This window comes from Paenibacillus sp. 01T431, assembly GCF_056398625.1.
Map to the genome: position 1 here is coordinate 346,029 of NZ_JBFTPT010000001.1, position 57,671 is coordinate 403,699.

42 protein-coding genes and 1 pseudogene (1 of these 43 only partly in view) are annotated in these 57,671 nt (G+C 44.1%); 34 read left to right on the forward strand and 9 right to left on the reverse strand.

Annotated elements, in window-relative coordinates:
- A protein-coding gene (locus AC1DM9_RS01510) for a glycoside hydrolase family 43 protein (protein WP_441882666.1) crosses the window boundary here: on the forward strand, nucleotides 1–288 show its end. It extends 681 nt beyond the left edge of the window; 288 of the gene's 969 nt are visible here — the last part of the coding sequence; its start codon lies beyond the left edge, outside the window; it ends in the stop codon at nucleotides 286–288.
- A gap of 103 nt (nucleotides 289–391) precedes the next feature.
- Here AC1DM9_RS01510 and AC1DM9_RS01515 read toward each other — a convergent pair whose 3' ends face one another.
- Nucleotides 392–1,720 carry an FAD-dependent oxidoreductase gene (locus AC1DM9_RS01515; protein WP_477578388.1) on the reverse strand — a complete coding sequence of 443 codons (1,329 nt, stop codon included), beginning with the start codon at nucleotides 1,718–1,720 and terminating at the stop codon, nucleotides 392–394.
- A gap of 315 nt (nucleotides 1,721–2,035) precedes the next feature.
- Nucleotides 2,036–2,719, reverse strand: coding sequence for an HAD family hydrolase (locus tag AC1DM9_RS01520; RefSeq protein ID WP_477578156.1), 684 nt, complete (start codon nucleotides 2,717–2,719; stop codon nucleotides 2,036–2,038).
- A gap of 162 nt (nucleotides 2,720–2,881) precedes the next feature.
- On the opposite strand from AC1DM9_RS01520, the gene AC1DM9_RS01525 reads away from it, so the two are divergent.
- Nucleotides 2,882–3,634 carry an SDR family NAD(P)-dependent oxidoreductase gene (locus tag AC1DM9_RS01525; RefSeq protein ID WP_441882661.1) on the forward strand — a complete coding sequence of 251 codons (753 nt, stop codon included), beginning with the start codon at nucleotides 2,882–2,884 and terminating at the stop codon, nucleotides 3,632–3,634.
- A 643-nt stretch (nucleotides 3,635–4,277) separates the two neighbouring features.
- Here AC1DM9_RS01525 and AC1DM9_RS01530 read toward each other — a convergent pair.
- On the reverse strand, nucleotides 4,278–6,323 hold the full coding sequence (locus AC1DM9_RS01530; RefSeq protein WP_477578158.1) for an RICIN domain-containing protein: 2,046 nt from the start codon (nucleotides 6,321–6,323) through the stop codon (nucleotides 4,278–4,280).
- 309 nt (nucleotides 6,324–6,632) lie between these two features.
- On the opposite strand from AC1DM9_RS01530, the gene AC1DM9_RS01535 reads away from it, so the two are divergent.
- The 9 genes from AC1DM9_RS01535 to AC1DM9_RS01575 all read left to right on the forward strand — a co-directional run bounded on the left by AC1DM9_RS01535 (nucleotide 6,633) and on the right by AC1DM9_RS01575 (nucleotide 19,426).
- Complete coding sequence (locus AC1DM9_RS01535) at nucleotides 6,633–8,009, forward strand: ABC transporter substrate-binding protein (protein ID WP_477578160.1); 1,377 nt, start codon at nucleotides 6,633–6,635, stop codon at nucleotides 8,007–8,009.
- Nucleotides 8,010–8,561: 552 nt separating this feature from the next.
- Nucleotides 8,562–9,620, forward strand: a complete 1,059-nt coding sequence (locus tag AC1DM9_RS01540; RefSeq protein WP_477578162.1) for a GntR family transcriptional regulator — start codon at nucleotides 8,562–8,564, stop codon at nucleotides 9,618–9,620.
- 164 nt (nucleotides 9,621–9,784) lie between these two features.
- Nucleotides 9,785–11,161 (forward strand): ABC transporter substrate-binding protein, encoded by a 1,377-nt coding sequence (locus tag AC1DM9_RS01545; protein WP_477578164.1) that lies wholly within the window; start codon nucleotides 9,785–9,787, stop codon nucleotides 11,159–11,161.
- A gap of 58 nt (nucleotides 11,162–11,219) precedes the next feature.
- Nucleotides 11,220–12,113: a carbohydrate ABC transporter permease gene (locus AC1DM9_RS01550; protein ID WP_477578166.1), complete on the forward strand. Its 894-nt coding sequence runs from the start codon at nucleotides 11,220–11,222 to the stop codon at nucleotides 12,111–12,113.
- A 40-nt stretch (nucleotides 12,114–12,153) separates the two neighbouring features.
- Complete coding sequence (locus AC1DM9_RS01555) at nucleotides 12,154–12,990, forward strand: carbohydrate ABC transporter permease (RefSeq protein ID WP_441882653.1); 837 nt, start codon at nucleotides 12,154–12,156, stop codon at nucleotides 12,988–12,990.
- 3 nt (nucleotides 12,991–12,993) lie between these two features.
- On the forward strand, nucleotides 12,994–15,468 hold the full coding sequence (locus AC1DM9_RS01560; RefSeq protein WP_477578168.1) for a family 43 glycosylhydrolase: 2,475 nt from the start codon (nucleotides 12,994–12,996) through the stop codon (nucleotides 15,466–15,468).
- Nucleotides 15,469–15,506: 38 nt separating this feature from the next.
- On the forward strand, nucleotides 15,507–17,270 hold the full coding sequence (locus AC1DM9_RS01565) for a glycoside hydrolase family 2 protein (RefSeq protein WP_441882649.1): 1,764 nt from the start codon (nucleotides 15,507–15,509) through the stop codon (nucleotides 17,268–17,270).
- 100 nt (nucleotides 17,271–17,370) lie between these two features.
- Entirely contained in the window at nucleotides 17,371–18,108 is a 738-nt protein-coding gene (locus AC1DM9_RS01570) for a GTP cyclohydrolase II (protein WP_477510905.1), read from the forward strand.
- Between the two features lie 445 nt (nucleotides 18,109–18,553).
- Nucleotides 18,554–19,426: a DUF421 domain-containing protein gene (locus AC1DM9_RS01575; RefSeq protein WP_477510904.1), complete on the forward strand. Its 873-nt coding sequence runs from the start codon at nucleotides 18,554–18,556 to the stop codon at nucleotides 19,424–19,426.
- Nucleotide 19,427: 1 nt separating this feature from the next.
- Here AC1DM9_RS01575 and AC1DM9_RS01580 read toward each other — a convergent pair whose 3' ends face one another.
- Nucleotides 19,428–19,760 carry a winged helix-turn-helix transcriptional regulator gene (locus AC1DM9_RS01580; protein WP_076267153.1) on the reverse strand — a complete coding sequence of 111 codons (333 nt, stop codon included), beginning with the start codon at nucleotides 19,758–19,760 and terminating at the stop codon, nucleotides 19,428–19,430.
- Between the two features lie 226 nt (nucleotides 19,761–19,986).
- Between AC1DM9_RS01580 and AC1DM9_RS01585 the strand changes: the two are divergent.
- Nucleotides 19,987–20,709: pseudogene (locus tag AC1DM9_RS01585) on the forward strand (aldo/keto reductase); the annotation flags it as partial.
- Between the two features lie 81 nt (nucleotides 20,710–20,790).
- Here the strand turns inward: AC1DM9_RS01585 and AC1DM9_RS01590 are convergent.
- A complete protein-coding gene (locus tag AC1DM9_RS01590; protein WP_477510902.1) occupies nucleotides 20,791–21,519 on the reverse strand; it encodes a YhcN/YlaJ family sporulation lipoprotein in 729 nt (242 codons plus the stop codon).
- A gap of 368 nt (nucleotides 21,520–21,887) precedes the next feature.
- On the opposite strand from AC1DM9_RS01590, the gene coxB reads away from it, so the two are divergent.
- The 11 genes from coxB (at nucleotide 21,888) to AC1DM9_RS01645 (ending at nucleotide 31,833) form a co-directional block, all read left to right on the forward strand.
- Entirely contained in the window at nucleotides 21,888–22,940 is a 1,053-nt protein-coding gene (coxB, locus tag AC1DM9_RS01595) for a cytochrome c oxidase subunit II (protein WP_076267151.1), read from the forward strand.
- Between the two features lie 74 nt (nucleotides 22,941–23,014).
- Nucleotides 23,015–24,862 (forward strand): cytochrome c oxidase subunit I, encoded by a 1,848-nt coding sequence (gene ctaD / locus AC1DM9_RS01600; protein ID WP_076267396.1) that lies wholly within the window; start codon nucleotides 23,015–23,017, stop codon nucleotides 24,860–24,862.
- On the forward strand, nucleotides 24,859–25,476 hold the full coding sequence (locus tag AC1DM9_RS01605) for a cytochrome (ubi)quinol oxidase subunit III (protein WP_054023103.1): 618 nt from the start codon (nucleotides 24,859–24,861) through the stop codon (nucleotides 25,474–25,476). The genes ctaD and AC1DM9_RS01605 overlap by 4 nt, the downstream gene beginning before the upstream one ends.
- 3 nt (nucleotides 25,477–25,479) lie before the next feature.
- Nucleotides 25,480–25,797 carry a cytochrome C oxidase subunit IV family protein gene (locus tag AC1DM9_RS01610; protein WP_076267149.1) on the forward strand — a complete coding sequence of 106 codons (318 nt, stop codon included), beginning with the start codon at nucleotides 25,480–25,482 and terminating at the stop codon, nucleotides 25,795–25,797.
- 91 nt (nucleotides 25,798–25,888) lie between these two features.
- Entirely contained in the window at nucleotides 25,889–26,785 is an 897-nt protein-coding gene (ctaG, locus tag AC1DM9_RS01615) for a cytochrome c oxidase assembly factor CtaG (RefSeq protein ID WP_441882640.1), read from the forward strand.
- A 35-nt stretch (nucleotides 26,786–26,820) separates the two neighbouring features.
- Nucleotides 26,821–27,282: a DUF420 domain-containing protein gene (locus AC1DM9_RS01620; protein WP_339204859.1), complete on the forward strand. Its 462-nt coding sequence runs from the start codon at nucleotides 26,821–26,823 to the stop codon at nucleotides 27,280–27,282.
- A gap of 250 nt (nucleotides 27,283–27,532) precedes the next feature.
- The gene (locus tag AC1DM9_RS01625; protein ID WP_441882638.1) at nucleotides 27,533–28,258 is read left to right on the forward strand and encodes a hypothetical protein; all 726 of its coding nucleotides are present in this window, start codon (nucleotides 27,533–27,535) and stop codon (nucleotides 28,256–28,258) included.
- A 29-nt stretch (nucleotides 28,259–28,287) separates the two neighbouring features.
- Complete coding sequence (locus AC1DM9_RS01630; protein ID WP_441882636.1) at nucleotides 28,288–28,674, forward strand: GntR family transcriptional regulator; 387 nt, start codon at nucleotides 28,288–28,290, stop codon at nucleotides 28,672–28,674.
- Nucleotides 28,675–28,686: 12 nt separating this feature from the next.
- Nucleotides 28,687–29,604 (forward strand): ABC transporter ATP-binding protein, encoded by a 918-nt coding sequence (locus AC1DM9_RS01635; protein WP_477527750.1) that lies wholly within the window; start codon nucleotides 28,687–28,689, stop codon nucleotides 29,602–29,604.
- A gap of 17 nt (nucleotides 29,605–29,621) precedes the next feature.
- The gene (locus AC1DM9_RS01640; protein ID WP_076267143.1) at nucleotides 29,622–30,524 is read left to right on the forward strand and encodes an ABC transporter ATP-binding protein; all 903 of its coding nucleotides are present in this window, start codon (nucleotides 29,622–29,624) and stop codon (nucleotides 30,522–30,524) included.
- Complete coding sequence (locus AC1DM9_RS01645) at nucleotides 30,484–31,833, forward strand: ABC transporter permease (RefSeq protein WP_441882632.1); 1,350 nt, start codon at nucleotides 30,484–30,486, stop codon at nucleotides 31,831–31,833. The genes AC1DM9_RS01640 and AC1DM9_RS01645 overlap by 41 nt, the downstream gene beginning before the upstream one ends.
- Nucleotides 31,834–31,991: 158 nt before the next feature.
- On the opposite strand, the gene AC1DM9_RS01650 is transcribed toward AC1DM9_RS01645, so the two are convergent.
- The gene (locus AC1DM9_RS01650) at nucleotides 31,992–32,543 is read right to left on the reverse strand and encodes a helix-turn-helix domain-containing protein (protein ID WP_477510900.1); all 552 of its coding nucleotides are present in this window, start codon (nucleotides 32,541–32,543) and stop codon (nucleotides 31,992–31,994) included.
- A 142-nt stretch (nucleotides 32,544–32,685) separates the two neighbouring features.
- On the opposite strand from AC1DM9_RS01650, the gene AC1DM9_RS01655 reads away from it, so the two are divergent.
- The 8 genes from AC1DM9_RS01655 (at nucleotide 32,686) to AC1DM9_RS01690 (ending at nucleotide 48,601) form a co-directional block, all read left to right on the forward strand.
- A complete protein-coding gene (locus AC1DM9_RS01655; protein WP_477510899.1) occupies nucleotides 32,686–33,087 on the forward strand; it encodes a DoxX family protein in 402 nt (133 codons plus the stop codon).
- A 23-nt stretch (nucleotides 33,088–33,110) separates the two neighbouring features.
- Nucleotides 33,111–33,770, forward strand: coding sequence for an alpha/beta hydrolase (locus AC1DM9_RS01660; RefSeq protein WP_477578175.1), 660 nt, complete (start codon nucleotides 33,111–33,113; stop codon nucleotides 33,768–33,770).
- A 6-nt stretch (nucleotides 33,771–33,776) separates the two neighbouring features.
- A complete protein-coding gene (locus AC1DM9_RS01665; protein WP_477510897.1) occupies nucleotides 33,777–34,547 on the forward strand; it encodes a DODA-type extradiol aromatic ring-opening family dioxygenase in 771 nt (256 codons plus the stop codon).
- Between the two features lie 25 nt (nucleotides 34,548–34,572).
- The gene (locus AC1DM9_RS01670) at nucleotides 34,573–35,931 is read left to right on the forward strand and encodes a hypothetical protein (protein WP_477510896.1); all 1,359 of its coding nucleotides are present in this window, start codon (nucleotides 34,573–34,575) and stop codon (nucleotides 35,929–35,931) included.
- A 693-nt stretch (nucleotides 35,932–36,624) separates the two neighbouring features.
- The gene (locus AC1DM9_RS01675) at nucleotides 36,625–42,309 is read left to right on the forward strand and encodes a discoidin domain-containing protein (protein ID WP_477578178.1); all 5,685 of its coding nucleotides are present in this window, start codon (nucleotides 36,625–36,627) and stop codon (nucleotides 42,307–42,309) included.
- Nucleotides 42,310–42,519: 210 nt separating this feature from the next.
- Nucleotides 42,520–44,292, forward strand: a complete 1,773-nt coding sequence (locus tag AC1DM9_RS01680) for a glycoside hydrolase family 35 protein (RefSeq protein WP_441882619.1) — start codon at nucleotides 42,520–42,522, stop codon at nucleotides 44,290–44,292.
- Nucleotides 44,293–44,332: 40 nt separating this feature from the next.
- Nucleotides 44,333–46,780, forward strand: a complete 2,448-nt coding sequence (locus AC1DM9_RS01685; protein ID WP_477578180.1) for a glycoside hydrolase family 2 protein — start codon at nucleotides 44,333–44,335, stop codon at nucleotides 46,778–46,780.
- Nucleotides 46,781–47,110: 330 nt separating this feature from the next.
- Entirely contained in the window at nucleotides 47,111–48,601 is a 1,491-nt protein-coding gene (locus AC1DM9_RS01690) for an arylsulfatase (protein ID WP_477578182.1), read from the forward strand.
- A 115-nt stretch (nucleotides 48,602–48,716) separates the two neighbouring features.
- On the opposite strand, the gene AC1DM9_RS01695 is transcribed toward AC1DM9_RS01690, so the two are convergent.
- Genes AC1DM9_RS01695 through AC1DM9_RS01705 form a run of 3 tightly spaced genes read right to left on the reverse strand, consistent with a single transcriptional unit; the run spans nucleotide 48,717 to nucleotide 52,237 of the window.
- On the reverse strand, nucleotides 48,717–50,315 hold the full coding sequence (locus AC1DM9_RS01695; RefSeq protein ID WP_477578184.1) for an ABC transporter substrate-binding protein: 1,599 nt from the start codon (nucleotides 50,313–50,315) through the stop codon (nucleotides 48,717–48,719).
- A 49-nt stretch (nucleotides 50,316–50,364) separates the two neighbouring features.
- Nucleotides 50,365–51,231, reverse strand: a complete 867-nt coding sequence (locus AC1DM9_RS01700) for a carbohydrate ABC transporter permease (protein ID WP_256710832.1) — start codon at nucleotides 51,229–51,231, stop codon at nucleotides 50,365–50,367.
- Between the two features lie 52 nt (nucleotides 51,232–51,283).
- On the reverse strand, nucleotides 51,284–52,237 hold the full coding sequence (locus tag AC1DM9_RS01705; RefSeq protein ID WP_477551357.1) for an ABC transporter permease: 954 nt from the start codon (nucleotides 52,235–52,237) through the stop codon (nucleotides 51,284–51,286).
- Nucleotides 52,238–52,474: 237 nt separating this feature from the next.
- Between AC1DM9_RS01705 and AC1DM9_RS01710 the strand changes: the two genes are divergently transcribed.
- From AC1DM9_RS01710 to AC1DM9_RS01720, 3 genes are all read left to right on the forward strand, one after another.
- Nucleotides 52,475–54,865: an AraC family transcriptional regulator gene (locus AC1DM9_RS01710; RefSeq protein ID WP_477578186.1), complete on the forward strand. Its 2,391-nt coding sequence runs from the start codon at nucleotides 52,475–52,477 to the stop codon at nucleotides 54,863–54,865.
- Nucleotides 54,866–55,074: 209 nt separating this feature from the next.
- Nucleotides 55,075–56,349, forward strand: coding sequence for a Gfo/Idh/MocA family protein (locus AC1DM9_RS01715; protein WP_441882608.1), 1,275 nt, complete (start codon nucleotides 55,075–55,077; stop codon nucleotides 56,347–56,349).
- Between the two features lie 260 nt (nucleotides 56,350–56,609).
- Nucleotides 56,610–57,608, forward strand: a complete 999-nt coding sequence (locus tag AC1DM9_RS01720; protein WP_477578188.1) for an S-layer homology domain-containing protein — start codon at nucleotides 56,610–56,612, stop codon at nucleotides 57,606–57,608.
- The last annotated feature ends 63 nt before the right edge of the window (nucleotides 57,609–57,671 follow it).

The following is a 57,671-nucleotide window of genomic DNA, read 5'->3' on the forward strand; positions in this document are numbered from 1 at the left end:
TTGACTGCTGAGGAGAACAGTGATCTGCTTGATCCGCTCTCATGGGTAAAGACGCAGACGCCAGTGTTTACAAGCTGCCCGGAAAATAGTCAATATGGGCCAGGGCATAATAGCTTCACCGTATCTGAGGATGGGGAACAGGATATTTTGATCTATCATGCTCGCAGCTACAAGGATATTGAAGGCGATCCGTTATTTGATCCTAATCGTCACGCCCGCGCCAAGATATTTACGTGGAACGCTGATGGAACCCCTGATTTCGGGAAGCCGCCGGCTGATAATTTGTAGTGAATAGGCAAGAGCCGCCTGTAACAGGGCGGCTTTTGTTTATTAATTGATAATAAAAAAGCTGCAAGGATGGCAGGGTGCCATCCTTGCAGCTTTTATAAAATTATACAGCTTGCAAGCCAGCTTGGTTAAGCATGTTCCATGGCTTGTTGTAATGCGGCTGGAAGAAGAAATCGACGTAGCTTAATTCCTCCATCGTCATTCCGTTCTGGATGCAAACCGACAACGTATTAATCGACTGGGTGAGATCAACCTTCGATAACACCTGTGCGCCAACGATTCTGCCGCTATCCGCTTCATATACGACCTTTAAAGTCACTTGCTCAAAGGTAGGCATGAACTCAAGTCGGTAGCTATCAATGATTGTGACATTTTTCACATTCATTCCCGCAGCAAGTGCGCCTGTTTCCGTTAAACCAGTCGATGCAATGTTATAATCGTAAATTTTTATACCCGACGTGCCTTGTGTTCCGAGATATCTGACCGTTGGTTTCATCAGGTTTTTGGCAACGAGCGTTCCCATGCGGACAGCGTTTGTGGCTAAAGGAATATAGGCGTTTTGCCCTGTTGGATTATAGTGGATGGCACAGCTGTCGCCAGCAGCAAATACATCAGCTTTGCTCGTTCTCATATAATCATCCACAATAATTGCGCCGTTTGGAAGCATGTCAACTTGGCCTTTCAGCAGCTCAGTGTTAGGACGGAAACCGATGCAAAGCACGACGAGATCTGCTTCATATTCTCCAGCTGTCGTGATGACCGTCGTTACATGGCCCTCGCTGCCCTTGAACGAAGTAACCGTCTGGCCAGTTGCGATGGTTATCCCTTTATCAACCAACGCTTGCTCTGTAACATCTGTAAATTCGCGATCCAAGTATTTATATAAAATGCGTTCCATATTGTCGATTAAGGTTACCTGTTTGCCAAGCTGTTCAAATGCTTCTACGAGCTCAATACCGATGTAGCCAGCTCCGATAACTGCAATGCGGTTCGCTGTTTTTGCTTTCTCGATAATTTCTTTCGAATGGTTGTAGTTTTTGCAAAGAACGATATTTTCAAGCGCGATGCCTTCCATTTGCGGAATAATCGGCCACGAGCCTGTTGTAACAACGAGCTTATCGTAGCTTTCAGTAAATTCGTCGCCAGTTACAAGATTGCGGACCTCAATTTGTTTGGCATCCGTATCTACTGCAAGCACATCATGTCGCATATGCGTCTTCACGCCAAGCTCAGCGAGCTGCTCGGGCGAAGCATAAAATAACTGCTCAGCATTTTTTACTACACCGCCAACATGCAGTGCGATGCCGCACGATAGAAACGAGATATTGTCATTCCGTTCATAAACGGTAATGTTGGCCTCCGGGTAAAGTGCAGCCATTTGTTTAATTGCAGCCGTTCCTGCATGTGTACAGCCAATAACAGCAATGTTCATCGTCATAAAAAACGCCTCCTATGGGATGTGTAGAGGGTAGTCTGCTATGGCAGCCGCCCAAACAACGTGAATTAATTCACAATATGCTATACAGTGTGAAAAGATTCACAACCTTTGATTGCTTTTATCATATTCGCTTTTGAGAAAATTGACAAGGGGTGTTCAAGCTGTTTTTACAGTATTGATTAAATTTTCAGATTATTTGACACGTTTTGTCCACAACTTCCACAGTAACCATTTATCCATACGATTGGATGATAATAAACTAGAGCAGGGGCTGTGAATCATCAGAGTATAAAATCTGTTTTTATTCGTTTATGGCAATTGGGCTATCAAATGTTCAGGATGGAGCAGCTTTGTGTAGGGGCTTGTTATGTAGGTATTAAACCAAAAGGCATGGAAAACTTTTAAGCCAGCGTTGTATGCGCCATCCAGCTCGTTAGAACCGCCATCGCCTACAAATACTGCATTTTCGGGTAATACGCCTAACCTGTCACAGGCTAGTTGATATATACGTATGTCTGGTTTGGCTAAGCCAACTTCATACGAGAAAATGACATCATCAAAGTAGGGAGCAAGCTGGCTAGCTTTCCACTGGCGAATTTCTTCTTCTGTACAATTGCTAATAAGCCCTATTTTTATGTGCTTGCTTTGCAGCTCTTTCAGCATGGCAAGAACAGCTGGCTGAATCGTTAAAAATGGAGCCTGTTTTTCATCGATTCTTGTTCGATACAAGTGCTCCACTATTTGTTCGTTGTAAGGTAAATTCTGCTTCTCCAAAATGTCTCTCATCACTTCAATGAAGTTAATATATTGTCCGGTCATTCGTGCTTCTTGCCGTTTACGCCATTCATTCTTGAAATCGCCATGATTCATGCCGAGAAGTGCAGCATCGTCCGTGGATCTATTGATGGTGCGCTTGCCATCCGTAAATTCAGTTATCAACGTTTCAAATAAATCGAAAAAAATAGCTTTAGTGTTCAGAGGAATCAGCTCCATTTTTCAGATTTTCAAAAAAATCCTGCCGTTGTTCCGTTGACTATTATTTCGTGAAGCTGCTGTATTTGTCCTCTTGATGGAGGTAAGCGGTTTGGATTTTCATTTTGCTTCGATTTGCTTTAAACTCTTTAGGTAAAAGGACAGGCTAAGGAGGCATTCAAAATGAAAGCAGCATACGAGGATAAGGTTGTACTCATAACAGGCGCTGGGGCTGGTATTGGACGAGCGCTTGCACTAGCTTATGCGGAACAAGGAGCACTGCCTGTATTAGTGGATAAAAACGAAGAAGGACTGGAGCAGACTGGCTTGCTGCTGCAAGAGGCAGGTTATGATTCTTTATCTCTTTCTGCCGATATGAGCGAGCCTGATGCCATTATTAAAATGCTGCGTGATTTGGAAACGATTGTCGGGAGATTAGACATCGTCATAAACAACGCGGGGTTTGGCATATGGAAGTCGCCATACGACCTATCCATTGATGAATGGGATAGCGTTGTGAATACGAACCTGCGCGGGACGTTTGTCTGCTCGCGTGAGGCTGCCAAGTTGATGCGGACAACCGGCGGTGGAGCTATCGTAAACATTTCTTCTACGAGAGCAATGATGTCAGAACCGAATTCAGAAGCCTATGCGGCATCCAAAGGCGGGATCCTATCGCTAACCCACGCGATGGCGGTTTCGCTCGGCCCAGATCATATTACGGTTAACGCAATATGTCCAGGTTGGATCGAAACGGGTGATTACAGCAAGCTGCGCCCAGAGGATCATGAGCAGCATCCGTCTAAGCGGGTAGGGAAACCGGAGGATATTGCACGGGCATGCCTATATTTAACAGATCCTCAAAATGATTTTGTAACCGGAACCCACATCACAATTGATGGCGGTATGACTAGAAAAATGATTTATGAGGAGTAATTTGACGGGGGATGTAGAGCGAGTGTAATGGCATAAGGGCGGAGGTGTTGGGGCAGATCTCGTAGTGTGTCAGCGCCGTATGGAGTATATTGGTTTAACGAAAAGAGGCAGTCTCAAAAGCAGTTTATCTGCTTTTGAGACTGCCATTGCTTTTTATAAGCAGTTATTATCATAAAAACAGCCTGACTATGAGGGAGAGAAAATAAGACTATTTTCTAGATCATTTTTTACAAAGGTGCGAAGTCCATGCTTATGTGTGAAACCCCATCTTTAACTGTTACGCCTGCGCCCCTAGACTCCTCGATAAACAGCTGGATGCATCATTGGTGATCTAGACCAAGTGTAACCTGAAATGAAGCCATGAATAAATACTCCTCTCTAGAATGGTTTAGGCAGCTTCTGCGAGATGAGTATTTACTTCATGGCTTACTTTTTATGAAATCCTTCATATTACACAGGACTCAACTTCCAAACGCTTCGTGGATAGAAAGGTGACCTATTTTAGACTAGTGGTTGCCAGAAAGAGCACGGTAGGACAGATGCGTAATACGGTAATGAATTGTCCGAGAAGCTTTTTACCTTCTAGGATAACCCATGTATTGAATACTTTTTTATGCTAATGAATCAACCAGGGTTTGCGCCATCAGCTAACACGAACAAGCTTCCATCTTTGGGCGCCGTTTCCGAGATCATCCCAGATTTGAACGTTTGAACCGTTGGCTGTGCCAGAAGCAGCGACATCCAGCGCCCTATTGCTGAGTGAGTGGATAAGCTTGAAGTAAGCGCTCCCGGTATCGATGATCTTCCAATGCAGGTTATCTGAGTTCGCATAATCCCAGATTTGAACATTGGTGCCGTTAGCTGTTCCTGCCCCGCTGACATCAAGCGCTTTGCCGCTGTTCGTGTTAATGAGCTTGTATGCTCCGCCCCCGACATGCGTAATTTGCCAGAGCTGATTTGCCTGATTCGAACCCTCCGTCCAAATTTGCACATTGGAGCCATTCGTTGTTCCCCAAGCATCCACCTCAAGCGCTTTGCCGCTATTTGTATTGATAAGCTTGTATACACCGCCTGAAACGACACCATTGTAAACATCGTTGCGAGTAAACTCAACCCGGTCAATATCGACCCATTGGCTCGCTTGGCTGTTTGATGTGAAAAAGCCTATGGTTGCTTGCCCGTTTACAACTGCGATGTTCGAGAGTGTAACCGGCGTCCAAGCCGTGGTTACGGGGCAATTGGTTTGACGCGACGTTCCGCCAAAATCTTTTACTTCCATTACGCAAGAATTTTGACCGCCGCTGCTCCGCATATACGCACGCAGTGTATAGCTGCCATTATCAAGCCCGCTAATCGTTTGGCCAACATAAGCCGATGCAGGTCCGCTCGTTCCGGCTAGTCCGATAAAATAATTGCCCTGGGCGGCGGGTACACCGACACCATCGTTTGTGCCATGTACTTTAATTCGAGCGGGGAAATCATCGCCAAATGTCGTCCAGCCGCTTACATTTGCCGTTTCAAAGCTCCAATTTGTTACTAGGTTTGTGTTCGATGGTGTAACTGCATGACCAAATCGAATATACACTCCGCTGCTTGGATAGTCTGCACTCGTCGCTGCAAGGACGTGAGTAGAATCTATGGGCAGCAAGGCATTCCAATTGGAGCTGGTCGAGTCGCTTACTGGGAAAATATTAGTCCGATATTGCCAAGTTGCACCATTGTCTGCGCTAATCATCGTGTACATGGAGGAGAAAGCGTCGCCGGTATTCGTACTGTCATTGTCCGTTTGAAAAGAAGCAAGCAAGCGGCCATCTCCAAGCTTAACAACAAAAGGCGCACCAGCTTTTTTTCCGGCTTTGGAAGGAACATAAAGGGTTTGACGAGGAACGTTCCAGTTATAACCATCCGACGATATTTTATATTTTATAACAAAAGGATGACCTGCGACGTCGGTCGCTTCCAACACTAGGATGTATTGGCCATTAGCCATTTGGGTAATAACTGGCATTCCATCTCTAGAGCCTGCGGCAACACCGTCGCTGACAATTATTTCGCCGCTCCAGCCGTTACCGGTCCATGTTTTCATAATAAGCTTCTGAAGGCCTGTATTGCCTACAGTGGCAGGACTATCATCCGCATAATATACAGCTATTGTATTGCCAAGCATTTGAAGATGCGGTTCCCATAATCCTTTGAACGAGTTTGCTGTCGCAGAGCCGATTTGGCCGTTCGTTAAATCTGACCAAGTGCTGCCGCCATCGGTGCTTTTTTTGGTTTTTAGGTAAGTGTTATAAATCGAACCCGATTGCACAACAAGGCGATACGATAGCCAAATCTCGCCATTCGGCAACTGAAGCATTTGGCCATTACCTACATTACCGCTGGAATCAGCTGCAGCTTGTATGGCAGGAGACCAGGTATGACCGCCGTCCGTGCTGCGAGAAAGCATAATTCTTGTATTGCCCCCGCCTGCATTCGTATCGAAAGAGGCTAAAATATCGTTATTGTTCAGCTTTAGCAGCCGTGGATACCATACTCCGCCATTTTGAGGGGTGAATACGGTTGCGGTATTTGAGGGCCAAGCTAATCCAGGAGCTGCAAAAGCTTGAAAACCAGGGAGCAGAATACTGATTATAAGAAGCAAGCCAATCCATAAAGCGGTTATTCTAACCTTGCTTTGGACAAACATGTGAAACCATCTCCTCTTATTGTTTTGTAAGCGCTTCAAAACGGATTATAGAATATATTAGTATTTAAATATATACTAAAGTTAGTATATCCTGTGCTTTAAAAACGCTGGAATGATAGAAGTTGAATGAAAATGCAGAAGTTTTCGTTTGAAAATGGGGTTATAGACTGATTTTTAAGGTGAAGCATTAGTTGAAAGAACATAATTTCTTATTTTTTATACTAAATAGAGTATTTAAAAGTATAACAATATAATCTAGAATGAGTTCATCAAGGAAGCGCTTGCAAAAAAAGGGAGGCGTCAAACGAAATGAATAGAAAATTATCCGCGAAGCTTGGACTTGTAATGCTATTATGCTTTGGAATGCTGCTATCGGCTTGTTCATCAGGTGGAAATGGCAACAGCTCTGCTACAAATGGAAACACGGGGAATAAAGGTGATGCAGCAACAAACGCACCGCAAGAAAAAGTAAAGATTTCGTTTATGGGTCATGGCAGTCCGCAGGAGAAAGATATATTTACGAAGCTGATCAAATCGTACGAAACGAAATATCCGAACGTAAAGGTAGAGTACACAAGCGTGCCGCCTGCTGAATACAATCAGAAGCTGTCTACGCTGGTTGCATCGGGTAAAACACCGGACGTATTTTATGTATCGGGCCCGCAGTTTTACAAGTTTGCCGAAGCAGGCACGATTCAAAACCTGCAGCCGTTTCTAGAATCGACCGAGCTGTTCCAAGCGGATAACGTATGGAAGCAAGCGCTTGATCGTTACCGTTTTGACGGCAAGCAGCTGGGACAAGGGGATTTGTACGGATTGCCGAAGGACGTAGGTCCATGGGCAATGGCATACAACAAAACGATGTTTACCGAAGCTGGGCTTGAATTGCCGCCGGCAGAGGTTGGCAAATGGACATGGGACAACTGGCTTGATGCAGCGAAGAAGCTGACGAAGGATGAGAATGGCGATGGCAAAGTCGACATTTATGGCGGAGCCAACTTTACACTCGAAGGCGCGGTATGGGCAAGCGGAGGCGACTTCATCGATTATACAACAGGCAAAGTAACGATTGATACACCGGAATTTGCAAAAGCAATGCAATGGGTAGCAGATCTGCGCGTCAAGCACAATGTATCGCCGTCGCCGGAGGATGAGAAAGCGATGAATTCGTACTCGCGATTTGTAGCCGGCAAAGTAGGCATGTTCCCAATGGGACCATGGGATCAACCGGGATTTTGGGATTTGCCGTTTGAATGGGATATCGCGGCATGGCCGGTGAATCCGGAGACAGGCAAAGCAGGGACGTGGGTTGGCTCAATGGGTTACTCAGTATCCAGCAAATCGAAGCATGCACAAGAAGCGTTTAACTTAGCAGCATTCCTTGCACTGGATAAAGAAGGACAAAAGCAAAACTACGAGCTTGGGCAAGCGGTGCCAAACTTGATTGATATGGCAAAAGGCGAGTTTGTAGCGTATGACAAAGCACCAGCAAATCGTCAAGTTTTCCTTGATATTATTGAAGATTATGGTCATCCGCCAATTGATTTCGGTTCGAAGGATACGAAGTGGATCGATACGATGTGGCAAGAGGCAGGCAAAGTGTGGGACGGCAAGATGACAGCTGCGGACTGGGCGAAGGAATTGCAGCCGAAGCTTCAAGAGCTGTATGATAAGGGCAATAAATAATAGAATTATGCAATAGTGAGGTTAAAGGGTTGTTTCTAAAGTAGATCATTCTACTTTTGGAACAGCCCTGTTTTTTTTGATGAATCTTAGGGAGGACGATGTCCTTCCATGTATCATACCTATAGCTTACGAACCCAGTAGGTCTTATTTAAATCATTTATTATGGATTAAAAATGTAACGAACTCCATAATCGTTATTTCGAGAAAAGCAGCTCATGACACCTTACAAAACGTGATATAACGTTAATCAGGTTCGTTAAAATGAAATAAAAGTAGTTTTCAACATAATAAGCGTAATAGAGTTCGTTAGAGAAATGACTCGTGGATATTGTGCATAGCCGACGAGACCAATAATTGAATCTGAGAGGAACAGTCCTTTTAGATAACGTAGATCAATTTTCACTGAGATGATCGGGGGTTTAAGTTTATGCCTTCTTGTATTCTCTAAGAGATCTCGCTCATCATTATAAAAGATCACCAATTATTCCGTTGCAGACAAAATAAAATTAATTTAGTATAATTAATATATTAATATAATGAGAGGACGTCGTTATGAAAAATTTCCCTTTATATAAGCAAATTCAAGTCGATATTTTAGGGCAAATCAAAGCTGGGAAATTGCGTCCTGGAGATCGTGTCCCATCCGAGAAGGAGCTTGCGGACAAGTATAGAGTAAGCCAAATCACGAGTAAAAACGCGTTGATTGGTTTAGCGGATGAAGGCGTACTCGTTCGAGTACAAGGAAAGGGAACGTTCGTAAGACAGGATGGCGAGACGGCTGAGGATTTAGATGTTTCAAGCCATGTGCGGGACGTTATCGGACTTATTTTACCGTGCATGAAGACGAAGGTGGATCAGAAAATACTGGACTCAATCGAAAAGTACGTAACAGCCAGCGGCTACAACCTACAGGTACGGATTACGAGAGAGTCGCAGCTTGAAGAAAGCGTAGCTATTGAATCGATGGTCGCTGCAAGTGTACGCGGATTAATTGTATTTCCGACGGAGGAGGAGCGATACAACGATAGCATTTTACGCTTGTCGCTCGATAAATTTCCGCATGTGCTAATTGATCGTTTTTTGAAAGAGATTCGCACGTACAGCGTCAGCTCGGATAATGTGAATGGGACGGAACAGGCTATCACTCATTTGCTCGACAGCGGGCATGAGCATATTGCCCTTATCACGCCTGAAATTACGAATACAGCGACCGAAGAAAGAGTGATCGGATTCGAAAAAGCGTATTTAGCCAAAAAACTTCCGATTAACAAGGATTTGTGGTGTATTCTCAAAATTGAGGATATATCGAGCGGCAATGCGCAGCACATTATTGAATCCTTTATGAGTGAGCGCCCTGAGGTTTCAGCAGCATTCGTTGTCAATGTAGAGTTGACCAACTATACTTATTACGCAGCGAAGAGGCTGAAGAAGTTAGTGCCTGACGATCTCGAGCTCGTTTGTTTTGACCGGCCTGATTTTCAGGATGTATCGTATTTGCAGCAAAATGAAGACGAGATTTGCAAGGTTACCGTTGAATTGCTTCATGCGCAGCTACAAGGGGAGTACGAGCCGCAGCGTATTGTTGTACCTGTAAAATTTTGCAAAATGTAATTAATAGAACATAAAAATACCGTGTGCTGATTTTTAGCGCATGGTATTTTTTATATTATATTCAGTATATAAACATATAACAATATAATTTATAATGAATTCATTGGATTAAGCGCTTACAGAGCGCAATAAGTATTCACACAACATAGGGGGCGACAACCGCAATGAAGAGCAAATTATCCACGAAGCTTGGACTTGTAATGCTATTATGCTTTGGAATGCTGCTATCGGCTTGTTCATCAGGTGGAAATGGCAACAGCTCTGCTGCAAATGGAAATACGGGGAATAAAGGCGATGCAGCAACAAACGCACCGCAAGAAAAAGTAAAGATTTCGTTTATGGGTCATGGCAGTCCGCAGGAGAAAGATATATTCGCCAAGCTGATCAAATCATACGAAACGAAATATCCGAACGTAAAGGTAGAGTACACAAGCGTGCCGCCTGCTGAATACAATCAGAAGCTGTCTACGCTGGTTGCATCGGGCAAAACACCGGACGTATTCTATGTATCGGGCCCGCAGTTTTACAAGTTTGCCGAAGCAGGCACGATTCAAAACCTGCAGCCGTTTCTAGAAACGACAGAGCTGTTCCAAGCCGATAACGTATGGAAACAAGCGCTAGATCGATACCGTTTTGATGGCAAGCAGCTCGGGCAAGGGGATTTGTACGGATTGCCGAAGGACGTAGGTCCATGGGCAATGGCCTACAACAAAACGATGTTTACTGAAGCTGGGCTCGAATTGCCGCCGGCAGAGGTTGGCAAATGGACATGGGACAACTGGTTAGATGCAGCGAAGAAGCTGACGAAGGATGAGAATGGCGATGGCAAAGTCGATATTTATGGCGGAGCCAACTTTACGCTGGAAGGCGCGGTATGGGCAAGCGGAGGCGACTTCATCGACTATACAACAGGCAAAGTAACGATTGATACACCGGAATTCGCAAAAGCAATGCAATGGGTAGCAGATCTGCGCATCAAGCACAATGTATCGCCGTCGCCGGAGGATGAGAAAGCGATGAATTCTTACTCGCGATTTGTAGCCGGCAAAGTAGGCATGTTCCCAATGGGACCATGGGATCAACCGGGATTTTGGGATTTGCCGTTTGAATGGGATATTGCGGCATGGCCGGTGAATCCGGAGACAGGCAAAGCAGGGACGTGGGTTGGCTCAATGGGTTACTCGGTATCCAGCAAATCGAAGCATGCACAAGAAGCATTTAACTTAGCAGCATTCCTTGCACTGGATAAAGAAGGACAAAAGCAAAACTACGAGCTTGGGCAAGCGGTGCCAAACTTGATCGATATGGCAAAAGGCGAGTTTGTAGCTTATGACAAAGCACCAGCAAATCGTCAAGTATTCCTTGATATTATTGAAGATTACGGCCATCCGCCAATTGAGTTCGGTTCAAAGGATACAAAATGGATCGATACGATGTGGCAAGAGGCCGGCAAAGTATGGGATGGCAAGATGACTGCTGCAGACTGGGCGAAGGAATTGCAGCCGAAGCTTCAAGAGCTGTATGACAAGGGAAATAAGTAAACGAAAGTTTCGAATGATAAACATAAATAACGAATAGCTAGTGCGAGGATGTGTACGCATGAGGAAAAGTAAACCTAGTTATATCCGCAAAGAATATGCATGGGCCTACCTGTTTGTCGCGGCCCCAGTGCTTGGCTTTCTCATTTTTGGAGTCGCACCGCTTCTTTACTCCGCGTGGTTAAGCTTCACGTCTTGGGATTTGGTTACGCCGCCTGAGTTTGTAGGTTTTGATAACTATATCGAAGTTTTTCACGATGAGAAGGTGTACAAATCACTTTTTAACACAGTATTTATGATGCTGGGCATACCCATTGGCATGATTGTGGCACTCTTGCTTGCTATTATGATGAACCGTCCGCTCAAAGGAATCTCGTTTTTACGGACAATCTATTACTTGCCAGTCATTTCACCCATTATTGCGGTGTCGTTGTTATGGCAATGGATCTTGAATCAAGATTTTGGTTTGCTCAACCAAACGATGTGGAGTTGGTTCGGCATCGAAGGGCCTAACTGGTTAGGTGACGCAAATTGGATTAAGCCTTCCATGATTTTGATGGGAGTATGGGGCGGCGTTGGCGGTACGATGGTTCTTTATTTAGCCGGGCTGCAATCGATTTCGTCGTCCTATTACGAGGCAGCTGAAGTGGATGGCGCGAGTGCATTCCAGAAACTGCGGTTAATTACCATTCCACTGCTGACGAACATTCATTTTTTCGTTATTGTCATGGGCGTTATCGGCGCGTTCCAATCGTTTAGCCAAATTTACGTATTGGCAGGCGACGGAGGGCCGGAGTATAGTGCGGCAACCGTAGTATTTTATATTTTCGAAAATGCGTTCAAGTATTTTAATATGGGTTATGCCAGCTCAGTGGCTTGGTTTCTTGGCATTATTATTTTCATCGTTACACTCCTTCAGTTCCGTTTATCGAAAAAATGGGTGTACAACGATTAATCTTTTACCGTTACAGTTTGCGAGGGGAGTTTGATTTCAAATGCAACAGAAACGACTAACAAACCTTTGGGTGGCATTAATTCTATGTATCGGCTCTATTATTATGCTGGCGCCGTTCGTATGGACGATATCCACTTCATTAAAAGATCAACGCAACGTTTTTGAAATTCCGCCTAAATGGATTCCAGACCCGGCTACATTCAAAAACTATGTAACGGCTTGGAATGATTCTCCGTTGCTAAGCGGTTTTATGAATAGCATGATTATTGTCGTCTTTGTACTTGTCATTGGAATATTCGTTTCAACAATGGCGGCATATGCATTCGCTAAGATTGAATTTCCGTTTAAAGATGCTATTTTTCTATCCTTGCTTGGCACGATGATGATTCCTTTTTCCGTCGTTATGATTCCTCAGTTTATTGGCTTCTCGTCAATTAATTGGACGGATACGCTTTTACCGCTTATCGTACCCGGGTTATTTGGCAATATCGTCGTTATTTTCTTCCTGCGCCAATACTTGGCGGGAGGTTTGCCGAATGAGCTGGTGGAAGCAGCGAAGCTGGACGGCAGCGGTTTCTTCCGTACCTTCTGGACCATTGCACTGCCGGTTGCAAAACCTGCGATTGCAGCTCAAGCAGCGTTAAGCTTTATGGGCATTTGGAATGATTTTATGGGACCGCTTATTTATTTAAGCTCACCGCAGAAACAAACCATTCAAGTTCTTATTGCTTCTATGCAATCACAATATATGGGATCTTCTAACTATCCGGTAATCTTGGCAGCATCGATTATATCGATGGTTCCAGTCATTCTTGTATTCTTTTTCTGCCAACGCTACTTTATCGAGTCTATGGCGATTAGCGGCTTAAAAGGTTAGCGCATGAGATATTTTAACCTTACACAAATGAGGGCGACGAAGCTTGTCGCCTTCCTCGTTGTATGCATTGTAGTCATGTTAAGTGGCTGCAAGTCCACGCCAGAAGAAAAAGCAGTCGTACTGTTGAAGGAGGATGCTAAATTGTATACAAATTCGTTGAAGCTGGAGCAAGAGTGGGAGGATTACGGGATCGGTGATCCTTTCATCATGCGTTACAACGGTAGGTTTTATTTGTATTGCAGTACAAAGGACTTTCGTCCGGGCATTAAAGCTTGGAGCTCCGAAAATTTAGTGGATTGGAAATATGAAGGTCTAGTTACTGAAGATCTCATTACGACTGGGGCTTATGCACCTGAGGTTTTTTACTGGAATGGCAGCTTCTATTTATATACATCCCCGGCAGGCCAAGGGCATTATGTGCTGCAAAGCGACAGCCCAACGGGCCCTTTCGTCGTCAAAACCGAAAATCTCGGAAATTCTATCGATGGCTCTGTTTTTATTGACGATGACGGGAAATGGTATTTTACGAATGCAGGCACGCAAGGCATCGTTGCGCATGAAATGCCAGATCCATTAACGATTGATGTTGGCGTAACGACTAATGCATTTCTTGGACATTGGACAGAAGGTTCAATGATCTGGAAGAGAAATGGCCTTTACTATATGACGTATACGGGCAATCACGTATTTAGCAACGGTTATCGGGTGAACTATGCGGTATCCAAGGATGGGCCTTTCGGCGATTATACGATTCCTRCAAACAATCCGATCGTCATCAGCGTAAAGGATGAATTTAAAGGGCTTGGCCATAGTGCAACAGTGCTTGGGCCGGATATGGACTCTTATTATTTGACTTATCATAATCTGGTTGGACATTCTTCTGAAGGCCCGCCAGTACGTGAATTGAACATTGATCGACTTGCCTATAACGGTGATAAGCTGGTTGTTTTTGGTCCATCTCATGATCATATGCAGCCTGCGCCAGCAATGCCTTCATTATATAGCTGGCTCACTGACGGCATTTCTTCAGAACAATGGGATGAATCATCATCCACGGCTGAACAAAAGGTGCTGAGTAAGCTTTCGACGGAAGATGCCTTTATTGCGGAATATAACTTCCGATTGAATTTTTCGGACAGTGCAGTGGATAGCGGTACGATTGCAGCAGTATTCTCTTATGCAGATGAAGCTAATTATTCAGCAATCAAGCTGTGGCCAGGCAAACATGAGATTGGGTATGTAACGGTTCAAAATGGATCAGAGAAACAGCTTGCACAAGCACTGCTTCCTAGTGAATTTGATTACTCGAAGCTGCATACGATTCGTGTTGAGCAGCGTGATGACAGCGTTCTTGTCTTCTTCGATGGAATGAAAAAGATAGAGGAGCATACAGCTAAGCCGAGCGGCGGGAAAATTGGCTATATCGCCAATCAGTCGCAGCCAATTTATGAATATACAGCCTTTACGAATGAAGCAGGCGGCAGCAGTGATTTTGAGGCCTATAAGCCTGTGCCTGGGGCAATTGAGTCGGTTCATTATTTGAAGGAAGCTGATCGCGGCTTTCATTTGGAGCAGAAGTCATCCGAGACCAGTGATTTTAGGAAAGCAGACGGTGTACCGATTCGCAAGCTGGATGACGGCAGTTATTCCGTGAGCCTGCTGCAAGGCGGTGACTGGTTGAAATACAAGCTGAATGTGAAGGATCATGCGAAATACGGGATCGGCTTAACGCTTAAAAAGCCGGAGAAGGATGTTGTCTTGGAATGGTCAATTGACGGCGGCGAAGCCGTGAAGACGAAGATCAAAGCCGATGACCCAGCCTTTGTAGAAGGTACAGCGAAGGTTCGAATTGGAACAATCGAAATTGCGGCAGGTTTTCATGAGCTTAAGATAGAGCTGAAAGCTGGACCAGTGGAAATGCATTCCTTTGAGCTGTTTGCTATAGACCTGCTGGATAAGGAGCAGCCGTTCCATTCATTATCCTCTCAAACGGGAATGGGGCTGTTTGGACAATCGGAGGATGATTATAGCGGCAGCGGCATAGATGATGACATGTTGTTTGCGGGCAGTGACAATTGGGACAATTATGAGCTGGCGTTTGATGTGCAGTTGAATGCAGAAACGGATATCGGAGGCGTTTTTGTTCGAGCTTCCAATGAATCCTACCATCCGGCTCAGGTTAGGGATGCAGTCATGGGCTATTACATCGGCATTTCTTCTTCGCAGCTAACTTTGAATCGGATGAACTATGATTCCAATTTAGTAGCTAGTGAAACCGCAGAATTGGAAACTGGTAAAGCCTATTCGTTCAGAGTTGTTGCAAAAGACGGGAACATACAATTATTTCTGGGGGATGGCTCAACTCCAGTTATTAATTATACGGACCCTTATCCATTTTTGCATGGCAAGGTAGGCATTCGGTCAGAACGTTCAACAATGTTGTTCAACCATTTAATGATAAATCCGCTAAAAAAATAATATATAAGCATAAGCAATAGGACTGGAGTGGGAACATGATGGATGCAATACGAAATGAATATCCAAGACCGCAATTTGAGCGATCATCCTGGTTAAACCTGAACGGGGAATGGGAATTTGAGTATGACGACTCAAACGCAGGTTGTGATAATAAATGGTTCGAGAGAAAACAGTTTGATCGCAAGATTCAGGTGCCATTTTGTTACCAAAGCGAGTTAAGCGGCATTAATGAAAAATCGTTTCACGATATCGTATGGTATCGTAAAAGTATTGAGGTTCCAACGGAGTATGCAGGGAAACGAATCATTCTCCATTTCGGTGCTGTTGATTATGAAGCAAAGGTATGGGTAAATGGACATTTAGTAGCAAGTCATGAGGGAGGCCACACCCCATTTCATGCGGATATTACTGCTGTGTTGAATGCAATAGGCCCCAATAGCATAGTCGTGCGTGCTCAAGATTATAGTAAAGACGTCACGCTGCCTAGAGGGAAGCAGTATTGGAAGGAGCAGTCAGAGCAAGTTTTCTACACGCGAACGACTGGGATTTGGCAAACGGTTTGGATGGAGGCTGTTAATCAAGCATATGTGAGCCGAGTGAGATTGACGCCGGATATCGATCATAATAAAATTCATATTCGCAGCTTTATTAAGGGAACGGAATTATATAATGGCTTGCGACTTAGCATTAAAATATCGTTTGAAGGTGAATTAATCGCTGAGGATGTTATTCGTGTTATGGAGCAGGAAGAGGAGGTCTCTATCAAGCTTCATGATTTTAATGATCATGGGCTTGGCCGCTGGTGGTCACCGGAGAAGCCAAACTTGTATGATGTTGAATTTATGCTGCTTGATGGAGAACGAGAATTGGATCATGTCAAAAGCTATTTCGGTATGAGAAAGATATCCATTGAGGATGGCGTTATTTGCTTAAACAATCGCCCTTATTATATGAAGCTAATTTTGGATCAAGGTTATTTTCCAGGTGGTGTGCTAACAGCTCCAAGCGATGAAATGCTCCGTACGGACGTCGAGCTGACCAAGCAAATGGGGTTCAATGGGGCGAGAAAACATCAAAAAATAGAAGACCCGCGTTATTTGTATTGGTGCGATAAGCTAGGACTGCTCGTTTGGGGCGAGATGGCCAATGCGTATCAATACTCCGAACAATACGTGACGCGTATCATGAATGAATGGCAAGAGGCTGTTCACCGTGATTACAATCATCCTTGTATCGTCGTGTGGGTTCCGCTTAATGAAAGCTGGGGAACGCCAAATATATTAATAGACAAAAGGCAGCAGCACCATGCCTCTACTCTTTATTATTTGACCAAATCTCTCGACGATACAAGACCTGTTATCTCAAACGATGGTTGGGAGCATGTGAAATCTGATATTTACACGGTTCATGATTACGAAAGCAATGAACAGATACTGGCAAGTAGATATGCAACGCCTGAAATGTCCGTCAAATGTGATCCTCAAGGCAGAAAAATACTTGTGCCTGGGTTCACTTATAATGGCGAGCCGGTGCAGTTATCGGAGTTCGGCGGTATTTCGTATATTAAGGATAATGAAGTAGGTTGGGGGTATTCTTCGGCTAGAGACGATCAGGACTTCTTGAACCGTTTAGTTGCCGTGATGCGTCCGATTATAGCGGCTGGCGGACTGCAAGGTTATTGTTATACGCAGTTAACGGATGTTGAGCAGGAGAAAAATGGCTTGCTGTCCTTCGAGCGTGAACCGAAGCTTCCTATTGAAACCTACCGAGAGTTAAACAAAGGAATGATCCCGGTTCTATAGGCGACATTCCAATGCTGCGAACTGCACTTAGCATAGCTAATGTACTTACCGAACATAATAGTCGAAACAAAGACTATGAACAGGTCAGGAGCATTGCGATATGTTTAAAGAAGCAGTATCTATAGTTGATCAGAAGATAAAAGTGATTGAAAGCGATCACGGCAGTATTTATTTAGTCGGTCCCATTCAACTTCCGGTGAAGCTTGATGAAGGCGAGGCAATTTTTCAATGGTATTGTTGGCTGCTCTGCAAAGAGCAGCTTGACGATGCGGAGCAAATCATCAAGAAGCTTTCGTCGATTAATTTAGCAGAAATGCAGCAATCAAGCGTGCTGGTGTATGGCGATTTCGAACAGGCAGATGAGGCGTGGATTCGAATGCACAGCATTTGTCATACGGGCGATATTTTTGGCAGCAAACGTTGTGATTGCGGTTATCAGCTGCATGAATCAATGCACATGATTGTGGAAAAGGGTACAGGCGCATTGTTTTATTTGGCCAATCATGAAGGAAGAGGAATCGGTTTGTTTAGCAAAGCGATGGCTTATTTACTGCAAGAGAAGGGTTATGACACCGTAGAGGCGAATGAGGAGCTTGGCTTTGTGGATGACGCTCGCAGTTATAGTGATGCGATACTCGTATTGAAAGCACTTCGTGAGAAACCAGTGTCGCTCATTACGAATAATCCGAAGAAGCTGGATGCAATGCAGGCGGCGGGACTTGATGTGAAAAATCGTATTCCGCTTTGGGGAGATCGATCGGAGCATAATGAGAGGTATCTCGCGACAAAAGTGAATCGTTCGGGTCATTTTGCAGCAAGYGGTTGTCCTAATGAATAATTAAAGGTTAAAAAATTGGATAGGGCTGCCCAGGTAGCACATAAATGCGCTAGCCGGACAGCCCTTGTTTGTATCATATATTTAACCGGACCTCTTCTTCTTATAAGAAAGGCCGTACTGGGTCCCCTTGTTAACAGCAAACAGCATGTGTACCAAGTTGTCTTAAACTCGCATCCTAAAACAACGAAAGCCCTACCTCTCTTCCGTCCTCGCGGCTCCGATGACCGCGCCAGTGTGAATCAGAAATACATCACGTAACAGGTTTGGAATTAACAGCAAAGAAATCAAAATCTGAGGAAATCATTGAATCTTACTGGGGATGTTATGGGGTTAAATATTATACATTCCCATTATCATACTACATATTATATTTAAATGCAACAACAAATTACAGCGAATGACTTTTTCCTTTCTGGATACTCTAGAAATGGAAGGGGGAAGTAAAATGCCAAGTTGGATTGAAATTGTACTGCGAACGTTAGCGGCCATCACTATTTTATTTGCGCTTACGAAGGTTTTGGGAAAACGCCAAATTTCTCAGCTGTCGCTGTTCGAGTACATAACAGGTATATCTATCGGTAATATTGCCGCATATATCTCGCTTGATCTCGACAATTTATGGTTTTTGGGACTGGTATCATTAGCGGTTTGGGTTAGTGTGTCGGTCGGAATGGAATTTTTGACCATAAAAAGCAAGAAGGCTCGTGACTTTATTGACGGAAAAGGTACTGTGCTAATTAAAGATGGCCAGCTGCTCAAAGAAAGCTTGCACAAGGAACGGTTGACCTTGGATGAGATGCTCGAGCAATTGCGCAAAAAGGATGTATACCGTGTAGCCGACGTGGAGTTTGCTGTTATGGAATCAAGCGGTGAAGTCAATGTGCTGTTGAAGAAAGCCTATCAGCCTTTAACGCCGGATACGCTTGGCTGGCAGGTGCCGAATGAGCGAGAGGCAATGACCGTATTGATGGACGGGGAAATACAGGATGAAGTGCTCACAAACTTAGGCCATGACCGACAATGGCTGCTGCAGGAGCTGGAAAAGCGAAATGTGAAGGAATCAGAAGTGTTTTTTGCCCAAATTGACAGCAATGGCGAGCTGCTTATCGATACCGGCGAAGAGAGCAAGCAGCCGCAAAATAGTCAACAATCCAAACCCAAGGATCGTGTCATTATGTTGATTGAGCAGTTTGAGGCGGAGTTGATTCGACTTGAACGCTTGTCTCGTAATGAAAGCGATCGACGCGTTTATCAGACTGCAATTGATCGCTTTCAAGCAAGCACAAAGTCACTGCCTGATCAGCTGTTGAAGCATTAGCCTATGTCCATCTAGCCGACCAAAGCTTCATTTCTTTTAAAATATGATGCAAGTCCTCGCCCTTAGGTGTCAGTGTGTATTCGACGGTAACAGGCACGGTTGGAAAAACCTTGCGTTCAAGCACGCCCTTATCCTCGAGATGACGGAGCGTGCTTGTTAATGCACGAGGACTAACCGCCGGAATAAGCCTCTGTATTTCTCCGAATCTTTTGGTGCCGCAAAACAGTTCTCTCAGCACTAAAAAAGCCCATTTACCGCCGATCACATCTAATGTCTTCTCAATATTGCATTCGATATGGAGCGGTTCCTTCGGAATGTAATTATGTGCACTCATCGACAATTCCCCTCTCTGCTATATGCTACCAATAGTATAGTATGTATATTAAAGATAGTAAAGCTAGCTAAAACGCCTTCGGCGTCCTTCTGACGCTGAAGCAGCTTAGACGGTGAAATATAAGATAAGTATGAGAAAATAATATACTTTCTTATATTTTGAAAAAACATTCACTACTTTAATAATAGAACGTTGTACTATAGACTACAGATGAAGAGCGGAGTAAATCGATTCAGGACCAAATGATCGCGGTCTTTCTAGAAAACATATCGTCGAGCAATGTGATGCAAGCTTGAAGCGTTTGGGTACTGATTATATAGATCTTTATCAATGCCACCGCTTTGATTCGGAAACGCCGGTTGAGGAAACTTTGCGGGCACTCGATGATTTGATGGCACAAGGGAAGGTGCTTTATGCAGGGGTCAGCGAGTGGACAGCTGCACAAATTACGGATGCTGCAGCGATAGGGAAACGTCTTAACCTCCGGAAGCTTATTTCGAATCAACCGATTTACAATATGTTTGAGCGGTATATTGAACGGGGCGTTATCGAAGCTTGTGAGCAAGAAGGCATGGGGCAGGTTGTTTTCTCACCGCTTGCACAAGGGATTTTAACAGGTAAGTACAAGCCAGGCCAAGCCGTGCCGGCAGGCAGTCGTGCTGCAAATGATAAAACAAATGGCATCATTAACAGTTATTTGCGAGAAGATGTACTGCAGGTTGCAGAGAAGCTGGAGCAGCTGGCTGCAACGATTGGAGCATCATTGTCACAATTTGCATTAGCATGGGTGCTTCGCCAGCCGAATGTGAGCTCAGCTATTATCGGTTCGAGCCGACCGGCTCAAATCGAAGAAAACATAAAGTCAGTAGACATTGAACTGTCAGATGAGCTGCTATCACAAACTGAAGCAATCTTGGCAGAAATCAGCGGCTTTGCTCCGATGCGTTAAAAAGCAAAATGATAGAAATAACAAAAAGGCTCTTCGAGAGAAGTGCCTTTTTGCTATATATATAATAGAAGCGATTTTTTTTTAATGATTCATTTGGGTCTCGGAGGGGCTATAGGTGCCCGGTTGTGTAATAGGAGGGGGCATATCCTTTCCACCGGCAAAATGATATTTCACTACGGTATTGAATTTATCGATATGTGGCATTAAGGATCGTCCGCCCCATGCTTCCTTGGCAAAATCGTTGAAGTAATTTACGAACTCCATATTGGCTGAAATATGAACTTCTTGTACAGCTGGAGCCAGCTCGCGAACTCTAAGAGCGACAGTCTGCTTAAGTTCATCCGACAAATCATTAACATCGTTGACTGAGAAATAGGAGTTGTACGGTGATACAAGGATCTTGCTGTTGCCATACGGACTGCCTGTATCATGGTTATATACGCCATCACTAGTACCTGTATTGTCTTGCTCGCTTTTGCCGCCTGAATTCCGAGTACCAACTGCGGTCCAATCAAGCATTAAACCGACATAAGCATTTTTGTCTGTCAGCATAACGATTGCGGAAGCTATGCCGTTTAGATCAGTTACTTTGCGTGAGATGACGGAGCTGTATTCAAAAAATGAATTATTATGCTGGTCAGCATTGTTCGTAGTCGGCCCATAAGCTCTGCCGCCGAGCATCTTCGGATCGTTAGCTTGACGGCTTCCATAATCGGTGTCGCTTTGCTGAGCATACTGTTTGTAGGCACAGCCGGCTGAAGTTGTTATCATGACTGCCGACAACAGCAATGCGGCAATTCGTTTAACCATAAAGAACGGACCCCCATTCATACGATAATGACTTTAGTTTTTGCCGTGGCTCCGTAATTATACGTTTTTGCAAGCATACATAATTGACCATGGGTTTGGTGCACAATGTAGGATAGAGAGAATGCCATGCAGACGGGCTAAACAAGACAGTTTATCATGCGAAAAAACGCAGTAATGATGCGAATTTGACAGCTTTGAGAACAATTTGTGAACTCTCTGTGGAACATTGACAAATAGGGGCTTCAACTTTATATTTAATAAAGTGATTTAAGTTGCAGGAGTTGTAATAACATCTGTGAAACACGCAGCCAGCCGTATGCCACGTGAAAATTAGGCAGCTGCGAAAACGTCAAAAGTGGGGTTGATTAATGATGAAACGGTGGCGATTTGTAAAACGGCTTGCGCCGCTTATGGCCATGATGGTGCTAGTACTAGCGGCTTGCGGGCGGAGCGATTTGTCGACGCTGAATCCTCAGGGACCTGTAGCGGAAGAACAATTCGGGCTGATGAAGCTGGCAATAGGAATCATGTTGATCGTGATTGTTGCCGTATTTGCGATTTCTTTGTTTGTAATTATTCGTTTCCGCAGACGTCCGGGAGACAAAACAATTCCTAAGCAGGTGGAAGGAAATCATAAGCTTGAGATTATTTGGACAGTAATTCCAATCATCATGCTTATCATTTTGGGTGTACCAACCGTTCAATCCGTATTTAATCTTGCTAAAGACTACAGCAAAGATCCGGAAGCGGTTCAGGTCATCGTTACTTCACACCAATACTGGTGGGAGTTTGAATACCCAGCTTACGGAATCAAGACAGCACAAGAGCTTATTATTCCAAAAGGTAAAACGATCTCCATCACAGCGAAATCCGCAGATGTGCTTCACTCATTCTGGATTCCATCGCTTGCTGGGAAAATCGATACCAACCCTGGTGCAAACGTAAATAAAATGTACTTCTCTGCACCAAAAGAAGGCGTTTACCTGGGTAAATGTGCTGAGCTTTGCGGACCTTCACATGGTTTGATGGACTTTAAAGTTAAATCAGTGGACGAGTCGTCATTTGATCGTTGGGTAGCTGCACTTAAAGAACCTGTAGCGCTTCCAAGCGATCCGGCAATTGCTAAAGCATTTGAAAGCAAATGTCTATCTTGCCACGCAGTGGGTGATTTGGGCGGACCTGCTTATCCTAACTTGACAGGTATCGGAAGCCGTGAGACTGTCGGGGGTATACTTGTTAACACCGATGATCCGCAATATTCCAATGAAGGTTCAGTATACGACAACTTGCACCGTTGGATCAAAAACCCGGACGAAGTTAAACCGGGCAACCAAATGGGTAAAATCGAAGATTTGACTGAACAAGAGATTGAAGGTATTGCTAAATACTTATCTGAATTGAAGCTTAACTACGAACAATAATTTATCGGTGATTGAAGGAGGTACCTACTTTGGCTCATGCGCATACGCATAAGGTCAAACGTTACAGCGGTCTAATGGACTGGCTGACTACGGTTGACCATAAAAAAATCGGAATATTGTATATGATTGCCGGCGGTTTTTTCTTCCTTGTCGGTGGTTTGGAAGCGATTTTGATTCGGGTTCAATTGTGGAAGCCGCTAAATAACTTTGTTAGCGCGGATACATATAATGAGCTTTTAACCATGCACGGAACGACGATGATCTTCCTTGCAGCGATGCCGCTTTTATTCGCCTTAATGAATGCGGTTATACCGCTTCAAATCGGCGCGCGCGACGTAGCTTTCCCTTTCGTTAACTCATTAGGCTTCTGGACATTCTTGTTCGGCGGTATTTTGCTTAACGTGAGCTGGTTTACTGGCGGCGCTCCAGATGCAGGCTGGACATCATATGCACCGCTCGCGGGGACGACCTATAACGGCGATCACGGCGTTGACTATTATGTACTAGGTTTGCAAATAGCGGGTATCGGAACACTTATCGGGGGTATTAACTTCCTCGTAACGATTATTAACATGCGTGCTCCAGGCATGACGTTCATGCGTATGCCGATGTTCACATGGGCAGCGTTCATTACTTCGGCGCTAATCCTGTTCGCATTCCCTGCTTTGGCAGTTGGTCTAGCGGCACTCATGTTCGACAGATTGTTTGATGCAAATTTCTTTGATCCTTCAGGCGGCGGTAACGCGGTCCTATGGGAGCATATTTTCTGGATATTCGGGCATCCTGAGGTTTATATCCTCATCTTGCCGGCCTTCGGCGTTATTTCCGAGGTAATAAGTACATTCTCACGTAAGCGTTTGTTCGGTTACAGCTCGATGGTATTCGCTACAATCCTGATCGGCTTCTTGGGCTTCATGGTTTGGGCGCATCACATGTTCACGGTTGGTCTAGGACCAGTTGCGAATGCGCTGTTCTCCATTGCAACGATGCTTATCGCGGTTCCAACAGGTATCAAAATTTTCAACTGGCTATTTACGATGTGGGGCGGTTCCATTAAATTCACGACAGCTAACTTGTTCGCTGTCGGATTTATACCAACCTTCGTAATGGGCGGCGTTACCGGCGTCATGCTGGCAGCAGCACCTGCTGACTTCCAATATCATGATTCTTATTTTGTCGTAGCGCATTTCCACTATGTTATCGTAGGTGGTTTGGTACTGGGTATTTTCTCAGGCCTTCACTACTGGTGGCCAAAAATGTTCGGACGCATGCTGAATGAAACACTTGGTAAATTGACGTTCTGGACATTCTTTATTGGCTTCCACTTAACATTCTTTATTCAACATTTCCTTGGCTTGCTAGGTATGCCTCGTCGTATTTGGACATATCTCGACGGTCTTGGTTTCAACGAAATGAACATGATCAGTACAGTAGGCGCATTCTTGATGGGCTTTGGTACAATTTTCTTCTTGCTGAACGTTGTTATCACAGCTTTCAAACCACAAAATGCACCAGCTGATCCATGGGAAGACGGTCGTACTCTAGAGTGGACGATTCCATCTCCACCTCCTGAATACAACTTTGCTCAAACACCGCTTGTACGCGGCTATGATGCATACTGGAAAGAAAAAACGGACGGTCACAAAGGCATGACGCCTGCGGAGCCAATTGGTCCAATTCATATGCCTTCTCCTTCGATCCTGCCTTTCTTCATGGGATTTGGATTGTTTATCGCAGGTTTAGGTTTCATGTACGCTAAAGATTGGGGCAACTTGTTTGGATCATTCAAATCAGGTTATGCTCTCGGTATTGTTGGTTTGCTGATCTTGTTCGGTTGCATGTTCCTTCGTTCCGTAATCGATGATCACGGCTTCCACATTGAAGAAGAAGAAATCCTTAGAGATATGGGGGGTAAAGCATGAGTGCGCATTCGCATGTAGAGGGGCAATTGCCTCATGAGCCCGAAAAGGCGACCCTCGAGGGACGCAATAAAGTATTAGGCTTTTGGCTTTTCCTTGGCGGAGAAACTGTATTGTTCGGAACGTTGTTCTCAGCGTTCCTAGCACTACGGAATCAAGTCCTTGATGGACCGCCAGCACATGAATTGTTCCAGCTTCCACTCGTTGCGCTTGCGACAGCACTTTTGCTTACGTCAAGCTTAACAAGCGTGTTCGCTGTTCATGCGCTGCATACAAACAGAGTGAAGGCGTTAATTAATTGGCTGATTATTACGGTCATACTTGGCGCAGGTTTCCTTGCTCTTGAAATTTATGAGTTCTATCATTATGTACATGAAGGCCACGGCTTTACAACGAGCGCATTCAGCTCCTCGTTCTATACGCTGGTAGGTTTCCACGGAGCACACGTTGCTTTCGGTATTACATGGATCACATTGATTATTATTCAATTAGCAAGAAAAGGATTGACTGTAGTAACAGCACCTAAGGTATATGTAGCTGGTATGTACTGGCACTTTATCGATGTTGTATGGGTATTCATTTTCACCGTCGTTTACTTGATGGGAAAGGTGGTTTAATCCATGGCAAGCAATCATACAGCCACTGAGGAAAGCCCCAAGCGTCATAAGGTCGAAGGACCTAAGAAGCATATTATCGCGTTTATTTTCTCGATCTTGCTTACGTTCATCGCATTCGCGACTGTAATAAGCGGAGAAATCAACAAAGATTTTATCTACATCATTTTGATCGGCTTAGCGGTATTGCAAGTGTTCGTACAAATGGCATTCTGGATGCACATGAAAGACCGTGGTCATACTTTCGCAATTATTGGGATTTTGACTGGTGTATTCATCGTCTTCACATGTGTCATTATGGCTGAATACTGGGCTTGGTGGTAACCGATTTAACTATTGGAGGAGAGGAGGGTCCCGAGGCTTGGGTCCCTCCTCTTTTGTAAAAAAGCTAGCGTAATTGAAAGGAGTTTCCACGATGCTTGGCTTACAATATTTTCGCTTCGAGGAATTGTGGACCCCCATGTTTCTATTCGGAATGGCCGCAATTGTCATTCTATATTACTACTTAATTGGACCATGGCGTGAGAAGAATGCTCCTGAGGCTGATGCAGCGACAAAGCTTCAGAAGTTTATGTTTGTTTCGGCTGCAATTATGTTTTATATGGTTCACGGAGGACCTTTAAATCTATTAGGTCACCTTATGTTTACATTTCATATGGTCAATATGTCAGTATCTTATTTAGTTGTACCGCCGCTAGTATTGCTTGGAGTTCCAAGCTTCTTATGGCGAAAAATGTTCTCCGCTCCGTTTTGGAAAAAACTGAGCTTCATGATGCATCCTATTATTTGTCTTTTGTTGTTTAATATTTTGTTCTCGGTTTATCATGTCCCAATTGTCCATGACTATGTGATGACGCACTTCTCTGTGCATCGTCTTTATTATTTTATTTTGCTTGTAACGTCGTTTATGATGTGGTGGCAGATTGCCTCACCTGTTCCGGAGTGGAGCAGACTTAGCGATGTGAAGAGAATGGCTTATGTGTTTGCGAACGGCATGCTTCTGACACCAGCTTGTGCTTTAATTATTTTTGCCAAAACGTCTATGTATGCGATTTATAGCGATCCTAATGTTTGGGTTACAGCGATGGGGTACTGTGTATCGGGTGATCCGAGTCGTTTGCTGGAGAGCTTTAGCGGTCCGCAATTTTTTAATATTATGGACGTAGTTGAAGACCAGCAGCTTGGCGGAATCGTCATGAAGTTCGTGCAGGAAATTATGTATGGCATTATATTGGCGTATATATTCAAGCAATGGTTCAAGCGTGAGCATAAGGACGATGAATTGCCGAATACGAATACAGGAACAGCTTAATACCAATTATTTAACGAACATTAGGTGGGGTAAAAGTGGACAAATATAATATTGTACCGACAATCAGTACTTTCTTCATCGTGCTTAGTGCGGTGCTGGTAGCCGTAGGCTGGAGGCTCGCGATTAAGCGCAGGCTGGCGGAGCATCAGAAGGTTATGTTCTATGCAGCAGTGTCAGCAACGATCTTCTTTATCGTATATGTATCGCGTTCGATTTTCGTGGGAAATACAATCTGGGGCGGCCCAGACAGCTTAAAGCCTTACTATTTTGTCTTCTTATTGTTTCATATCGTGCTTGCTACAGTTGGCGGCGCATTCGGAATTACAACACTAACGCTTGGTTATAAGAAGAAATTTGCCAAACATCGCAAATGGGGTAAAGTAACTTCAGTGGTTTGGTTTATTACAGCTATTACAGGCACAGCGGTGTACGTATTGCTTTACCTTATGTACCCAGGCGGCCATACGAAACCCGTTATTGATGCTATTTTCGGATAGAACGACAATGTGTAAGCCATGTTTTCAAAAGAGACTACTCTTTTGAGAACATGGCTTTTTTTATGTTTATGCAGAAGTGATTGGCTTGTAAATAGGGGGATTGCCATTGTGCAGGAGTATTTACCGTAGAAGGGAATTCTCCTCCAAAAATCTTTTTATGGAAGTACTTGACAACTGTGTATACACTGAATATACTGTGTATAAGGATATATACAGTATATTCGCTAAGCGATTGAAGGGAGCAAATGCTGTGGGGTTATGGAAGGGTGCATGGTATTTAGCGAAGCATGAGCTGGCTAAAGATCGTTGGAAAAGTCTTTTTACATTATTTTTTATCGGATATCTATTGTTATTCACCGTTCCTTTAATGCGGGATGGCTTCATAGGGGAAAATGGCCCATTCGGAAACTGGTCACTCGATTTCATTTACCTTTCGATTCTGCCTGTTCTAGGGTTCATTGCTAATAAGACAATGATGCGTTCCTGGAAAGAGAATTCCTATACGAGGAAGATCGCACAATGGAGAACGCTGCCGATTTCATCGAAACAAATTGCACTAGGGAGAATCATTCAGCTGGCTATCGTATTGTTTGCTGCTCAACTTGTTTTCTTCTTATTGCAATTTATCATTGCACGGAATATGGGCGTTGATATTTCAGCCTTAAGCTTCGTGTTATATGGAGCAAGCTGGTTTGGCTATTCACTGACAATGGGGACTGGTTATGTATACTGGGAGTTGGGGCATTCAGGAAAAACATATTTTTTCTTCAACATCACTTATCTCGCTTTTCTGCTTATCTTTTCAATCAGTCTAGCCTTTCTGGATATTGGAAATATTGTTTCAAGTTCGCTGCATGCAATCGAGAACGGCAGTTGGTGGCTGCCAATCATAACCGTAACTATTGGTGTTGCTGCTGTGTTCCTCGGCGTTAAACGAATTGAAAATCGGCTGGAGAAAAGAACCTACAGAGCATAGATATTTGAGAATGGAAGAAGGTGAACCTCATGCGGCTGCCGATCCAAATTAATGAACAAAGTGCAGAGCCGCTTTATCATCAGATCGAAGTACAATTGCGAGCATTAATCGTCAGCGGTCAACTTTCGGAAGGGATGCTGCTGCCATCGATACGCGAGCTTGCCCAAACCGTTAAGTGCAGCGTGATTACAGTAAAAAGAGTATATAACGATTTGGAAGCGGAAGGGCTGCTCCGAACAAGGCAAGGAACTGGCACTTATGTGGCACAGGTTGGTGATCAGGAACGTGACCGGCATCGTCTTGCTTCTGTTATTGAAGCGCTAGAGCTGGCAGTTGTAGCCGGCAAGCGGGTTCAGTGCACAGAGGAAGAGCTGCAGAAGATGTTTAAAGAAGCGATGAGTAAGCATTTTGATTAAAGGATGGGACATATGATGAATGAGACGATGGCGATACAATTAAACGGCGTTGTGCAAAATCGTGCGAGCTTCAAACTAGGGCCGGTCCATATGAGTATTCCACAGGGTTACATCACTGCCATTGTTGGGCCGAACGGATGCGGTAAGAGCTCCACCTTTCGCTTAATGCTTGATCTGGATAAAGCGGATGAGGGCACCATTCAGCTGCTTGGAGAGCAAGTGGAGAATGGTCTCAGCACAGAGGTTAAAAAACGAATTGGTTACCTGCATGATCAATCCTCCTCGCATGAGGACAACATGAAGGGGACGGAGAAAGCTGAGTTTCATCGTTTCTGGTATGACAAATGGGATGTGAATCGTTATCGGGAGCTGCTTCGCATTCTTGAGGTCGATGATAATCAGCTGCTAGGCAAAATGTCGAAGGGGATGCGCCGCAAATTTGAATTTGCACTAGCCCTAACACATAATCCGGAGCTGCTCCTGCTCGACGAGCCTTCCTCAGGGCTTGATCCGCTTGCATGGAAAACGATGATTGAGGTGCTTCATCGGTACATGGATCGAGGAGATCGTACCATTCTTATGACCTCCCATATCATAGAAGAGGTGAAACGACTTGCTGATTTTATCATATTTATGGCTCAAGGCAGAGTGCTTGGCATGTACGAGAAGGATGAGCTATTCAGCAGTTGGTTTACGTTATTTGTAAGTGGAGCGGATCTGACTCCGAAGAAAGCAGCGTTAATCCCAGGTCAAACCGTTGTTGAGCATGCAGGTGGAACGACCTATCGAATTGCGACAAATCAGGCTGCAGAAGCTGAAGCATGGTGTGCTGAGGAAGGCTATCAGATTGTAAGCAGGCAGGCACTTGAGCTGGATGAGATTATGAATGCTTTGCTTACACAAGATAGATTAAATACAAGAATGAACTAGTAGAGGGGAGTAATGAAATGAATCCATTAATAGTAGAAAAGGTAGTTAAGCAATACGGGGATAAAACAGCAGTAAACGAAATTAGCTTGGAGGTAAGCGAGGGCGAGATTTACGGCCTGCTCGGGGCCAACGGCGCCGGCAAAACAACGACGATGCGGATGGTGCTCGGCTTGATCTATCCGGACGAAGGGCGGATTCTCTACAACGGAAAGCCTTACAGCAATGAGCAACTTAGCCTGCTCGGGTATTTGCCGGAGGAGCGCGGGCTGTATCCGAAGGTGAAGGTCAGCGATCAGATCATCTATCTGTCGCAGCTCAGAGGAATGTCGAAAGCGGATGCCGACCGCAACCTTAAGCAGTGGCTGGAGAGGTTCGAGGTGCCGGAATATTACAACAAGAAGGTCGAAGAGCTGTCGAAGGGGAACCAGCAGAAGATTCAATTCATCGCGGCTGTCAACCACAAACCACGCATCGTCGTCATGGACGAAGCGTTCAGCGGACTTGACCCCGTCAACGTCGAATTGTTGAAGTCGACGGTGAAGGAGCTGCGCGACTCCGGCTCGAGCATCCTGTTCTCGACGCACCGGATGGAGCATGTCGAGGAGCTGTGCCGCAACATTACGATTTTGCATCGATCGAACACGGTCTTGAAGGGCAGCTTGAAGGAAATAAAAAAACAATTTCCGAGAGAACGTGTCATCCTTGGCACTGACAAAGAAATTAGCGGACTCGATCGGCTGGCTGGCGTAACCGGCGTCACACGCACGGAGCGCGGCTACGACATTGCGATCTCCTACGAAGCGGCGGGTGCTGACATTCTGCGTTTGGCGATGGAGCAGGCGAACGTGAATCATTTCGAAATTAAGGAACCGACGCTAAATGAAATCTTTATCCGAATGGTGGGTGATCGTCATGAATAGTTTCTGGACGGTAGTAGGGTTTACGATCCGGAATAAGGTCAAAGGCAAAGCTTTCGTAATTACTACGTTGATTATCGCGTTAATTATCAGCATCGGCATTAATCTTCCTTATATCATTGCACAGTTTGATAAAGGCGACAAAGTAACAAATATCGGCTATATCCAGTCGCAGAGCGAACAAGCGGCGAGCGGCACGGCAACAGGCGACAGCTTGAAGGCGTACTACGAGAAACAAGAAAATTCGAACATCGTGATGGTTCCTCTTGAGGACAAAGGCGATGCCTCGGCAAACGAGAAGCAGCTGAAAAAAGCTATCGATGAAGGGGAAATCAAAGGCTACCTTGAGTTCGGCGATATGACGGACAGCGGTTTCCCGGAAATGACTTACAAGTCCGAGAAGCTGATGGAATTCGGCATGACGGAATCAATACAGGGAGCGCTTTTGCAAATTCGCCAAACGAACGTGCTCCAAGATGCAGGCCTTTCGGCAGAGCAAATGGCGCAGCTATCGGCTCCGATCAAGATCGGCACCGTTCAGATTTATACCGGCGAGGGTTCGGGCAGCGGCAACACGGGCAGAACACCGGCGGAGCAAGGCGTCAACATGGGCGTCATCTATGTCATGATTATCTTCCTGTTCATGGCAATCATGACCTCCGGCAACATGATCGCGTCGGAGATTACGGCGGAGAAAAGCTCGCGCGTCATGGAAATCCTCATTACGAGCGTATCGCCGCTGAAGCAAATGTTCGGCAAAATATTCGGCATGTTCGTCGTCGTCATTGTGCAGGTCACATTCTACTTAGCCGTCATTCTGACGAACATATCCATGCCGCATAACAAAGGGGCATTAGGCAATCTCGACATCGACTTGTCGCTCGTTGATCCGATTCTGCTCATCTACGCGCTGCTGTTCTTCCTGACGGGCTTCTTCCTGTTCGCGACGCTGTATGCGGCGGTCGGTTCGATCGTAAGCCGGACGGAAGACCTGGGTCAAGCGGTCATGCCGCTGACATTCGTCTCTCTGGCGGGCTTCTACATCGCAATCTTTAGCATAAGCGCGCCGGACAGCATGCTCGTGAAGGTGACGTCGTACATTCCGGTCTTCTCGCCATTCGTCATGCTGCTCCGCCTTGGGCTGACGGAAGTGCCGATGTGGCAGACGCTTCTCTCTTTCGGCATCTTGCTCGTCTCGATCTACGCGGCGGTCTACATCTCCGCTAAGATCTACCGCACCGGCGTACTCATGTACGGCAAACGCCCTAGCTTGAAAGAAATCCGCAAGGCTATGAAGGCGTATAAGATTTAGGAGTAGTTCTTGGTTCCATCTGATTGCGGTTGCCTAAAATCGTTGGAAATTCCATCTGCTTCGAATTTACCTAATAAAGGTATTCAAAAGTTATTGAAAAAACCCACATTCGGCCTATCTGGCTCGATTGTGGGTTTTTTGCTTAGTTAGATGAGGTCCTATCCATTCTCATTTTCATTTTCATTCTCTTTATAGATGGAGATCAGCACGATTGCCTTATCTTCACCTATATTTCTTACTAAATGTGGCGTACATGCATTCCAACTAAAGGAATCACCTTCTCCAAATTCAGCCTTATCTTCCCCTTGTTCCGCGTAAATTCTCCCTTTAATGACCACATGGACCTCCTCGCCTTCATGAGCATGAGGAGTATTGCCAGTCGTAGAACCAGGAGGAAACTCTATAATCATCATCCGTACGTTTTTTGTGGAACTCAAGTGTTCGACTTTTAGATTTTCTGAACCGCTTGTAGTGATTGTCCGTTCGTCTTTCCGAACAATTCTCATTCGCTCTTCTTTCTTTAGAAGCAAGTAGGCAAGTGGCACTTTAAGTGCTTGAGCTATACTTTCTAATGTTGAGATGGACGGTGAGGTCTTATTCGTTTCAACCTGACTCATAAATCCTTGAGACAGGCCGGTTGTTTCGCATATTTGAGCGATTGTGATATTTTTTCGCTTCCGGATCGCTCGTATAGTGGAGCCAATATCCATCTAATCACACCTCTAGAATATTTGTAATACTAAATTTAATTTTATATTATCAATATTTGTGTTGACAAGTCAATGTAAATCGTTTTAAATTACACCTATAGAAAATATATTTCTATTACTAATATTTTTGGAGGGAAAAAGAATGACTAAAACAGCTTTTGTTTCCATAATCATGCGTGTGGTGTTGGGCATCATATTTATATTTCACGGAGTGGATAAGTTTCAGGGAATAAGCAATGTAGAAGCTTGGTTCAGTTCCATAGGCATTCCGGGAGTTTTAGCTTATGTTGTTGCAGCGCTTGAACTTATCGGCGGTATATTGTTGATCTTGGGGTTGTTTACTCGTTATGTAGCAGGATTGTTTGTCATCATACTCATCGGTGCAATTATAACCGCGAAATTATCGGCTGGACTTCTTGGTAACGGTCAAATGGCTGGTTATGAGCTGGATCTTGGATTCATCTTGGTCTCGTTGTATCTGGTTGTTGCCGATCGATCACCGTTCTCTGTTGACCGTTTTATTATGAGCAAGCGCAGTGAATAACTTACAGCATGGAGGAAACTAAGATGAATCCGAAATATCAATATGACGTTCACTTACCGGTTAAACTAGAGCAAGGAAAGAAATATCCGACGATCTTCACCTTCCACGGCAAAGGATCAAATGAACGAAATATGTTCGGTTTGGTTGCTCCATTGGCTGAAGAGTTCATCATCATTGGGGTTCGCGGTAATTTGCCGCTTGGTACGGGATTCCAATATTACGATTTGAAAAGCCTAGGAAACCCTATTCGAGAGATGTATGACCAAGCGGTTACAGATCTCGAAGCATTCATTCATTATGCGACTGAGGAGTATCCAATCGATCCTGACAAACGTTATTTGCTCGGCTTTAGCCAAGGTGCAATCCTGTCCATGACGCTTGCACTTACAATGGGAGATCAATTAAAGGGAATCGTAGCGTTGAATGGATATATTCCTGAGTTTGTGAAAACGGAGTATTCACTTCGAAGTGCTAAGGATGTTTCCATATTTGTCTCGCATGGGGAATTCGACTCCGTATTCCCGGTTCGTATCGGCCACGAGACAGCTGCCTATTTAAAAGACCAGACGGAGCGCTTAACTTTCAAACTATATCCGACCGACCATGGCGTATCTGAAGAGAACCAGCATGATTTTATGAAGTGGATGAAGAAGGATGTCGAATTAAACATAAATAAGGAGTGAGATCACATGATGCCATCCTATTTTTTCGCGCACGGTGCACCATCAATCGTGCTCGATGATAACGAATATACAATGTTGCTTAAGCAATTTAAAGAGCACACACCAAGACCAAAAGCTATCGTTCTCTTCTCCGCTCATTGGGAGGAATCGATACAGACGGTTAGCGCTGCAGAAACTTATGAAACCATTTATGATTTTGGCGGGTTCCAAGATGAGCTTTACCAGATGACTTATCCGGCACAAAGTGACCGATCGTTAGTAGATCAGATTCAAAACTTGTTTACAAAGCATGGTGTTGAGAACGTTCAAAATGAAAAAAGAGGTTTGGACCACGGGGCATGGGCTGTTCTAAAACTACTGTATCCGGATGCAGATATTCCGGTCGTAGCGCTATCCGTAAATCGTTATTTATCTAATGAAAGGCAGTATCAAATCGGCAAGGCATTAGCGGAACTCCGCGAGCAGGATGTTCTTATCATCGGAAGCGGTGGGACCGTTCATAATTTACGGAAATTGAACTGGCGGTCGGAGGGAATTGATGAGTGGGGGGAACAATTCGACAACTGGATTCAAAGTAAGCTGGAGTCATGGGATACCGAAGCCCTGTTTCAATACCGTGAGCTCGCTCCCCATGCCCAAGAGGCCGTACCGACAAGTGAGCACTTCATTCCGCTTCTTCTCGCCATGGGAGCAGGTGACGTCAACCGCAACGCAAAACTTCTTCATCGCAGCTACCAATACGGTAACCTAAGCTTAAGCTGCTGGCAATTCAATTAAGATGAAATGAAAGAGGGCGGATCGGATGACATCCGCATTTAAGACGGCAGCGGAGAGAATAATAATATTTTCTATTGCCGCTGTGTATATTGCGTTGCAGGCGGCGCAGCTTGAGATGCTGGTCTTTCTGCTTGGTGGATTGGTGTTTTCTGCAATCGCCTTGCTGTTGCCAAAACTGAAGGGGATGACGTTTTGGCTCACGATTTTCTTTGTGACTATTGGAGTTGTACTTCTTGCGCTGCAGAAAGCAAATGCTAGGATTTGGTTCGAGTCGGCTGGAATAAACGTGACCATTGTAACGCTTTTCCTATTCGCTCCGTTGTTCGGAATTCCAGTTCGTATTCCTGAATACGTTAAGGCCTTGAAGCGGTTTTACGAAGCTAACCTGCACAGCAAGGCCGCTCTATTCTTGGGAACGCAGCTGCTCACTCAAATTATGGGCGTATTTATCAACGTAGGTTCGATACCGGTTGTTTATCAAATGGTCTTTATTAAACCGCAGCCAGGGATGAGCCGTTTGCTTGCAAATGCGCTCAACCGAGGTTTTGCGGGAGCGATTCTCTGGTCACCTTATTTCGCTGCCATGACACTAGTGACTTCAACGTTAGGACTGTCCTGGTCGTCCGTTCTGCCCTATATGCTTGGACTCGCCATTCTTAGCCTCGGCATAAGCTGGGCAGTCGATTTTCGGGAATTGCGTAACGCTAGTCTAGATGAATTTGAAGAGGCAGTAGACAAAAAGGAGAACTCGAATTTTCCAGTTGGACTCGGCATGTATTTAATAGGCGCCATAATTGTCATCTTAACTATGGAACGTATGATCAAGCTGCCAATGGTCTTATTAATCTGTATGGCTGCAGTAGCTTTCCCTTTGTTCTGGTGCATTATAAAGGGGACCATGAATATATACAGAGAAGGAATTATAAATCATATAACAATCACTTTGCCGGCTTTGCAGAAAGAGATTACGCTTTTTCTGGCCGCTGGCTTTTTCAGTGGCGCAATTGGGATTACAAACTTCGGCTCAAAGGTTCCGAATTTGCTTGAGTTTGTTCCAATGCCGATTTCCTTCACATTCACGATATTAACCGTTCTTTTGATTGCAAGCACTTCAATAATTGGTCTCCATCCAATCGTGCCAGTGACTATGCTCGCTGGAGCCATTGATCCCGTGAGCGTGCAAATCAGCCCAACTTATTTTGCGGTGCTGCTGCTTGGAAGCTGGGCTTTGTCTAATCCCATCTCGCCGGCTTCGGCTGTAAACAACTTGCTGTCCGGTTTACTAAAGAAATCAGTGTTTGAGATAGCTGCACCGAATTACAAGTTCGCCGGCTGTATGGCGCTCAGTTTGATCATTTTTTTAATGGTTGTGGTGAGGTATTAGAACAAAAAACAAGCTAATATTGAACTGACATATCATTTTCATGATCTATTTCTTGCCCTAGCTGCAGTCTGTATTCACTCAAGGACATGCCAAAATGCTTTTTAAACGACTAAAACAGGTACCCATACGCTAAACACTTTTTTTAAAGTGTCGAGTGTATGGGTACCTGTTTTGTGTTCGGCAACTGATTTTCCTGTTGCCTCTTTGAAAAATCTCCCTAAATAGACGTCTTGGAGCCGTTAAATCATAGAAGGATGCGAGTGCAATCTTTGTTTTTTTTTGAAAATCAAAATTTAGAGAGAATTATCTTTTTTAGAGAGCTGCAATGATGATTTATCAAAGGAAAATACACTTTTTTATGTTTTCAACACTTTTTTTATCAGCTACTGTGAAATAGAAATAAGCAACAATGGAGTCTTTTGAAGAGAAGGGGAGGTCGATCAGCTGGTGCGGATGATATTATCGCCGAGAAGCAAAAACAGATCAATGAACGGAGAATAGCGAACGGCTCGTAAGAGAGGGGTTCTCGAATGAGCAACCATTAAACATGATTAAAAAAGAAAGCGTTGTCATGTTATCCTGCGAATGGCTACGCCTTACTCTGCTAGGAATACCTCAACTACTGTTTCGACAATATGCTTTTTGTTTCAGGTTCATAAGCGGAGAAATTCAGAATTGGGAGGAAAGGTATTAATGATGAACAGATTCAAAAAAATCACTTCTGTAACATTGGCAGCTGCAATGATTATGACAACATTTACGTTTGTATTCTCAAATACGAGAGTAAATGCACAGCAAGTGACAGGTAATGCGCCTTTTATAAATTCGTGGCTGGTAACTGGTCCATTTGATGCGCCAGTAGTGGACAAGATTTACGGGACTGAAGTGGGTGAAAATGTAAATTATGCGCCGTTGGCATCAGAAATAACAGCATCGTCGTCAACGCTTGCAGTAAACCCTGTATCAAATTTGGTTGATGGAGACAAAAAAAAGCAATGGGTGACAGAAAGAGACTCTAGCCCATGGGTAAATCTAAAATGGAGTACACCTATTGCAATCAATGAACTGAAAATAGCGCAATGGGGCGATGGGCGTCACGTAAACAATGGGTATCATCTTACGTTCACTCTTGAAGACGGCAGCAAAGTAGAATCGGGAGAGGTTAAAAGTACATCTTCTAACCCATCCGAACCAACTGTGTATGCATTATCATCCGGACTTAAGAATGTGGTTCAAATGAAGGTTGAAATAGATAAGGGACGCACACCTTATCCAACAATTACCGGCCTCTCAGAAATAGAAGTTTATAACAATCCGGCAGTGACAGGCGGAGAGCCAACGACTGCGATCACTCCCAATATTGGCGATTCATTAAGTTCTGACGGTGAAAGTAATAAGTGGGAGTACTTTGATGATCGAATTTATAACAGAAACTATGATGATTATCAAGACTTATACGGTTACTATACGGTCAAAAAAGGTGTCGACACAAGAAACAAATATGTGTATGCTCACACGTACATATACAGTCCGATAGCACAACAAGCGTATTTTAATGTAGGTGCCAGCGGTTCATATCGCATTTATGTAAACGATAAAACTTTGACCGCACCGACTGTACCAGTAGAAGTACAAAAGGATTTGACCAAACAAGCAGTCCTGTTAAAGCAGGGTTGGAATAAACTGATGATTCAAATCAAGCATACGTATACAGAAGATGTGAATTCAAATAATGTCCCGTTAGGATTTGATGACAGCGCAGCGTACCTTGGGTTTTATGGGAGAGTCACTGACCAAAATGGCAATAAAATCAATGGACTTATTTCTTCGGTTGAAGGCGAAACGGAAGCTCTAAATATCGTCACGCAAGGACTCTCAACCGAGGATGCCATTAAAACTCCGCTTCCAACCCAAACCATGCCGATTGGCTACAAGGAATGGCCATATGTATGGAATAAATCGAAAGGGAATAAGAAATACGGCTTAGCGGCATCATCCTTCCAATTTATGGCGGGCGGGGGAACTCCCGGTTATACTTGGAGTATCGTAGAGGGCAAACTGCCGGACGGCTTGGAATTAAATGCCGATGGCACAATCGCAGATGGATTAGTGAATGGAAATGTCGATTTAAATAGCAGCAAAGGCATCATTAGTATCAATACGAAACCAGGAGATTATAACTTTACGATACAAGTAAAGGATGGAAATGGAAATACGGCTAGCAAGAATATGACGATTACAGTAAAGGAACGTCCTAATAAATGGTTTGAAGAAGGGCGTGTGGGCGCTTTAACTCATGCTGCCCCAATTTACCAGTACTTTGTTGACCCGAATTTCTCTGCCGACTTATGGGCGGAAAGAGCGAAACGTCAAGGGCATTCATTAGTTTCGGTTGAATCGGTACAACAAGCTTATCTTTGGCCGTCCAAGTTTGCGGATCCAAAACATGAGAGGCATATGTATCTTCCAAAAGACGCAAACGGCAAAGTAGTAGATGGATTGAAACCGTTTGAACTGGCCGTAAAACGTCATGGAATGAAATTCGGTTTATATTATGGCGGAGGGATTCCATACTACACGACGGACGTCTATGTGCAGAATCTGACCGATTTGATTGGACGGTATACGCCTGATTATATTTATTTTGATGGACCGCAAGGGATACCAAACGCCAATTTTGATGTGATATACAGTGTTGTACGCAATTATAGCGATGATATTATTATAAACTCCAATGCATGGGGCGATGAGTATGGAGACCCTGATTTAAGAACCGAAGAAGCGTCTGGTATTTACAGTAATGGCGCTGCAAATCATCTTTTAAAACGTACGATTATGGAACCATGGAAAATGATTCACACAAAAAATGCACAATCTCCCTATTACGGTATACGAGATGACTACAGGCAAGTTATCAAGGAAATGGTCATGAATGTCGGCAGAGGTTATGTGGATAATAATGATCAGACGCCGGTAGATAGCCGCGGACCCAATTGGAACTCTCCTGAGGAAATTGCGACAAGATATCCTAAAGCAGAGCAGGAATACATTGATGTGAGAGAAAGCTTGGCAAGATGGTTTGCGCCTGAGGGCAAGCCGGAAAGACACGAGGCAACAACGGGTACAACGCCATATTTCCTCTCAGGCTATGGCTATGAAGATGATGGAAAAGGCAATTATGAAAAATTTGCTTTAGCAAACAGCACTACAGGACCACAATGGGGATATGCAACGTATAGAGACAACAATGTGTATCTGCATGTAATGAAAGGACCCGACAGCAAAAAAGGGTTTGACGCCATTGCAGGAAAGTCTTTGACCATTCGTCCGGTTAAAGATAAGGTGACATCCGTGACATGGTTGAACGAGAATGTCCCGGTCACATCGTTTGAACAAAATGAGGACAGCTTGACAATCAATCTTGCTAACGTTCAAGAGGATCAGATTGATACGATCATTAAGATTGTAACCGACAATCCTGCACGAAACTATACGCTTACGGATGTAAAAGCAACAGGGGAGCAGTTAACGCCTTCCTCACTTAAAATCAACGCTGAGGGATATATGACATTCCCGGCGCTGAAAGCCCAGCTTTCAGATTTAACTTATCGCAGTGCAGATCCAGCAATAGCTGCGGTCGATACGAACGGAATTGTGACTCCAGTATCAAATGGAACAACTTCCATCACCGTAAGTGCTGCTTATGAGGGTGTAACGAAAGAGGACATCTTAAAAGTAACCGTTAAAGATGGAGTCGTTTATGTTGGCGAGAGCATGATTGGTGCGACTTTGTTGATTGAGGGTAAAGAAGCCTATGGTGAGTTTAATTTACTGAAAAGCCTACGCTATGAAATAGAAGGCAGATCAGCTAAAGGCGGAGCGATCGGGCTTGATACAGCAGATATTACATGGCATGGGGGTACTATTGATTTAAAAGCGGGTAATAACTATAATCCCGTGGCGATCAAAGAAGTAGATACGTTTACATTTAAGAAAAATGAAATTATTGCGCCGTTCGTAGAGAAACTTACACGCGGAGTCGTTTGGGCGGATGTAACTTTAGACGGTCAAACATTTACAACAAATAAAGTATTCATGGACCTGCTGCCGCATGATAACCTTGCAGGGGCCGCTGAAATTACAGCTAGTCATGATCAAGATGCTGTGAGTCAATTAGTTGATGGGAAAACAATTGACGGTATTCATTTTGACGGGGCCAAATGGTCGGTACCAGCAAATGAGAAGTCTTGGATTCAATTTAAGCTGCCGACAATCTCCGAGATTGCTAGTATCAATCTTAACTTCAATTCTTTAGAACAAAAATACATCAATACGCCTAAAACAATAAAAATTCAAACGAGTGCTGATGGCGTGGACTGGAACGATGTCAGCACCGTTAACGGCCCGACGGGCTCTGCTTATTTTGGATTCTACAATCAATATGTAATAAACACGGGAGCGGGAGCTCAATACGTTAGATTACAATTTGAAAATGGTTCAAACGGGTCAACGATTGATTTGCTTGAAGTGGCAATAAACGGAGTGGATAAGTCCGGATTATTTGATCGTTTCGATTATGAGTATAAACCGGTGAATGCTGCTACAGGTAAATATGACATTGCGGCTTTTACGGGTAAGGGTGAACCGATTGATATTAAAGATGCGAAGATCACAGTGACAAGCGAAAACCAGGATGTGATTACGGTGGACGAATCCAACCTGTTGACCGCTGTTTCAGAAGGCATGGCAAAGATTAACATTCGAGTGCAAATAGATGGACGTTCGATTGACAAAGTTACGTATCTTTTTGTTAATGAGCAAAAGGAAATCTACATGGCTCCTTATTTAGAGAAAATGGACTTCACTCTGAATAAAACGACTATTAAACCGAATGATCCAATCGTGTCTACTATTAATGGCATATTAAGTACTGGAGAGACGGTCGATCTATCAAAGGCAGCTGTAGAATATCAATTTAGCGATGCAAGGTTATCTGTTGTTGACGGCAGTAACACGATCATTGTTAAAGGCGATTTTGGCGTTGGGTTTATAGCAACTGTTGCGGTAAAGGTTACTTTAGAAGGGGTGACCGTTGTAAGTCGCCCTTTGACAATAAATGTAGCTAGCAATAGTGTTCCTCAGTCACAAATGACGGCAACGGCGGCAAGTCAGGAAACGGCTGGTGAGAACAATGCAGCCTCGTTGGCGGTTGATGGAAACCCACAAACGTTTTGGCATACAAAGTGGGATAAATCCGGCGTTCTTCCCCAATCGATTATCTTAAATCTGGGTGGAACTCACCAAATCAATAGACTTGCGTATTTACCAAGGCAATCAGGCAGCAACGGAAATATTACAAGCTATAACGTGTATGTCAGTGAGGATGGAGTATCTTTTACCAAAGTTGCAAATGGAGATTGGGCAAACGACAACAAGGAGAAATACGCATCATTTACTTCGACAAAAGCATCATATGTCAAGCTTGAAGCAACAGCAGGCGTTGGTGGTTACGCATCGGCTGCTGAAATCAATGTATTACTGGAATCAGTAGAAGTGCCGCAATCGGTTATAACCGGGCCAGTTAAGGTGAACGCTGACCAAGCATTCAATCTGAAGATGGGATTGTCTGGCGTTACGGATAGTGTATACAAGCAAGTGTATGCTCAAGATTTGACGCTTCACTATGATCCGGCACATTTACAGTTTGAATCGGTTACTTCATTAAAAGACGGTTTTAAAGTCATCGATCATGAGGAAAAAGTACCGGGACAAGTCCGGATTTTGGCTGCTAGCGTGAACGAAAACCAAGGAGTGAATGCTCAAGGGGATGTCCTTGCATTCGCATTTACCGCCAAATCTGGAACGCAGGCAACCTCTACGACGATTTCTGTCGATCATGTTGCGATTGCTAACGCACAGGGGCATGAACTGCAGATCAGAGGAAGCAACCATGATATTCAAATCGTGGAAAGCGTGGATAAATCATTGCTAAATGCACTGATTGCAAGTGCTGAGGCGAAGTACGATGCTGCAGTGGAAGGAAATGCGGACGGCCAGTATGTGGTTGGATCCAAAGCGCTATTACAGTCAGCTATCCATGCGGCTAATGTGACAGCAAGCGATTCGAATGCTTCTCAAGCGCAAGTGGATAATGCGAAAGGCGCATTGGAAGCAGCCATTCAAGCGTTTAATAACAAGAAGATAAACGCAAATGTCGATGGTAAAGGCGGCGTCTCGATTGGAGATTTGGCTATTGTTGCAGCGGCTTATGGCACACAACAAGGTCAAGCGGGTTGGAATGTGAATGCGGATGTCAATAAAGACGGTAAGGTTGGTATCGAAGACCTTGCAATCGTAGCAAAAGCGATCTTGCAATAAAATAACATCGAACATTGTTTTGGGGGAGCTATATGCTTCCCCTCTTTTTTTGCTTTTATAGTGAGATCGTTATAATTCTGAGAAATATCTAAAAAAAATAGTTGATATTGTTATGTTTTTTTGAGGATTGTTTATTCTTCATTGTTTTCTAAAGAAGGGGTACTTGTTAAGCTGACAACATGACTAATCAAGAAAGAAGGAGCAGAAGCTATGTCTACTTTTACAATCGAAGGAAATCAATTTGTTTATAACGGGGAGCCTATTCGTATTCTATCTGGAGCCATACATTATTTTCGTATTGTGCCGGAATATTGGCAGGACAGACTAATTAAATTAAAAGCTTGTGGATTTAATACAGTAGAAATTTACATTCCATGGAATTTACACGAGCCAAGGGAAGGGGAATTCAACTTTAGTGGCATTGCTGACGTCGTTCGCTTTATACAGATAGCGGATGAGCAGGGATTATTCGTTATCGTACGCCCAAGTCCGTATATATGTGCGGAGTGGGAATTCGGAGGATTGCCATCTTGGCTGCTTAAGGAAGAAAATATGCGCTTACGTTGTTTTCATCAACCCTATTTGGAAAAAATCGATGCTTATTACAATGAGCTATTGGCTAAATTCTTGCCACTTCTATGTACGAATGGCGGGCCGATTATTGCGATGCAAATCGAAAATGAATACGGAAGTTACGGCAATGATAAGAAGTATTTGAAATATTTGGAGCAAGCGATGATTAAACGTGGAATGGATGTCTTATTATTCACATCGGACGGGTATACCGACAGCAATCTACAAGGGGGGACTCTCCTTCCAGACGTGTTAGCCACAGTCAACTTTGGGTCGCGGCCTGAAGAGGCTTTTGGAAAGCTGCAGGAATATCAACCGGATAAACCGCTTGTATGTATGGAATTTTGGAACGGATGGTTTGATTCTTGGGGCCATGAACACCATTTGCGAAAGCATGAAGATGTTGCGGAAGTACTGGATCAAATGTTGAAGGTAGGAGCTTCTGTTAACTTTTATATGTTCCACGGCGGGACGAATTTCGGATTCTATAACGGTGCGAATTATTCGGGTAAATATGATTCGACGGTGACTAGCTATGATTACGATGTGTTATTGGATGAATCAGGAGATATCACGGACAAATATATTGCAGTTCGTGAAGTTTTATCGAAATATACCGAAATTGCTGAGATAGAACTACCACGTCCTGTGCCGAAGAAGCATTACGGTGAAGTCCGCTTAATGGAACATGTGCGGTTGTTTGATTCGCTTAATTTGTTGTCGACTCCGGTTCAAAGCACATGTCCGGAAACAATGGAGCGGCTTGATCAGGACTATGGCTTCATTTTATATACGACTAACATTGTTGGTCCTATATCGCAAATGAAATTAACGATACAGGAGGTACGTGATCGCGCATTGATCTTCCTTGACGGTATTTATCAAGGAGTGATTGAACGAAACACACATGATATAACACCGAATATATCAGATATCGATATCGTTTTAGACATTCCTTCAGAAGGTGCAACACTCAGCATCCTAGTGGAAAACCTAGGACGAATTAATTATGGTTACGGGATGAAGGATCCAAAAGGAATTACGGAAGGCGTTCGCCTGGGCCAGCAGTTCCTTTATGACTGGACGATTCATACGCTTCCTCTGAACAATGTATCGGAGCTAATATTCCGGGAAGTACAGACAAACGAGGCCTTTACCCCTACCTTCTATAAAGGTGTTATTCACTTGGATGAAATCGGTGATACTTTTTTGAATATGGAAGGTTGGACGAAGGGAGTTGCTTATATCAATGGGTTCAATCTCGGCCGTTATTGGGAGATTGGTCCGCAAAAAACATTATATATCCCTGCTCCGCTCTTGCGTATCGGTGACAATGAACTCATCATATTTGAACTGCATGGAACGAAAAACACAATCGTTACCCTGCAAGATTATGCCGAGTTAGGTTAAACAAATTTTTTATAATCAAATTTGGGAGGCTTATTGATCATTGAGACATTTGAATGGCTGCAGAAAAACAATGAATTTCAATAGGAACTGGAAGTTTATTAGTGAGGACGTATGTGGAGCACAGCAGAAGCGTCATTCAGACGAAAGCTGGGAAACCGTCTATCTGCCTCATACGCCAAAAATTGAAACGCTGCATGCGGACTTGCATTTTCAAGGGATATGCTGGTATCGCAAGCAATTTGCTTTGGACGAAGCAGACAGGGGAAAGAAGCTCTTTGTGGAATTCGAAGCGGCCATGCATGAGGCATCTGTATGGGTCAATGGCAGGCTCAAGCTGAATCATAAAGGCGGTTATTTGCCGTTTACGATCGACATCACCGACGATGTCGATTTCGAGGCGGTCAATGTAATTGCCGTACGACTCGACAACCGGAACAACGGAGCCATACCTCCGGGAAAGCCGCTGGAAAGTCTGGATTTTTCCTATTTCGGCGGACTTTACCGCAACGTGCACCTTCATGTCACGGATAAGCTCCATGTCACGGATGCCGTTTATACCGGAAAACCTGCGGGAGGCGGGATCTTCGTCAAATACGCCGACGTCTCGCAAGCATCGGCGACGGTCGAAGCTCTGACCCATGTGATTAATGAGCATGAAGCGATGAAGAAAGTGAAAATCGTGACAACACTCTTGGATAAACAGGGGCGGCAAGTAGAATCGGAAGAAAGTTCGGTGGAGACCGTTTTAGCCGGCGGAGCGCATACGTTCGTTCAAATGCTAACGATAACGAGGCCTCATCTCTGGCATCCGGACAACCCTTATTTGTATACCCTGCAAACGGAAATCCTCGAAAACGGCCAAACGGTGGATGAGATTCGCACCCGAACCGGAATACGCAAGATTTCGTTCAGTAAAGAAGGCGGCTTTGTAATAAATGATGAAAGGCTGGTCATCAGGGGGACGAACCGCCACCAGCAATATCCATATATCGGAAATGCAGCTTCGAATAACGCACATTACCGCGATGCGAAGAAGCTGAAGGAGGCGGGATTCAATTTCGTCAGGCTTGGCCATTACCCCCAGGCGCCTGCTTTTCTTGACGCCTGCGACGAACTCGGGCTGATGGTCGTCGAACCGGTGCCGGGCTGGCAGTACTGCGAGGAAGGAGAGTTTCTGGATCTTGTCCGGCAAAACATACGTGATATGATCCGCCGCGACCGGAACCGTCCGTGCGTGATCATGTGGGAGGTCAGCCTGAATGAAACGTATCCCGGCAGGAAAGGGGCGACGGACGAATTTTTTCACGAATGCCATCTGATTGCCCATGAAGAATATCCGGGAGATCAAATGTTTACTTCTGGAGACACGATCGGACGAATAAATCCGGCTTACGTCAACTTTGATGTGCCCTATACACTATGGAAAGACGAAACATTGTCGCGTCCACTGGAAGAGGTGCTGCCCGAGAAAGGGGGGTTCGATAGAGAATACGGAGATTACGAGTTCGGCGGCCATGAGAGTACAAGCAGGGTACCGCGCGGCGCCGGAGAACAGAAGCTGCTATTGCAAGCCTGGAATTATCAATGGTCGCTGAACCGGAACCGCGGTAACCGATGGTCGCTCGGGGACGCCTCGTGGGTTGGCATCGACCATAACCGCGGTTGTTATCCAAGGCTGGCGGAATGCGGGGCCCTCGACACGTTCCGTCTGCCTAAAATGGTTTACTATTTTTACCAGAGTCAACGAAGAGCGGAAATCGCTCATGAACATGTGGAAAGCGGACCGATGGTCTACATTGCGAATTATTGGACGGAACGCATCTCGCCGACGAAGGTTGTCGTATTTTCAAATTGCAGCGAGGTCGAGTTATTTGTAAACGGGAAATCAGTCAGTGTGAGAAAAGCTGATCATGGTCCGGATACGGAATACGGAGAACGTGTGACAGGCTACGAAGTGGACTATTGGCTTACGGATGAAGAACAGCATAAAGGGAATCAAGCAGGCGTGCATGGGAAAACGGATGCTGGTGACATGAAGGTTTATCCGCATGACGGAGGAAACTGCCGAAATTTGACGCAAGCTCCGTTCACATTTACCAATGTAGCGTACGAGCCCGGAGAATTAAAGGCAATCGGGCGAATAGACGGCAGGGAAGCTGCTGTATGCGTCGTGCATACTCCACTGGAGCCTGAGATGCTTTCCATCCGCATTGACGAGAGCGGGAGAAAGCTTACAGCCGACGGATGCGACTTTATCTTTGTCTACGCCGAAATCAAAGACGCGAACGGGACCGTGGTGTCCCCCTCCTGCCATGAGGTTTGGTTTGAAATTGACGGTCCTGCAGTCATCGTCGGCGAGAACCCCGTAAGGGCGGAAGCTGGCATCGCAACTGTGCTGCTTCAGTCGCGGGAGACGCCTGGGGAAATCAAAGTGAAGGCTTATTCTAAAGGTTTAAAGCCTTCCTCGGTCAAGCTTGCAAGTGTATAAAGAACAAGAAACTTTTATTGTTGACTAACATTGTCTTAAGAGTGCTATTTCTAAATCTCCAAAAATAAAATAGATTTAAGTGAAGCGATGGAAAGGCGCGACATCGCTCCACATACAAAAAAGAGCCCAAACTGGTCCCCATACACTGGACACTTAGAAGTGTTTAGCGTCTGGGGACCTTTTTGTATACCCTTTCGATGCATATCAGTGACTCAGTGACTCTAGTAACGAGAAGCTCGCATTTGCTGCAAAAGGATAACGCCTACGTTTGAAGAAGTATTAGGAGTAGAGGAGAAGGATTTCATATAGCAAGCGAGAAGGAGGCGTCGCATGAGACCAAACGTACTTTTAATCACCGTTGATCAGATGAGGGCGGATTGTCTTCATTTCTTGGGCCATCCCGTTATCGAAACACCAAATTTGGACAACTTGGCGAGAACCGGCGTTGCGTATACAAGCGCTTACACAGCAACTCCATCCTGCGTTCCGGCAAGAGCCGCCATTTTAACAGGAATGAGCCAGCAAAACCATGGAAGAGTTGGGTATGAGGACAAAGTGCCCTGGAGCTATGAGCATACGATGCCTGGAGAGTTTGCGAAGGCCGGGTACCATACACAATGCGTAGGCAAGATGCATGTGTATCCCACGCGCAATCTGTGCGGATTTCACAACATCGTACTGCATGACGGCTATATGCATTATAACCGTGATCGCTCCCGATCGACGGCGAATGAGTGGTGGGATCAAACGGACGATTATATCAGCTGGTTGAAAGAGAGAGCCGGATCACAACAGGATATTATGGATCACGGTCTTGATTGTAACGCTTCGACTGTCGCGAGACCTTGGCATTTGGAAGAAGCGTTACATCCGACCAACTGGGCGGTTACTCAGTCTATTGATTTCTTGCGGCGGAGGGATCCGAGCAAGCCGTTCTTTCTTTGGACTTCATTCGTAAGGCCACATGCGCCTTTGGATCCTCCGCAAGCGTTTCTTGATCTGTATGATGGAATCGATTTGCCGGAACCTCCGATTGGCGATTGGGCGCGCCTCGATGATCCCGACCGTGACGGGCTGAATCCGACGACTGGGAGAGGAATCGTGAATAAGCGTATGCGCCAAAAATCGTTGGCGGCCTACTATGCTTTAATTACCCATATCGACAACCAGATCGGCCGATTGCTGAACGCCCTATATGAATTCGGTGTAAGTAATGATACGATCATCCTCTTCACGTCGGATCATGGAGACCTGATGGGGGACCATCTTCTCTATAAGAAAATATTAGCTTACGAAGGAAGCGCCAAAGTGCCGTTCATTTTGAATGACCCTACAGGTAGGTTAGGCCTCGTCCGAGGCAAACAAGTGGATCGAATCGTGGAATTGCGTGATATTATGCCAACCTTGCTGGAGGCGGCAGATGTCGCGATCCCAACCACGGTAGACGGAAGCAGCATCATTCCTTTGGGGACGCATGCCGGCACATCCGAATGGAGGACTTACATCCACGGTGAGCATGCCTACGGTGAGCTTTCCTATCACTACTTAACCGATGGCAAGGTTAAATATATTTGGTATTCCCAGACGGGCGAGGAGCAATTGTTTGATCTTCAGGTTGACCCGCAAGAGCTGTGCAACCTTGTAAAGTCTGCGGAGCGCGCAGAGATGTTGAACTGTTGGAGAGACCGAATGATTCTGGAACTTACCGGACGAGAAGAGGGTTATACGGACGGAGTCAGCCTCATCGTGGGGATGACTCCGCAAAGCTGCCTTCAGCATCTCAGGACGGCAGCGGCATCCGATCCTGTCGCAGGCAGATAGTGGTTTGCAAGGATTGTGTGAAAAAGATTTACACATAAGTATCGGCTCATTAAAATAGAAATCCGGTGTACGCTATAAAGCGATACACCGGATTTCATTATTGAGTGAGAGATTATTATTTTTTCCAAGCGTCATATTGAGCTTGTTTTTCTTTGATGATGTCATCTACGCCAGCAGTTTTCAAACGCTCGAGGAATTTAGGCACGGATGTAGTCGGGTCAATCGAACCAGAGCTGATAGCGGGGATCATCTCAGTCATAACGGAAGCTACGTTGGCAACTTGCGTTTTTACAGGAGTTGGGTCAAATACAAAGCCTGATAATGGCGAAACATCTGCTGTTTGATCATTTTCAAAAACGATTGACTGAGCTTTTCTCTTCATTTCGCCAGCTGCATTTTCGGCATGATCAGCACGGTTGAATGTTGGGCTGAAGGATTGACCGATTTGCCATTCATTCCAGTTGAAATTATATTTGCCTTCAATTTGAGTGAAGTCACCTTTTTCGTTGTAGGTGTAGTCAACGTCTTTTTCTCCTAATGTAATGAGTTTGTATAGATCATCATCAGTGTTTAGCAATTCAATTAATTGCAAAGCCTTTTCAACGTTTTTTGAACCTGAATTGATAGCAATAGCTGCATTGGAGGCAGCTCCAGCTGAAATTAATGTACGAGTAGTAGATACGGATAGAGCAGGGAAATCTTTGTATTCTGTCATGGACATAGCTTGCTCTTGACCTGGAAGATCGATGCTGTCAGGCCAGCCATAGTGCATCGCAAAAACAATTTTGCCAGCTTTACGATCAGGAGTTGTATCTTTTACCGTTGCACCATCTTTGCGCACATAGCCTTTATTGAACCAGTCACGCATAATTTCTGCGTATTTAGCGAACTCAGGAGTTTCAAACTGGTTGATAACTTTGTCTGGCGCATTGAGATTGACCCAGCCAGGAGTTAGCAAATCACCTACAGGCTCCATATCCCAGTAAAGCGGCTCATTGGCAAAAAAACTATGATTAGCGCTAGTTTCAAATCCGATCATATCAGGATGCTTAGCTAACGCTTCGCCAAGGAATGGTCCTACCATTTCGAGAGCTTCTATGGTTGGCTTGCCTTTAACAGCTTTCCAGTCAAACCCCGTTTCTTTAAGAACATCTTCGCGGAAGATAAAGCCACTGCGCTTGGCAACGCCCCATTGCTGATAATTGACAACTGCATAAATACGATCATTTATTTTCACACCATCCCATAGACCTTGAGGGATGCGGGAAAACGTTTCAGGCGCATGTACAGGAAGAAGGTCAGTTAAGTCAGCATACGCTCCCTTTGCAGCGTTTCCAAAGTAATTAATTCCACCCCAGAATGCAGTGAAAGCAAGATCCCAGTCGTCGCCCGAATTGATCATCAGATTCATTTTATCTGCATAAGTACTGCCGTCTACAAGAACTAAATTCAATTTGGCATTGATTTTTTCAGCAATAATTTTATTAGCTTTGTTCATGATGCGGTCAAAGTCATTGACAGGGCTGTTCGACATATAGAAGTTAAGGGTAACGAGTTCTTCTTTTTCTTTTTCCTTTTCTTTTTCAGCATTTTTAGTATCAGGTGCTGGAGTCGTAGAATCGCCGTTAGCGATTGGTGAAGCCTTCGAGCAGCCAGACAGGATCATGGTGAGAAGCAGAGTTACGCTGATCAACAACATAGAAAATCTTTTCATTGATATCCCCCTAAAAACTAATTTTATTCTCAACTAGATTCTTGTAAAATTACTCTTTTACAGCACCTATTGTTAAGCCTTTCTCGAAATACTTCTGTAGAAAAGGATACAGTAATATAATCGGACCGATGGCAAGTACACAGGTCGCCATCCGTGCTCCTTCACTAGGAAGCATACCGATGGCGGCTTCCATAGATTTAGATGCTGCTTCATTGGCTTGCAAATAGCCGATATTGTTCATTAAAGATTGCAGTAAATATTGCAATGTGTACAGCTTCGGCTTTTCGATATACAAGGCAGTGGTCGTCCAGTCATTCCAGTAGGAAATCGCTGTGAACAGACCGATAGTCGCCAGTGACGGTTTTGAAAGTGGAAGTGCAATACTGAAAAAAGTACGAATTTCACCTGAGCCGTCTATGCGTGCAGACTCGAACAAGGAACTAGGAATCGATTTGAAAAAGTTTTTCATAATGAGCACGTTGATCGCTGACACAAGGAAGACGACAATGAGAACCCAGATGGTATTCTTAAGATGCAAATATCGTGTTATTAAAATGTAGGATGGAACAAGTCCGCCATTGAACAGCACGGGAAGGTACACGAATAAAGTGAGTGCATTTCGATAGGTAACTTCAGGTCGCGTCAACGAATAGGACAGCATCGAAGTAACAAGTAAATGCAGCAGCGTACCAACAACGGTTACAAAGATCGTTACTGCGTATGCATTGGCAATCGAGCCTGCTCCGCTAAATACGTATCGATAAGCTGAAATATCAAACACTTTGGGCCAAAAATTATATCCGTCGACCATAAGCGACTTTTCAGCTGTAAACGATATCGATACAACTAATAGCAACGGAATGATACAGGCTAGTGCTGATACAATGAATATGAGATGAATCACGATCTTTGACACGTGAAAGTTTCTTGCTAAAATGAAAATCCCTCCCTTTCTCTACGCTGATCGATTAAAATAAGGCGCTGTCGGGGTCTGTTTTTTTAATAATATAGTTAGAAATCAGGACAAGAACGAGACCAATCACTGCCTGATATAGACCAATTGCAGACGACATGCCATAGTCGTTCAGCTTTTTCAGAGAGCGGAATACAAGGGTGTCTATAACATCTGTTGCACCATATAGTGCTCCTGAATCATTGGAAAGGGTATAGAATCCATTCCAGTCGCCCAATCCGCCATTGAACAACTTACCTACCCATAACAACATGAGGACGATAATTATTGGTTTCAGCAGCGGCAGTGTAACATATTTGACTTGCTGCCACTTCGAAGCGCCATCCAATTGAGCAGCTTCATAATAGTCCGTATTAATCCCCGCGATCGCTGCTACATACAATACCGAATAGTAACCGATATTCTTCCACAGATAGGCTAAGGGAAGAATATAGTGCCAATGTGAAGGCTCACTGTACCAGTAAATAGCTTCTCCACCATTTGATTCGATAACATTGTTGACAATACCTCGGTCTACACTAAGCATACCGAACACAATATACTGAACTACAATCCATGAAAGGAAAACTGGCAGCAATAAAGCACCTTTATAGGTGGCTGAGAGCTTTTTATTTTTCACTTCGCTCAATAGAATGGCCAATATTAGTGCACCGAGCGTAACGGTAACCATCTCTATGATATTGTAGAAAAGTGTATTGAACGTAACAATTCTCGCTGTTTCGGATTTAAAGAAAAATTCGAAGTTTTTGAACAGCGGATCCATCCATGCGCTTCCGAATATACCATCGCGTGCATTGTAATCTTTGAAGGCGATTATGACACCGCCCATTGGGATATAACACATGATTGCAATGAATAGTAGACCAGGTGACATCATTAAATAGAAAGGAAACTGTTTACGTACGCTGCGCAATGTTCTGTTATGAATTGGTCTTGTAGTTAGTTTCATTGAGTTCACCCCCTTCCTTGCAATTAATCTTTTACTTCCCTCATTGTATTTAGTGGTACTTTTATCCACAACAATCAAAACCATCATTCTCTTAGTTTTTCGACAGATGGCATCTCTAAAAAATAATGAAATCTACAAAGAGCTTTAATCGTTGTGATGCTAAATGGATACTTATGCTATTATGATGATAATTGTAAATACATAGAAAATCGAAGTCATATGAACTGGGGGATCACAATGAAGCTACCGAGGATATTGGAAAAAAACAGTACGAGCTTTTTTCGCAAATCATTCTTCTCCTTTCTGATTATTACGATCCTCATCACTGTATTGCTTACTGTTTTCTTGACCATTACTTATTTACGCACGAGTATCTCGATGATTAACCGCTTCAATCATGAGCTGATTGAACATTACAATTACAGTATTACCTACCTAGATGAGACTGCAAAAAAATTAGGAAATGCACTGTACAGCGATAAAGATATCATCCAATTTATTAATATGAAGAAAAATGATGAGATCGTGGCGATTTTAGCAAGCAAGGTCATTGACAAGCACTTTCTTACACTAAAAGATATCGATAGCGTTTATCTTTACAATGCGGGGGCGGATTTGTTTTATTCTTCAAGGAGCGGTGAACGCCAATCAGCCTCTAACTTCTCAGATCAAGCGATTGTAGCGCTGCTAACCGATAAAAATTTTATATCGGAGTATCGTGGTCGGCCTATTGTGACATCTGTAGAAGAAGCAACGCAATCGGCCGATACATGTTCCTATATATTATTTGAACCGGGGGAGACTTTATCGGGCTTGAAAAACGCTATTGTCGTCAACATTCGCACGAAAGCGCTTACGGAATCTATTCAAGCGATCAATGGCAATGACCCTGAAACGAAATCTTCTTTTTTAGTCGTTGATTCAAACGGCTCTATTCTAAGTAAGACGCTCACACCGGAGTTTGAGCATAATATGAGTGAAGTAGGCGGATTAAGCCAGCAAGCAAATGAACTTGTTGGAAGCAATAATCAGATACGAGAAATTGGGGGTATCAGCTATTTGGTATCCAGCAGTAAAAGCAACGCAAACAATTGGTACATTATGGGCCTTACTCCTGTAAAAGAAACGTTTAAGGATGTAATTAAAGCATCAATGGTGTCTGCGGGTATCGTAGTTGTTGTATTTATCATTTGCGCAATAATTTGTCTGTACTTGGCTCGCAGACTGAATCATCCGATTCAAACGATTACGAAAATTATTAACGGCGAAGCTTCTGAGAAAAACGATGTAGTCATTTCGAGAATGGAAGAATTTCAATTTATTTTGTCTGTATTCGAGTCTATGAAGGAGAGAAATCAACAGCTTGATAAAATAATCCATGAAGCAGGCTATGCGGTCAAACAAGACTTTCTTAATGCACTATTAAGTGATAGTACTACACACTCTATAGACCAAGTGCAGGAGAAACTACATGACATCAAACTGGATTATATCGCCACCAGTCAGTTGTGCATGTGTCTCATTAAAATCGATAATTACAGCCAATTTGTATCTGTGAATAGCCAGAAGGAACGATGGGCACTACGCTATGCTATTGTGAATATTGCAACAGAACTGGCAGCGGACTATGGTGTGTGCGAAATTTTCAGCAGTGAGCCCGATAAATTCGTAGTGATTATGGATTGTTCCACAGTAACCCAATATAAAGTGCTGCAGGAGAAAATAGAGCGTTACTTGCTCGAGGTACACAGTAATACACTTAAGTATCTTCGTATTTCTTTATCTATGGCGTACAGCACGATGTTTCAGGGGATTGAGCATTTACCTAGCATGTACAATAATATGAAGGGCTCCATTCTGTTGAAGATGCGCTACGGACATGGTTGTATTATTACTCCTTACATGATGGATGAAATCAACACAGATAATTTTCATATACCCGTCAAGAAAGAAGAGCAGTTGGTTGAGAAAGTACTCGAGGGCAATTATGAATCTGCTGCCGCAATCTATCAAAGTATTAGTCCAAAGTTATATCAATACACTTACGACGAAATTTTGTATTGCATTGTTCATTTGATTTACAGTGTTTACTCCAGTGTGCTAAGCAAGATGCCTGCAGTAAAGGATAGTCAGGATTTAACACTACAAAAGTTTTTGCGCGGGATTCAAAATGCAGAAGTGAGTACAGATATGGACAGCGTAATGGATTCATTTTTACAGAAGCTGTGTAATAAAGTGGAGGTTCTCAGGAACACTTCCAATAGTAATGATCATCTGATCCAACGTATTGTCGCAATTGTCGAGCAAGAATATTCCAACACAGAATTATGCCTGAGCTCTATCGCCGAAAAATTACGGTTATCATCTAACTATGTCGGCCATATATTCAAAACTGCACATGGGCAGTCTATTGCGCAGTATATTTTCGACACGCGAATGCAAAAACTGGACGAATATATGCGCAATACGCAGCTTCCTTTAACATCCATTATTGAAAAGGTGGGACTAGAGAGAAATAATTATTTTTACACGCGATTTAAAAAGCATTTTGGCATGTCTTTGAGTGATTACAGACTGCAGCTTGGGCAAGAGATAGATCATGAAAATGATATGCCATTTCAATATTAGTATCGTTCTGAAGAGCCTGATTCCATTGCGGATATTGGGCTTTTTTTTATTAACTTGAAAGTTATCAGATTGAATTCAGAGAAATGATATTAAATAGTAGTCGATTTGTATTACTTTTCGAAGAAATACAAACTTTTTATTATTTTCAAAATGGACGAACCTATTTAAGCTGATATTAACTAACAATAGAGATGGAGTGGAGCACAGGAATGAAAAAAATTACTGCTGTATTAATTGGAGCTGGACAAAGAGGGGGAGGTGCTTACGCTCCATATGCCTTGCAACATCCAGACGACATTCAATTCGTTGCCGTTGCGGATATCGATCCTGAGCGAATAGAGCGATTCCAAAAAGACCATGGTGTTCTGAATGAGAATTGTTACTCGAACTGGGAGGATCTGCTTGCAGGGCCGAAGCTAGCCGATGCGATTCTCATCTGTACTCAGGATAAAATGCACTATGAGCCTGCGCTGAAAGCATTGGAGAAAGGGTACCATGTGCTAATGGAAAAGCCGATGTCACCCGATCCAAGAGAATGTATTGTCATGGGGGAATATGCTGAGAAATATAATCGGGTATTTTCGATATGTCATGTACTTAGGTATACGGACTTTTTTTCAACAATCAAGCAGATTATTACGGAGGGAAAAATCGGCAAACTCGTTTCAATTCAACATACTGAAAATGTAGAACATCGTCACCAAGCACATAGCTTTGTAAGAGGTAACTGGAGTGATTCAGAGGTTTCGAGTCCAATGATTCTGGCAAAAAGCTGCCATGACATGGATATATTACAATGGCTTGTTGATGCAGATTGTACTAAGGTTTCATCTTTCGGCTCATTAACTCATTTCCGCAAAGAAAGTGCGCCGGAAGGCGCGCCTAAGTACTGTTTGGACGGTTGCCCGGTACAGGACAGCTGCCCTTATTATGCACCTAAAATGTATATTGAACGAGATGATTGGGTGGGTGAAGTGCTTCGCACGGTTGTTAGCAACGATACAAGTGATGAGGGAGTGCTTCGAGCACTGAAAAATGGGCCATATGGAAGATGCGTGTATCATTGCGATAACAATGTGGTCGATCATCAGGTAGTGAACATGGAATTTGCAAATGAAGTGACGGTTGCGTTCACAATGAGCGCATTTACTTATGAAGGCGGACGCTCGGTGAAGCTAATGGGCACTCATGGTCAGATCAGAGGCGATATGGAGAAGAATGTAATTGAAGTGACGAGCTTCGTTACTCGGGAGACGGAGACTATCACTTTGGATACGGACTTGGCAGGTCATGGCGGCGGTGATACAGGTATAATGAGCGATTTTGTACGTCTTGTTCGAAGTGATGGGAAGGAAGAAGGGCTTACAGGTGCAGGTGTCTCTGTAAAGAGCCATCTGATTGCTTTCGCCGCTGAAAAATCACGTTTGGAAAGCCGAGTTATTTTGATGGAAGATTATATCAATGAGTTAAAGAATAATAAATGATTATACCCTGATGCGAAGAATAATTAGGCAGTCAACAATAACAAGCTTTCAATGAAGTACTTTGTTTTTTGTTGCTACGAATGCATAGATTTTGTTGTTTTCTCCGATTTTTATAGTTTAGTTATGTAGGATTATCAACATATACTGATAGTAGTAAACGGTGAGAGAGTGGTCAAACATTAATAGGCTACTCTCGCACTCTTATCTTTGTTTACCGAAGGGATGGTTCAATGATGATCCGTAAATTACTTTTATGCAGCTTGGCATTATTTCTGTGTATATCCTGCTTGCCTCCGAGAACTACGTTTGCTGCGAATGATCAAGCATTTTCGCTATCCATCGAAGATACCGGTTCAAAGGCGAACCAAACCTTTCAAGTCAAAGTGAATGGAACAAATGTTATCGATTTGTACGCCTACGAAATTAATCTAACTTACGATTCGAAACGACTGCAGTTTGTGAGCGCGGACTTTGGAAAAGAAGGGTTCGGAGTAAGTCCGATTTTGAAAGAGAATACGATTCAGTTAGCGCATACACAAATAGGAAACACAGCAGGCAAGAAGGGGAATGTGACTCTGGCTACACTAACCTTTAAGGCAATTACTGCGGGATCGGCCGAAATTACACTTTCAAGTATGAAGCTCGTGGATTCCGAGTTAGAGTCGAAGGTTGTTTCAAGCCTTGGCAGTGTGAAAGTTGATGTGAAAAGCGACGGTTCTTCTGGCAGCGGATTAACTGACATTTCTAGTCACTGGGCGAAATTGTCTATCGAAGAAGCAGTTAAGTTAGGATTCATCACGGGGTATACTGATGGTACATTCCGACCGAATGCACAAACAACACGAAGTGAATTCGCAGTCATGTTGAGCCGTGCATTGAAACTGGAAGGCGTAGAAAAGGAGCTGCCTTTCAGAGATCTTAATAAGATTCCGGCTTGGGCTAGACCTTCCATTTCACGAACGATAGAAGCAGGAATTTTGAAGGGCTATGATGATAATACCTTCCGTCCGACACGTAATATTACCCGCACGGAAATGACGATAATGATCGTTCGTGCACTGGGGCTCAAGGTCGATCCGAACGCGAAGTTATCTTTTGCTGATGCAGACAAGGTAGCTGAGTGGGCAAGACCCTCTGTGGCCGCAGCGTATGAAGCGAAGCTCATTAAGGGGCGCGGGAAGAATCTCTTCGCACCGAATGAGAACGCCACGAGAGCGGAAGCGGTGGTCATGATCTTAGGGATGTTGGAACATAAATAATACGGCGAATTAATAGTGAAATGGTGAAGGATTAATTCAGGGCCAAAGCGGTCGGATCTTGAA

What these genes read in the sequence shown, in the direction of transcription:
- AC1DM9_RS01515 (WP_477578388.1), bottom strand. Translation starts at nt 1,720, where the DNA reads ATGAACATTGCTGTTATTGGCTGTACACATGCAGGAACGGCTGCAATT.
- AC1DM9_RS01520 (WP_477578156.1), bottom strand. Translation starts at nt 2,719, where the DNA reads ATGGAGCTGATTCCTCTGAACACTAAAGCTATTTTTTTCGATTTATTT.
- AC1DM9_RS01525 (WP_441882661.1), top strand. Translation starts at nt 2,882, where the DNA reads ATGAAAGCAGCATACGAGGATAAGGTTGTACTCATAACAGGCGCTGGG.
- AC1DM9_RS01530 (WP_477578158.1), bottom strand. Translation starts at nt 6,323, where the DNA reads ATGTTTGTCCAAAGCAAGGTTAGAATAACCGCTTTATGGATTGGCTTG.
- AC1DM9_RS01535 (WP_477578160.1), top strand. Translation starts at nt 6,633, where the DNA reads ATGAATAGAAAATTATCCGCGAAGCTTGGACTTGTAATGCTATTATGC.
- AC1DM9_RS01540 (WP_477578162.1), top strand. Translation starts at nt 8,562, where the DNA reads ATGAAAAATTTCCCTTTATATAAGCAAATTCAAGTCGATATTTTAGGG.
- AC1DM9_RS01545 (WP_477578164.1), top strand. Translation starts at nt 9,785, where the DNA reads ATGAAGAGCAAATTATCCACGAAGCTTGGACTTGTAATGCTATTATGC.
- AC1DM9_RS01550 (WP_477578166.1), top strand. Translation starts at nt 11,220, where the DNA reads ATGAGGAAAAGTAAACCTAGTTATATCCGCAAAGAATATGCATGGGCC.
- AC1DM9_RS01555 (WP_441882653.1), top strand. Translation starts at nt 12,154, where the DNA reads ATGCAACAGAAACGACTAACAAACCTTTGGGTGGCATTAATTCTATGT.
- AC1DM9_RS01565 (WP_441882649.1), top strand. Translation starts at nt 15,507, where the DNA reads ATGGATGCAATACGAAATGAATATCCAAGACCGCAATTTGAGCGATCA.
- AC1DM9_RS01575 (WP_477510904.1), top strand. Translation starts at nt 18,554, where the DNA reads ATGCCAAGTTGGATTGAAATTGTACTGCGAACGTTAGCGGCCATCACT.
- AC1DM9_RS01580 (WP_076267153.1), bottom strand. Translation starts at nt 19,760, where the DNA reads ATGAGTGCACATAATTACATTCCGAAGGAACCGCTCCATATCGAATGC.
- AC1DM9_RS01590 (WP_477510902.1), bottom strand. Translation starts at nt 21,519, where the DNA reads ATGGTTAAACGAATTGCCGCATTGCTGTTGTCGGCAGTCATGATAACA.
- coxB (WP_076267151.1), top strand. Translation starts at nt 21,888, where the DNA reads ATGATGAAACGGTGGCGATTTGTAAAACGGCTTGCGCCGCTTATGGCC.
- ctaD (WP_076267396.1), top strand. Translation starts at nt 23,015, where the DNA reads ATGGACTGGCTGACTACGGTTGACCATAAAAAAATCGGAATATTGTAT.
- AC1DM9_RS01605 (WP_054023103.1), top strand. Translation starts at nt 24,859, where the DNA reads ATGAGTGCGCATTCGCATGTAGAGGGGCAATTGCCTCATGAGCCCGAA.
- AC1DM9_RS01610 (WP_076267149.1), top strand. Translation starts at nt 25,480, where the DNA reads ATGGCAAGCAATCATACAGCCACTGAGGAAAGCCCCAAGCGTCATAAG.
- ctaG (WP_441882640.1), top strand. Translation starts at nt 25,889, where the DNA reads ATGCTTGGCTTACAATATTTTCGCTTCGAGGAATTGTGGACCCCCATG.
- AC1DM9_RS01630 (WP_441882636.1), top strand. Translation starts at nt 28,288, where the DNA reads ATGCGGCTGCCGATCCAAATTAATGAACAAAGTGCAGAGCCGCTTTAT.
- AC1DM9_RS01635 (WP_477527750.1), top strand. Translation starts at nt 28,687, where the DNA reads ATGATGAATGAGACGATGGCGATACAATTAAACGGCGTTGTGCAAAAT.
- AC1DM9_RS01640 (WP_076267143.1), top strand. Translation starts at nt 29,622, where the DNA reads ATGAATCCATTAATAGTAGAAAAGGTAGTTAAGCAATACGGGGATAAA.
- AC1DM9_RS01645 (WP_441882632.1), top strand. Translation starts at nt 30,484, where the DNA reads ATGAAATCTTTATCCGAATGGTGGGTGATCGTCATGAATAGTTTCTGG.
- AC1DM9_RS01650 (WP_477510900.1), bottom strand. Translation starts at nt 32,543, where the DNA reads ATGGATATTGGCTCCACTATACGAGCGATCCGGAAGCGAAAAAATATC.
- AC1DM9_RS01655 (WP_477510899.1), top strand. Translation starts at nt 32,686, where the DNA reads ATGACTAAAACAGCTTTTGTTTCCATAATCATGCGTGTGGTGTTGGGC.
- AC1DM9_RS01660 (WP_477578175.1), top strand. Translation starts at nt 33,111, where the DNA reads ATGAATCCGAAATATCAATATGACGTTCACTTACCGGTTAAACTAGAG.
- AC1DM9_RS01665 (WP_477510897.1), top strand. Translation starts at nt 33,777, where the DNA reads ATGATGCCATCCTATTTTTTCGCGCACGGTGCACCATCAATCGTGCTC.
- AC1DM9_RS01670 (WP_477510896.1), top strand. Translation starts at nt 34,573, where the DNA reads ATGACATCCGCATTTAAGACGGCAGCGGAGAGAATAATAATATTTTCT.
- AC1DM9_RS01675 (WP_477578178.1), top strand. Translation starts at nt 36,625, where the DNA reads ATGATGAACAGATTCAAAAAAATCACTTCTGTAACATTGGCAGCTGCA.
- AC1DM9_RS01680 (WP_441882619.1), top strand. Translation starts at nt 42,520, where the DNA reads ATGTCTACTTTTACAATCGAAGGAAATCAATTTGTTTATAACGGGGAG.
- AC1DM9_RS01690 (WP_477578182.1), top strand. Translation starts at nt 47,111, where the DNA reads ATGAGACCAAACGTACTTTTAATCACCGTTGATCAGATGAGGGCGGAT.
- AC1DM9_RS01695 (WP_477578184.1), bottom strand. Translation starts at nt 50,315, where the DNA reads ATGAAAAGATTTTCTATGTTGTTGATCAGCGTAACTCTGCTTCTCACC.
- AC1DM9_RS01705 (WP_477551357.1), bottom strand. Translation starts at nt 52,237, where the DNA reads ATGAAACTAACTACAAGACCAATTCATAACAGAACATTGCGCAGCGTA.
- AC1DM9_RS01710 (WP_477578186.1), top strand. Translation starts at nt 52,475, where the DNA reads ATGAAGCTACCGAGGATATTGGAAAAAAACAGTACGAGCTTTTTTCGC.
- AC1DM9_RS01715 (WP_441882608.1), top strand. Translation starts at nt 55,075, where the DNA reads ATGAAAAAAATTACTGCTGTATTAATTGGAGCTGGACAAAGAGGGGGA.